General features: G+C 44.7%; 56 protein-coding genes, 1 tRNA gene, 1 other RNA gene and 4 pseudogenes (1 of these 62 running past the window's edge). 26 read left to right on the top strand and 36 right to left on the bottom strand.

Annotated features, from left to right (window positions below; all coding sequences use genetic code 11):
* The 6 genes and pseudogenes from ACLGGO_RS11145 to ACLGGO_RS11120 form a co-directional block, all read right to left on the bottom strand.
* Positions 1–225, bottom strand: the 5' portion of a protein-coding gene (locus tag ACLGGO_RS11145) for a hypothetical protein (protein WP_446419359.1). Its footprint begins 186 nt before the window's first position; only the first 225 of its 411 coding nucleotides appear in the window; it begins with the start codon at positions 223–225; its stop codon lies off the left edge, out of view.
* Between the two features lie 749 nt (positions 226–974).
* On the bottom strand, positions 975–1,349 hold the full coding sequence (locus ACLGGO_RS11140) for a hypothetical protein (RefSeq protein ID WP_446419358.1): 375 nt from the start codon (positions 1,347–1,349) through the stop codon (positions 975–977).
* A 117-nt stretch (positions 1,350–1,466) separates the two neighbouring features.
* Positions 1,467–2,006 carry a Uma2 family endonuclease gene (locus ACLGGO_RS11135; RefSeq protein ID WP_446419357.1) on the bottom strand — a complete coding sequence of 180 codons (540 nt, stop codon included), beginning with the start codon at positions 2,004–2,006 and terminating at the stop codon, positions 1,467–1,469.
* A gap of 128 nt (positions 2,007–2,134) precedes the next feature.
* Positions 2,135–3,406: a serpin family protein gene (locus ACLGGO_RS11130; RefSeq protein ID WP_446419356.1), complete on the bottom strand. Its 1,272-nt coding sequence runs from the start codon at positions 3,404–3,406 to the stop codon at positions 2,135–2,137.
* 283 nt (positions 3,407–3,689) lie between these two features.
* Positions 3,690–3,857 (bottom strand): annotated as a pseudogene (locus ACLGGO_RS11125) (DUF433 domain-containing protein); the annotation flags it as partial.
* Positions 3,858–4,026: 169 nt separating this feature from the next.
* Positions 4,027–5,625, bottom strand: a complete 1,599-nt coding sequence (locus tag ACLGGO_RS11120) for a S8 family serine peptidase (RefSeq protein WP_446419373.1) — start codon at positions 5,623–5,625, stop codon at positions 4,027–4,029.
* 261 nt (positions 5,626–5,886) lie between these two features.
* On the opposite strand from ACLGGO_RS11120, the gene rpe reads away from it, so the two are divergent.
* Both rpe and ACLGGO_RS11110 read left to right on the top strand, forming a co-directional pair.
* On the top strand, positions 5,887–6,594 hold the full coding sequence (rpe, locus tag ACLGGO_RS11115; protein ID WP_446336312.1) for a ribulose-phosphate 3-epimerase: 708 nt from the start codon (positions 5,887–5,889) through the stop codon (positions 6,592–6,594).
* A gap of 88 nt (positions 6,595–6,682) precedes the next feature.
* Positions 6,683–6,880, top strand: a complete 198-nt coding sequence (locus ACLGGO_RS11110) for a hypothetical protein (protein WP_446419355.1) — start codon at positions 6,683–6,685, stop codon at positions 6,878–6,880.
* A 63-nt stretch (positions 6,881–6,943) separates the two neighbouring features.
* Here ACLGGO_RS11110 and ACLGGO_RS11105 read toward each other — a convergent pair whose 3' ends face one another.
* Together ACLGGO_RS11105 and ACLGGO_RS11100 are read right to left on the bottom strand one after the other, a co-directional pair.
* Positions 6,944–10,252: a right-handed parallel beta-helix repeat-containing protein gene (locus ACLGGO_RS11105; RefSeq protein ID WP_446419354.1), complete on the bottom strand. Its 3,309-nt coding sequence runs from the start codon at positions 10,250–10,252 to the stop codon at positions 6,944–6,946.
* 751 nt (positions 10,253–11,003) lie between these two features.
* Positions 11,004–12,224: a pentapeptide repeat-containing protein gene (locus tag ACLGGO_RS11100; protein ID WP_446419353.1), complete on the bottom strand. Its 1,221-nt coding sequence runs from the start codon at positions 12,222–12,224 to the stop codon at positions 11,004–11,006.
* Between the two features lie 166 nt (positions 12,225–12,390).
* On the opposite strand from ACLGGO_RS11100, the gene ACLGGO_RS11095 reads away from it, so the two are divergent.
* From ACLGGO_RS11095 to ACLGGO_RS11085, 3 genes are all read left to right on the top strand, one after another.
* On the top strand, positions 12,391–13,737 hold the full coding sequence (locus tag ACLGGO_RS11095) for a TldD/PmbA family protein (RefSeq protein WP_446419352.1): 1,347 nt from the start codon (positions 12,391–12,393) through the stop codon (positions 13,735–13,737).
* A 233-nt stretch (positions 13,738–13,970) separates the two neighbouring features.
* Positions 13,971–14,951 carry a LysR family transcriptional regulator gene (locus ACLGGO_RS11090; protein WP_446336307.1) on the top strand — a complete coding sequence of 327 codons (981 nt, stop codon included), beginning with the start codon at positions 13,971–13,973 and terminating at the stop codon, positions 14,949–14,951.
* Positions 14,952–14,978: 27 nt separating this feature from the next.
* Positions 14,979–15,212: a hypothetical protein gene (locus ACLGGO_RS11085; protein ID WP_446336306.1), complete on the top strand. Its 234-nt coding sequence runs from the start codon at positions 14,979–14,981 to the stop codon at positions 15,210–15,212.
* A 111-nt stretch (positions 15,213–15,323) separates the two neighbouring features.
* On the opposite strand, the gene ACLGGO_RS11080 is transcribed toward ACLGGO_RS11085, so the two are convergent.
* From ACLGGO_RS11080 to ACLGGO_RS11045, 8 genes are all read right to left on the bottom strand, one after another.
* A tRNA-Met gene (locus ACLGGO_RS11080) sits at positions 15,324–15,400 on the bottom strand.
* A gap of 413 nt (positions 15,401–15,813) precedes the next feature.
* The gene (locus ACLGGO_RS11075; RefSeq protein ID WP_446419351.1) at positions 15,814–16,770 is read right to left on the bottom strand and encodes an asparaginase; all 957 of its coding nucleotides are present in this window, start codon (positions 16,768–16,770) and stop codon (positions 15,814–15,816) included.
* Between the two features lie 45 nt (positions 16,771–16,815).
* A complete protein-coding gene (locus tag ACLGGO_RS11070; protein ID WP_446419350.1) occupies positions 16,816–17,316 on the bottom strand; it encodes a CGLD27 family protein in 501 nt (166 codons plus the stop codon).
* A gap of 14 nt (positions 17,317–17,330) precedes the next feature.
* The gene (rsfS, locus tag ACLGGO_RS11065) at positions 17,331–17,768 is read right to left on the bottom strand and encodes a ribosome silencing factor (RefSeq protein ID WP_446419349.1); all 438 of its coding nucleotides are present in this window, start codon (positions 17,766–17,768) and stop codon (positions 17,331–17,333) included.
* A 66-nt stretch (positions 17,769–17,834) separates the two neighbouring features.
* Positions 17,835–18,422, bottom strand: a complete 588-nt coding sequence (gene yqeK, locus ACLGGO_RS11060; RefSeq protein ID WP_446419372.1) for a bis(5'-nucleosyl)-tetraphosphatase (symmetrical) YqeK — start codon at positions 18,420–18,422, stop codon at positions 17,835–17,837.
* A 79-nt stretch (positions 18,423–18,501) separates the two neighbouring features.
* Positions 18,502–19,830 (bottom strand): glycosyltransferase family 4 protein, encoded by a 1,329-nt coding sequence (locus ACLGGO_RS11055; RefSeq protein ID WP_446419348.1) that lies wholly within the window; start codon positions 19,828–19,830, stop codon positions 18,502–18,504.
* Positions 19,831–20,240: 410 nt separating this feature from the next.
* Positions 20,241–20,693, bottom strand: a complete 453-nt coding sequence (locus ACLGGO_RS11050) for an ATP-binding protein (protein ID WP_446419347.1) — start codon at positions 20,691–20,693, stop codon at positions 20,241–20,243.
* Positions 20,694–20,708: 15 nt separating this feature from the next.
* Positions 20,709–21,680 carry a sugar transferase gene (locus ACLGGO_RS11045; RefSeq protein WP_446419346.1) on the bottom strand — a complete coding sequence of 324 codons (972 nt, stop codon included), beginning with the start codon at positions 21,678–21,680 and terminating at the stop codon, positions 20,709–20,711.
* 106 nt (positions 21,681–21,786) lie between these two features.
* On the opposite strand from ACLGGO_RS11045, the gene ACLGGO_RS11040 reads away from it, so the two are divergent.
* Positions 21,787–22,569 (top strand): 7-carboxy-7-deazaguanine synthase QueE, encoded by a 783-nt coding sequence (locus ACLGGO_RS11040; RefSeq protein ID WP_446419345.1) that lies wholly within the window; start codon positions 21,787–21,789, stop codon positions 22,567–22,569.
* On the opposite strand, the gene ACLGGO_RS11035 is transcribed toward ACLGGO_RS11040, so the two are convergent.
* The 5 genes and pseudogenes from ACLGGO_RS11035 to ACLGGO_RS11015 all read right to left on the bottom strand — a co-directional run bounded on the left by ACLGGO_RS11035 (position 22,566) and on the right by ACLGGO_RS11015 (position 25,088).
* Complete coding sequence (locus ACLGGO_RS11035; protein WP_446419344.1) at positions 22,566–23,210, bottom strand: DUF3318 domain-containing protein; 645 nt, start codon at positions 23,208–23,210, stop codon at positions 22,566–22,568. The genes ACLGGO_RS11040 and ACLGGO_RS11035 overlap by 4 nt on opposite strands.
* A gap of 268 nt (positions 23,211–23,478) precedes the next feature.
* An RNA gene (gene ffs / locus ACLGGO_RS11030) (signal recognition particle sRNA small type) lies at positions 23,479–23,575 on the bottom strand.
* 53 nt (positions 23,576–23,628) lie between these two features.
* A pseudogene (locus ACLGGO_RS11025) lies at positions 23,629–23,896 on the bottom strand (YciI family protein).
* A 13-nt stretch (positions 23,897–23,909) separates the two neighbouring features.
* Entirely contained in the window at positions 23,910–24,458 is a 549-nt protein-coding gene (locus ACLGGO_RS11020) for a helix-hairpin-helix domain-containing protein (protein WP_446419343.1), read from the bottom strand.
* A 234-nt stretch (positions 24,459–24,692) separates the two neighbouring features.
* On the bottom strand, positions 24,693–25,088 hold the full coding sequence (locus ACLGGO_RS11015) for an NINE protein (protein WP_446419342.1): 396 nt from the start codon (positions 25,086–25,088) through the stop codon (positions 24,693–24,695).
* A gap of 255 nt (positions 25,089–25,343) precedes the next feature.
* On the opposite strand from ACLGGO_RS11015, the gene ACLGGO_RS11010 reads away from it, so the two are divergent.
* The 7 genes and pseudogenes from ACLGGO_RS11010 (at position 25,344) to ACLGGO_RS10980 (ending at position 32,715) form a co-directional block, all read left to right on the top strand.
* Positions 25,344–25,667, top strand: a complete 324-nt coding sequence (locus ACLGGO_RS11010) for a DUF1825 family protein (protein WP_446336326.1) — start codon at positions 25,344–25,346, stop codon at positions 25,665–25,667.
* A gap of 275 nt (positions 25,668–25,942) precedes the next feature.
* Positions 25,943–26,134 (top strand): annotated as a pseudogene (locus tag ACLGGO_RS11005) (SDR family NAD(P)-dependent oxidoreductase); the annotation flags it as partial.
* A gap of 86 nt (positions 26,135–26,220) precedes the next feature.
* Positions 26,221–26,751 carry a Rab family GTPase gene (locus tag ACLGGO_RS11000; protein WP_446419341.1) on the top strand — a complete coding sequence of 177 codons (531 nt, stop codon included), beginning with the start codon at positions 26,221–26,223 and terminating at the stop codon, positions 26,749–26,751.
* A gap of 322 nt (positions 26,752–27,073) precedes the next feature.
* A complete protein-coding gene (locus ACLGGO_RS10995; RefSeq protein WP_446419340.1) occupies positions 27,074–27,784 on the top strand; it encodes a PAS domain S-box protein in 711 nt (236 codons plus the stop codon).
* Between the two features lie 240 nt (positions 27,785–28,024).
* Entirely contained in the window at positions 28,025–28,975 is a 951-nt protein-coding gene (locus ACLGGO_RS10990; protein ID WP_446419371.1) for an ABC transporter ATP-binding protein, read from the top strand.
* Positions 28,976–29,116: 141 nt separating this feature from the next.
* Positions 29,117–30,973, top strand: a complete 1,857-nt coding sequence (locus tag ACLGGO_RS10985; protein ID WP_446419339.1) for an ABC transporter permease — start codon at positions 29,117–29,119, stop codon at positions 30,971–30,973.
* A gap of 158 nt (positions 30,974–31,131) precedes the next feature.
* On the top strand, positions 31,132–32,715 hold the full coding sequence (locus tag ACLGGO_RS10980; protein ID WP_446419338.1) for a hypothetical protein: 1,584 nt from the start codon (positions 31,132–31,134) through the stop codon (positions 32,713–32,715).
* A 470-nt stretch (positions 32,716–33,185) separates the two neighbouring features.
* On the opposite strand, the gene ACLGGO_RS10975 is transcribed toward ACLGGO_RS10980, so the two are convergent.
* Positions 33,186–34,412: a methionine gamma-lyase family protein gene (locus ACLGGO_RS10975; protein WP_446419337.1), complete on the bottom strand. Its 1,227-nt coding sequence runs from the start codon at positions 34,410–34,412 to the stop codon at positions 33,186–33,188.
* Positions 34,413–34,442: 30 nt separating this feature from the next.
* Between ACLGGO_RS10975 and ACLGGO_RS10970 the strand changes: the two genes are divergently transcribed.
* The 7 genes and pseudogenes from ACLGGO_RS10970 (at position 34,443) to ACLGGO_RS10940 (ending at position 41,246) form a co-directional block, all read left to right on the top strand.
* Positions 34,443–34,934 (top strand): hypothetical protein, encoded by a 492-nt coding sequence (locus ACLGGO_RS10970; RefSeq protein WP_446419336.1) that lies wholly within the window; start codon positions 34,443–34,445, stop codon positions 34,932–34,934.
* 633 nt (positions 34,935–35,567) lie between these two features.
* Positions 35,568–37,187: an NB-ARC domain-containing protein gene (locus ACLGGO_RS10965; RefSeq protein WP_446419335.1), complete on the top strand. Its 1,620-nt coding sequence runs from the start codon at positions 35,568–35,570 to the stop codon at positions 37,185–37,187.
* Positions 37,188–37,540: 353 nt separating this feature from the next.
* A complete protein-coding gene (locus ACLGGO_RS10960) occupies positions 37,541–37,720 on the top strand; it encodes a hypothetical protein (protein WP_446419334.1) in 180 nt (59 codons plus the stop codon).
* Between the two features lie 62 nt (positions 37,721–37,782).
* Entirely contained in the window at positions 37,783–39,633 is a 1,851-nt protein-coding gene (locus ACLGGO_RS10955; protein ID WP_446335903.1) for a protein kinase domain-containing protein, read from the top strand.
* A gap of 120 nt (positions 39,634–39,753) precedes the next feature.
* Positions 39,754–39,897 (top strand): annotated as a pseudogene (locus tag ACLGGO_RS10950) (DUF6888 family protein); the annotation flags it as partial.
* The gene (locus ACLGGO_RS10945) at positions 39,866–40,093 is read left to right on the top strand and encodes a DUF6887 family protein (protein WP_446419333.1); all 228 of its coding nucleotides are present in this window, start codon (positions 39,866–39,868) and stop codon (positions 40,091–40,093) included. The pseudogene ACLGGO_RS10950 and the gene ACLGGO_RS10945, both read left to right, overlap by 32 nt.
* On the top strand, positions 40,068–41,246 hold the full coding sequence (locus ACLGGO_RS10940; RefSeq protein ID WP_446419332.1) for a ribonuclease III domain-containing protein: 1,179 nt from the start codon (positions 40,068–40,070) through the stop codon (positions 41,244–41,246). Before ACLGGO_RS10945 ends, ACLGGO_RS10940 begins: the two co-directional genes overlap by 26 nt.
* Before the next feature lie 434 nt (positions 41,247–41,680).
* Here the strand turns inward: ACLGGO_RS10940 and ACLGGO_RS10935 are convergent, their stop codons facing one another.
* The gene (locus tag ACLGGO_RS10935) at positions 41,681–41,935 is read right to left on the bottom strand and encodes a hypothetical protein (RefSeq protein WP_446335904.1); all 255 of its coding nucleotides are present in this window, start codon (positions 41,933–41,935) and stop codon (positions 41,681–41,683) included.
* 115 nt (positions 41,936–42,050) lie between these two features.
* Here ACLGGO_RS10935 and ACLGGO_RS10930 point away from each other — a divergent pair, with 115 nt between their 5' ends.
* From ACLGGO_RS10930 to ACLGGO_RS10920, 3 genes are all read left to right on the top strand, one after another.
* Entirely contained in the window at positions 42,051–42,296 is a 246-nt protein-coding gene (locus tag ACLGGO_RS10930) for a helix-turn-helix domain-containing protein (RefSeq protein ID WP_446335905.1), read from the top strand.
* A 95-nt stretch (positions 42,297–42,391) separates the two neighbouring features.
* Complete coding sequence (locus ACLGGO_RS10925) at positions 42,392–42,607, top strand: hypothetical protein (protein WP_446358204.1); 216 nt, start codon at positions 42,392–42,394, stop codon at positions 42,605–42,607.
* A complete protein-coding gene (locus ACLGGO_RS10920) occupies positions 42,598–42,972 on the top strand; it encodes a type II toxin-antitoxin system VapC family toxin (protein ID WP_446419331.1) in 375 nt (124 codons plus the stop codon). Before ACLGGO_RS10925 ends, ACLGGO_RS10920 begins: the two co-directional genes overlap by 10 nt.
* A 23-nt stretch (positions 42,973–42,995) precedes the next feature.
* Here the strand turns inward: ACLGGO_RS10920 and ACLGGO_RS10915 are convergent, their stop codons facing one another.
* The 9 genes from ACLGGO_RS10915 to ACLGGO_RS10875 all read right to left on the bottom strand — a co-directional run bounded on the left by ACLGGO_RS10915 (position 42,996) and on the right by ACLGGO_RS10875 (position 52,014).
* Positions 42,996–43,388, bottom strand: a complete 393-nt coding sequence (locus ACLGGO_RS10915; RefSeq protein WP_446419330.1) for an ACP S-malonyltransferase — start codon at positions 43,386–43,388, stop codon at positions 42,996–42,998.
* Complete coding sequence (locus ACLGGO_RS10910; protein WP_446396390.1) at positions 43,385–43,759, bottom strand: DUF433 domain-containing protein; 375 nt, start codon at positions 43,757–43,759, stop codon at positions 43,385–43,387. Before ACLGGO_RS10910 ends, ACLGGO_RS10915 begins: the two co-directional genes overlap by 4 nt.
* Before the next feature lie 193 nt (positions 43,760–43,952).
* Positions 43,953–44,093, bottom strand: a complete 141-nt coding sequence (locus ACLGGO_RS10905; protein ID WP_446419329.1) for a hypothetical protein — start codon at positions 44,091–44,093, stop codon at positions 43,953–43,955.
* A complete protein-coding gene (locus ACLGGO_RS10900) occupies positions 44,086–44,334 on the bottom strand; it encodes an AbrB/MazE/SpoVT family DNA-binding domain-containing protein (RefSeq protein WP_446419328.1) in 249 nt (82 codons plus the stop codon). Before ACLGGO_RS10900 ends, ACLGGO_RS10905 begins: the two co-directional genes overlap by 8 nt.
* Positions 44,335–44,674: 340 nt before the next feature.
* The gene (locus tag ACLGGO_RS10895; protein ID WP_446419327.1) at positions 44,675–48,607 is read right to left on the bottom strand and encodes an N-acetylmuramoyl-L-alanine amidase; all 3,933 of its coding nucleotides are present in this window, start codon (positions 48,605–48,607) and stop codon (positions 44,675–44,677) included.
* 21 nt (positions 48,608–48,628) lie between these two features.
* The gene (locus ACLGGO_RS10890; RefSeq protein WP_446419326.1) at positions 48,629–48,817 is read right to left on the bottom strand and encodes a type II toxin-antitoxin system VapB family antitoxin; all 189 of its coding nucleotides are present in this window, start codon (positions 48,815–48,817) and stop codon (positions 48,629–48,631) included.
* 124 nt (positions 48,818–48,941) lie between these two features.
* Positions 48,942–50,609, bottom strand: coding sequence for an AAA-like domain-containing protein (locus ACLGGO_RS10885; protein ID WP_446419325.1), 1,668 nt, complete (start codon positions 50,607–50,609; stop codon positions 48,942–48,944).
* A 9-nt stretch (positions 50,610–50,618) separates the two neighbouring features.
* Complete coding sequence (locus tag ACLGGO_RS10880; protein WP_446419324.1) at positions 50,619–51,005, bottom strand: CU044_2847 family protein; 387 nt, start codon at positions 51,003–51,005, stop codon at positions 50,619–50,621.
* A 466-nt stretch (positions 51,006–51,471) separates the two neighbouring features.
* Positions 51,472–52,014, bottom strand: coding sequence for a hypothetical protein (locus ACLGGO_RS10875; RefSeq protein WP_446335915.1), 543 nt, complete (start codon positions 52,012–52,014; stop codon positions 51,472–51,474).
* Positions 52,015–52,434: 420 nt separating this feature from the next.
* Here ACLGGO_RS10875 and ACLGGO_RS10870 point away from each other — a divergent pair, with 420 nt between their 5' ends.
* Positions 52,435–52,656, top strand: a complete 222-nt coding sequence (locus ACLGGO_RS10870; RefSeq protein WP_446335908.1) for a hypothetical protein — start codon at positions 52,435–52,437, stop codon at positions 52,654–52,656.
* 446 nt (positions 52,657–53,102) lie between these two features.
* Entirely contained in the window at positions 53,103–53,705 is a 603-nt protein-coding gene (locus ACLGGO_RS10865) for a hypothetical protein (protein WP_446419323.1), read from the top strand.
* Positions 53,706–53,785: 80 nt separating this feature from the next.
* Here the strand turns inward: ACLGGO_RS10865 and ACLGGO_RS10860 are convergent, their stop codons facing one another.
* Entirely contained in the window at positions 53,786–54,964 is a 1,179-nt protein-coding gene (locus ACLGGO_RS10860; protein WP_446419370.1) for a beta-ketoacyl-ACP synthase, read from the bottom strand.
* A 54-nt stretch (positions 54,965–55,018) separates the two neighbouring features.
* On the opposite strand from ACLGGO_RS10860, the gene ACLGGO_RS10855 reads away from it, so the two are divergent.
* A complete protein-coding gene (locus ACLGGO_RS10855; protein ID WP_446419322.1) occupies positions 55,019–55,267 on the top strand; it encodes a hypothetical protein in 249 nt (82 codons plus the stop codon).
* 437 nt (positions 55,268–55,704) lie between these two features.
* Here the strand turns inward: ACLGGO_RS10855 and ACLGGO_RS10850 are convergent, their stop codons facing one another.
* The 3 genes from ACLGGO_RS10850 to ACLGGO_RS10840 form a co-directional block, all read right to left on the bottom strand.
* A complete protein-coding gene (locus ACLGGO_RS10850) occupies positions 55,705–56,490 on the bottom strand; it encodes a peptidylprolyl isomerase (protein ID WP_446419321.1) in 786 nt (261 codons plus the stop codon).
* Between the two features lie 127 nt (positions 56,491–56,617).
* A complete protein-coding gene (locus ACLGGO_RS10845; protein ID WP_446419320.1) occupies positions 56,618–57,184 on the bottom strand; it encodes a photosystem I assembly protein Ycf4 in 567 nt (188 codons plus the stop codon).
* Between the two features lie 292 nt (positions 57,185–57,476).
* Positions 57,477–57,671, bottom strand: a 195-nt coding sequence (locus tag ACLGGO_RS10840; protein ID WP_446419319.1) for a hypothetical protein, incomplete at its 5' end; no start/stop codon positions are given.

Genomic DNA, 57,671 nt, shown 5'->3' with positions numbered 1-57,671 from the left:
GCCCATGTCAGGCTCATTAGTAATATCTATCTCGTCATACTCTAAATAGATCTCAATAATGGGTTCAAAGATATCCTCTAAGCACTTATCTATTTCGGCACCAATGGTATTTTGCCACTCTTCAGCAAAGTCTTCGATGATGTCCGCGACTTCCACGACAACCTCATCGACTACATCTACCAATGATTCCAGGGATTCCAAAAAACTTTTAGACCACTCATCCATAAGGGAACGGATAGTAAAAACTTCTCCTCGTTTGGCAAATCCTCGCTTAGCTAGAGGTCAGGTCATGGCTAAGGGAGGTGTTTGTTTAGGATAGTACAACAATAGCTAATCGTGAGGGGTTGAGTCGAATAGTTTTTGCCGACACCACCACCCACACAAGTTAGATTAAGCTGTCGTGTAGTGAAGTACCCCAACTTGTTTTTATTCGTCTTCGGGATTTCCCGTTTCATCCGCCGATGCCACGTTGGGTACTTTCAGCAACGAGAAAGTCCGGAACTAAATCCGGTGATGGTCTTACTCAGCATCAACAGGCAGCCGTCCGCCTCCCGCAGACAGTGATATTTTGTTAGTCCGCTTGGTTTTCGCGGTTTATGGTTAGAGTTCTAACCGGATAATGCCATTAGACATCTTGCGCTATTCTTTTCTGGACGCTTTCACGAACGGTGGTCGAGTTCATTAACGCGCAAGGACTACATCTCTATCACACCTAGCCCAACCATCTTTAGCCCATGCATTACCATGTAGACCTAGGAGGGTTACTGTTATTATAACACTAAAAAATAGAGTTTAAATCATGTAATTTGGAAATTTCGTGCCTCAATTTTCCGCTGTCCATCCTCACCCTACTATTGTTGAGGGTGAGGACTTCCGCGATTACGTTAAATTTGCACGTTTTCACTTATTTAAATGTAGGGACTGATTCTCTCCCTGTTTCCAGACGTGCCATGGCACGTCTCTACATGGCTCTATTATTCCCGCTTGAGCCGACGCAGTTCCTCTTGCATCGCCTGAACCTGTTGGCGCATAGCGTCAATATTCTGCTCTTCGCTAGAGGTTTGCTCCTCGTCGTCGGAAATAATTTCAATCCGGCGAGGTTCAGTCGCCGTCTTTTCCGGTTGTGGAGGTTGAACCGATTGCTGCTGTTGAGCTTGTTGCACCATATCATCAACCATCTTGCGAGCTTCTTCAGTGGTCATTTCACCACGAGCAACCAGTTCATCTGCCAGCTTTTGAGCTTGAGTTCGCAGTTCCCCGATTGTTCCCCCGGCTCTCTCACTGGCATACGAGGCTAAACCAACGCCCAGATAAAACGCTTTTTGAACCAGATTTCCGAAGTCAGGCATAATAACTGATGCTCCTTCAAGTACGCAAGAACCCTTTTCTAGGATACGAGTGACGCTGGCAAAATGCCTACTTCTATAGTGTATAGAGAAACATGAGGGGATGGGAAAGGATGCTGTTTACGCCAACAATTCATCCACGGACACGGTAAAACCCCGTAAGACTTTCTGTGTACTCACAACTTGACCCGATGTAAACATCAACCCCTGATTTTCCGTCATCACCATCACCCAGCGGCTCTCCGGAAACACTAGCCAAACTTCTTCACCCCCCGACTCTAAATACTCCTGTGCTTTTAGCAACACCGTCTCGGCTATATCCGTTGGTGAAACAATCTCAGCACACAAGGGAAAACTCTGAGGCAACGTAGCCACATTACCAAACTGCGCCACCAGTTCCGGCGTCAGATATGCCACATCCGGAGAACGTCCCTGCTTATTGGTGCGACAAGGCACGTCAGTATAAACTTTTCCACCTTGTCCACTGGACTCCTTATAATCGTCCCAGTAACGACCTAGCTTCAGTTGAATTTCACCATGTTTGAGTGTCATACCGTTTTTTTCCACCAGTTGACCATTCACCCACTCCATTTTCTCAGGAGGATTGACCATAAAGTCGTCCAGTGAGAACTGGTTCGGGACAAGAGTTGCCGTTCCCATTATTATTTCCCCTTCCTGATTACATTTTCGAGTATTTCCCTATTTTCTACTAATTTATCCAAAAACAACAACTCTAACCTGAATGGAACGAGCTTTAAGCCAGCAAGCTACATTGATATTTCTGGTTTCTACTTGGGTTCTCGAATGGAACCCATGAATAAAATCGTTCCCGTTTGATTATCGCGAATAGCACAGAAAAAGGGACGGTCAACCACCATCTGAAAGGGGGTTTGGGGAATAGTCGCAGAGGTGAGAACCATGCCAATAGAAGTCGCTGCTGCTGCTTCTGTACCTTCTTCATTCACTTCGACAAAGGTTTTATGTTTGACTTCATTAATTAAGACATCTTCTTCCGTCATATTAGAAAAATTAGCCCGAGCATCAAAAGCAACGTCCATCCCTAGAGCTTTTAGTGCTTCGTTTAGTTGAATTTCGTACTCCAATTTGAAACGTGGTAGTACGATTGAGCCATCCCGTTTACCGAACTGATTCATCCATTGTTGCCACTTTTCTGGAGTGAGTTGCTGCTCAAAGGTATCTAGACTCACATTTTCACGGGGGAGGAAGACATAGAAACTCAGCCGTCCTTCACCGTAAGGTAAACTGATGGCTTGTACGCTGTCATCTTCATAATATTGATACTCTCCCGATTGAGACATCATCGGGTGTTGTTTCTGAGTTCCATCGGCTAAATAAAAGGAACGCTCTACCGTTTTTCCTTTATCAAATTGCTCCGTCCAATTGCCTTTAAAATAGATAGCATTGATCAAGAATAGAATATCATCGGGTTTGATTTCGCTAATAATTTGCGGTATTTTGCCGTTAGTATTTTCCTTGACCCAGTTATTGATAATACGTTTAGCTTCAGGGTTAGCAAAATCTAGATCGGTTACTTGAGCATCATAAAATTCCTGATTGCGTTGCAGGAAATCAGGTTTAAATGAGATACCTTGTCTTGCCCAAAGCGAGTTAGCGATGGATAGCTGAATATCAGAATCGGCATTTTCTAAGGTAGTTTTTAATGCTTCATTTGCCTGGTTAATTTCTGCTAAACTCATTCCTTGAAGTTCTAGCGCTTTTGCCATAGCCGCTTGGGTTTCGCCGTTCGCACCATTGTACGTCATGGCTAGCGCGATCGCGACGCTGTTTGGGGAGATAAAAACGTTCTTATTGCTATCTTGCTGAAGAATCTCAGAAAATAATTTAAAGCCAAATTTGGTATTAGCTTCAACGATTTTGGTATCCACAGACGGATTAGGTTGCTGTGCGGTTAACTCTGGCTTTTGAGGGTTTGGGGAGTTTTGGGCATTGATTTTTTGGCTGATTAACCCGGCTAGTAATCCGGCTAAAACGATACCTGCGGCGATAATCCCTGTGCGACGGAGTGTCTTTTGATTCATTAGTATACCTCGATAACCCATGTTCTATTTAAGGATGACTGATTTGGGTTAGAGGTGTTCCACAGGTTGCTGTTTTGGTAACGAATCAGCAAGAGGAGGTGATTGAAATCGCTGCTACACAAACTAAGTCCGCCTGCGCGGACTGGGTTATAACGGGGGTAGCTAACCCGGATTTGGTATTAACAATGGGAATCCGCTCAACTGGCTTGGGCTGCTCTATATTCTCGCCCCTAATGTCACAAAGCGATCGCATGGCTGATATTTTTATCCAAGTGGAACCGAATTATGTTCGTCCGCCATTTCGATTCCTTAATTTCTGCTGAACTAAAGAAGATGTTTTTGCCTGTAATTTTTGGGCAAACGCTTTATCCTCTCGAATTTGCTGTCTAATTTCTTCTCGATGATCGTGATAATATACCAAGGCAGCGTACACATCAGCTAAAGTGATGGTTCCACAGTTTTTTCTGGCGTAAAAATGGTGGTCATACTGGGTTTATTTCTCAATAAACCTTGGTCAGGGCGGGTTTATTCACATCTGAGCGAGGTAGTAAAAGATAGTCGTGAAACCCGCCCCTACACAGACGCCATGCCTGACTAGGCATAGTGTTGGAGCAAAGATTCTATCTTTCGGGTACTGTCCACCAGGCTAAGCCGTAGGGTTGGGATTCTTCATTTTCCTTTTGACGATACTGAACCCGAATTTTATAGCGACCTGAAGCCGGAACAGGGCAGAATATATGTTCCACACTATCCACTTCACTTACAGAAGCACAGGCGCTTTTACGGGTATCGTTTTCATCAATCGGCATGAGGTAAAGGTCGAGATTATTCAAGCCGCGATCGCGAAAACTTTCGCCAACGTCATACACCTCATTTCCATTCTCATCTTTTAACTCAACTAAGCGATCCCACGTTAGCGTCAATGCCACATAACTCTCTGCCTTTAAAGGTTTTTCTAAGACATAATCTTGAAACGTTTTAGTCTTAACTGAACTATAATCCCAACCCACGGGCGGTACAGCCCCCGTTGAACTCCACTGACCCGGACTAAATTGCTCATAGGCGCGGAAAACATTCAGGTGTCCAGTTCCCATTTGCATATCGAGGGGAATTTTGGCATCAAGATAAGCATCCGATTCTAACCAAGTGTCATTCTCTTTGCTCAACAGGGTGCGATTCATTCCTAGATGCAACCCATCCCCCTTGTCTTGAATTTTATCGGCGGAGTTGAGTAACACCGCTTTCATCACTTCATGGCGTCTAGAATCGGTTGTCCATTGGGGTTGATTGGCGTGGAGTTGGCGATCGCCGAATTCTTGAATTAGGGCGACTGAGGCGGTAATATGAGGCGCGGCGAAACTTGTCCCACTCACCTCGACAATTTTGCCATCCAGGTCGTAGACTGATATATTACTCCCTGGCGCGACTAAATTAATGGCACGGCGAGTTCCCTGATTAATTTCCCGTTGAATTAAACGCCGACCAATGCCTTCTGGCAGATCACTTAAGTTGGCAAAGTCTACCTTCGTAAATTGTCCTTGTCGTTGGGTGGTGTAGGCTGTGGTGATCCCGTTATAGTGATCGGTGGGAATGGGAATGCCACCTTTGCCTTGGTTGCCTGCAATGACGTAGAGAACATCATGAGTCCGAGCCGACCAATCAATACATTTTGTTAATAGGGCATTGCCATCGAGCGTCGCTTGTGAACCTCTGGCATCTCGTTGCAGCGATTCACCAAAACTGAAGTTAATTGCCCGAACATCACCACTATTTTGCTGAGCAACGTGCTGGGCTGAAAGGCATTCTTCTGGCTGTCCACTGCGGATGGGGGAACCGACAGCCGAGGCGTAGAGTTTAGCACCCGGTGCGACTCCGGGTAAGGTTTTATCATTACTGACCATGACACCCGCCACCATTGCTGCATGGGTATCCACATCTGTATCTGCTTTCGCGGGTAGATCGCGATAAAAAACCCGCTCAAGTGCGATCGCGGGATTCCAAGATACAGCTTTATCAACGCCAAATAAGCCCGGTCTACCGATTTCCACTTGACCGATGGCTATTTTATGACCTCTCAAGTTGTAGGGGGGAGCATGGAGTCGCAACGCATCAATTCCGGCTTCTCCAATCGAAATCGGTGACGCTAAGATTGGGGTGGTCAGGGTAGAGAGTCCCACACCTCCAATCATCCATCCCAGTTTTTTGATCAGCGACCGCATAGCCAAGGCAGGTTCTCCTAACTTGAAATATAGTTTTGTCGGGGTGGGTTTAGCCACTTCTTGCTACTAATGATAACGTTTGTGCAGAACGCGCCCTTGCCTAGTGTTGAGTTGAATCATCTTCAGGTTGATGCTATTGATGACGACGGCTTAGGGGCTAGATCTTTCTACTCAGTCAATTAGGTCACTGTTTGTTAGGGGATTGCTAAAGACTTTGTTAAGATGAAACCTAACAGAGGACTTAGGAGAGTATCACCAGTTATGACCCAAACGCAATCCAAAAAACCCATCGTCGTTGCCCCCTCCATTTTATCCGCCGATTTTAGCCGACTGGGGGAACAAGTACAAGCAGTGGATGCTGCTGGTGCTGACTGGATTCACGTTGATGTGATGGACGGTCGGTTTGTCCCCAATATTACCATCGGTCCTCTGATTGTTAAAGCGCTTCGCCCAGTTACCAAAAAGCCTCTGGATGTCCACTTGATGATTGTGGAACCGGAAAAGTATGTTGAGGACTTTGCGAAAGCCGGGGCTGATATTATTTCGGTTCATGCGGAACATAACGCTTCCCCCCATTTGCACCGCACCCTGACTCAGATTAAAGAATTGGGTAAGCAAGCGGGTGTGGTTCTCAATCCCTCCACCCCCTTAGAGTTGATTGACTATGTGTTAGATGTCTGCGACTTGGTGTTGATTATGAGTGTCAACCCTGGTTTTGGTGGTCAAAGCTTCATTCCGGGTGTACTTCCCAAAATTCGCAAGTTGCGTCAGATCTGCGATGAACGCGGATTTGATCCTTGGATTGAAGTTGATGGCGGACTCAAAGCCGACAATACCTGGCAAGTTTTGGAAGCTGGCGCTAACGCGATCGTTTCTGGTTCTGGTGTGTTTGGACAGGATGATTATGCCAAGGCGATTACCGGAATTCGCAATAGCAAGTGTCCCGAACCGGAATTAGCCACGGTTTAACCAGATGGATGAGTCGCTATTAATTGGTTATTAACCTTTTCCTATTGATAGGATAAATCTCTTTTCCTACAGGTTGTAGAGACGTTGCATGCAACGTCTCTACTTGTCATACGCCCAACTTTCTATGTACCAAGTCTCTTACGGAAAAACGTTTCTAGAATTTGATTTACCGCCAGGGATGCGGGAGACATTAGTGGCTAACCCGAATTTATTACACTTCTGTGCAGGATTGGAATGCATCGCCCTAGCACTTAGAACAGAATTCAGTACTTATTGTCGAGAGTGACTGTCCAGAAGTCGTGGAGGCGTGTGATATCCTGTCCAGTCAAACACCCTTAGTAAAAATAACTTAAAAACAAGGAGAATTATTCGGTGTTATTCCATTTAAAGTAAAGGTGTAATTATTACTATTTTCGCTGAGATATAAGCAAATCTCACTATTGTCATTTCTTTTGACTATGACATCAGTAGAAAAATTCATGAGAATATTTGATAAAATATTGGTAAAAACTGCTGTGTTATCAAATAATTCTAAATTAATACCTTGTTGGGCATTATTTTCAATAATATTGTTTTCAATAATTGCTTCTTGGATTTGTGCCGTGGAATTTACAAACAATGGAAGATTCAATGAGCCAAGGCGAATGTCGATTCCTTCATCACCATTATTTCTAATTGTATTTCCCGAAATTGTCAGATTTTCCAAGATTGTATTACCTTCAATACCAATGCCAATGCCGTCACCTCGAGTTGGATTGCTGCCGCCATTATTTTCTATTGTATTTCCCTCAATTGTTAAATTTACGATGGGATTGCCAGGGAAGGATAGCCCAAAACCAAACAAAATTGCATCTTCATAATTATTAAAAATTTGATTATTGAAAATAGTTATATTCACAGAACCCGTATCATTATTGATCACAATACCTTGTCCACTTGATGGAATTGGACGTACACGAGAAAAACCCATTGTGCCAGAGATTGTATTCATACTAACTTCAACATTTCCGGTGACATTGTTGAAAAGAATACCTTGACCCGTAGGAATCTGAGTATTATTCCCAATTGTGTTTAAGATAATATTTCCGGTAATGCTGACTTCGCCATTCACGTTTTGTAGAACAATTCCTCGATTAGTTGCCCCTTCAATGCGGTTATTTGCTAGGGTAACATTACCAAGGTTGGTTCCGGAAATGCCACTATTCTGGGTATCCCGAATTTCAAATCCAGAAATCGCGATCGCGCCTGTAGACTCTAAGAGTTCAATCCCCCGATTTGCTTGAGTAATCTGGCTTCCAGCATTGGCAGCTATATTCACTGTTCCTGTGATATTGCCAACGGATATGCCGTTAATGTTATTGACTGGATCAGTAATTGTGATCGTACTATTGCTAATATCAACTTTACCACTAATCCCGTTAAGAGAGATACCGTTTGTTGATGAATTGATACTGGTAAGGGTGCTATCTGAAATTGTGGCATTATTAATAGTAGTTCCGACTAAAGCAGCACCATTAGTACTATTTACCTCTAATCCTATTAAATTGATTGTTCCTGGACTTTCAGCGAGTAAAATTCCCGCGTTAGCTGTTGTTGTGGTAATCTGACTTCCTTGATTGGCTGAAATCCTAGCGCTTCCCTGGATATTCGTGGCGAGGATACCATTACTGCTGGGATTTGTAATCGTAATTGTGCTATCACTGATATCGAAAATTCCGCTAACTGTATCGAGAAAAATCCCTTGAGTAGCCGAATTGGTACTGGTGAGAGTACTATTCGCGATCGCGCCATTATTAATATTACTCACTTCCACAACCGCACCCTCTGTACTTGACACGGTTACACCGGATAAATTAATCTCACCTGTACTTTCATTTAGGTAAATTCCGGCTTGATTCCCCTCTGTGGTAATCTGACTTCCTTGATTAGCTGAAATCCTAGCGCTTCCCTGGATATTCGTGGCGAGGATACCACTACTGGTAGGATTTGTAATCGTAATTGTGCTATCACTGATATCGAAAATTCCGCTAACTGTATCCAGAGAAATCCCTTGAGTAGCCGAATTGGTACTGGTGAGAGTACTATTCGCGATCGCTACATCATTCACCGATGTGACAATTAAGCTAGGAACCCCATTTCCCGCGATCGTACTATTGGTAAATGAAATAGAACCTCCAGTATTTTCCAGTAAAACCCCAGCTTGACTAGAACTATTAATTATACTGTCTCGAACTTCCCCATTTGAAATATTCCTCGCCACAATTCCTGGATTGGTTACCCCAGTTATTGCAAATCCCGATAACACCGTATTATTTCCCAACATTACCGTATCCGTTACCTGAGGAAGAACACCAGCACCGGATAATGGAAGTTGTACGCTACCAAATTCCACCGTATCCAGTTGCTGAATGGGTCCTGTGGATAGAACTTGTACCTGATCAGGAATTTTAAATGCAGGAATACCCGGATTCGTCCCCTCTTGTACATAAACAATATCATTCCCCTGCGATCGCGTCGCCGCCAGCGCTGAATCTAGGGTATCAAAAGGCGTTTCAACCGTACCATTTCCCCCATTCGCGCCTAAATTAACATGCTGAAACACATAAGGTTCACCGGTTTGGGGATTCGTTGCGGTGGTAATAATTTCTTCGCTGGAAAAATCTGATTCCGTTTGACTATCAACCGTGATACTCGAATTACGCCCTACGCCATCCCCCAAACGGGATAAAATACCAGCATCTGCTTGGGAACGAGTTTTCCCGAAAATCGCCCCCACACTAACTATTACATTTGTCCCAAATATCTGATCATCTTGTACCGCCACACCAAAATTTAGAGTATCCGTGGGTTGAACTTCCAATCGCATCCGCCAACCCAGACTCGAATCACTTCCGGTTGCGTCATAATAATAAAGTCCACCATACCCTCGTAATCCTCCCCCTTGACCCCATTTTGCCAATCTTGCACCCACCTCCAGATCAAACCCTGTCATTGCTGCTTCAAATTGGCGCACTTGTCCCCGTTGTCGTTGTCCCTGAACTACTAAAAAATGATCCTCAAAGAAACGATCTGTCAGTTGAAATCCAGTATCAAATACAGTTTCATCCACTAAATCACGACTATCACCCAGGGGAAAATAACCATTGAGGCGCACATCCCAAACCGCTCCCAAGGTTTCTAACCCCACGCCTAACTGATGGAATGTATTATTTCCTGTATTCCGACTGTCAAAACCTAAATAACCGCCAAAAATCCGATTTAGGGACTGATGATGAAAGCGGTGTCCCAATAACAGATTACCACCGAGATTTGCACTATTATCTAACTGCAATTGCCCCTCTAAAAACGTCAGCGTACTACCGGGAGTTTGCCAAAGAGGGAGAAAGCTATCCAAGTGAGTAAAACCATCGTATCCCGCACCGGAAGTACTGTAACCAATTCCCCAGCGAGGTTTAATTTCTGGGGGCGTTAAATCTTGGGTTACAGGTGGGGGAGAATCTGCCGTTTGCGCTTGAAGAGAACTTCCCACGGAGGGGTGATATTCAGGAACAGCATCGGGTTTTGGGAGTAATGGAATCTCCGTTTGTGCTATAGCCGCAGGAATCCAGAGAGGGGTGAAACAGAAGCTAGTCCAGAGTAATCTTACGAAGCCCTTCATACACGCGATCGCCAATCAATTTTTTTACCTTAACCTACACTCAACACAAGCACCCCCAATTCCTGACAATGGAATACTTTTCTCAACCAAACTTAATCTAGTTCGGATGTACCATAGAAAACGTCAAACCTGACTCAGGAATCGTTTTAACTGGATTCAACTCTCACGTTTCATCCTCACTAATCCAATGATTTCGGATTTTATAGCAGTTATATAGATACCATGATTGGGAATAGTTTTGGGTTCTATCTCTGAAGCTTTCATTCCACCGACTATCACAATAATCCCCCCCATAACTAAACCTAAGGTAATCCACTACCCTCAATCCTAATACTAAATTACGTTCTACTGAAATATTGCCGCACTGGTAATAAATCCCAAGTTACCTTTTGGTGGGCAAGAGCAACGAACGATAATAGCAGGTTTTCAAGGTTTATAACTCTTGCCCACCCTACTACCTAACTCGACTCGATTAGAGTGCAACTGGGTATTGCTCTAAATAAATCTCTCCGAATACCCAGATTCTGCACTTCATGATGTAATATTGGATAATTGAACCTTTTGGGTCGCTGTCTGAGTCAGCCAAGCGTGAAGCGGGCATTTGACTTATAAAGTAAGGAGTAGTTTACACTTTTTTCATGTTTTCTGTTCCCTGCCCGTGAGTTCCCTACCCTCACTACAACACTTATTCAGCTTTCCCCTATTTAGGCTGAACGAATCGTACACCTAATATCATATCATAGGTATAGTGTCAACGTCCTAATTTATTAGCAATCCCATCGCACCCTCCCGGAATCGTCCGACGAGACTGTTCCCCGCACCAGGAACAGCAGTAGTGGCGTTGTTGTTCCCCTAACCGTTGCACCCCAGTAAAATTCGCTCCCTCAACCACAGCACCCGTATGCACGCCAGTGCGATAATCAGGCGGTTCAGTACGACTGCGGGGACTGGCGGTTTCTAGTGATCCATAGAACAGGCGCACTCCCTGGAGATCAGAACCGGATAAATTCACTTTATAGAGAATCGTGCGAGACAAATTCGCTCCGGCTAGGTCACAATGGCTCAGATTGGCTTGAACCATATTGGCTTCACTTAATTCTGTCCAACGCAGATCCGTACCTGCCAAATCAGCCCCGGCTAACATAACATTTATAGCAATAACCCGCACGCCATAAGCCCGCTCTTCTTGATACCCTCCATAACCATCTAGCATTGGACGTCCCAAGTGGCGATCGCGTTTTAAGGGTGTCAGTAATTTGGATTGAGACAAAAACCGCAAGACTTTCGCTTTGCCGCCAGCGTCTATACTATTGAGAATGGCGGCGGTTCGTCCCTCACAAAACGCCCGTTCTTGGGGCCAATCTTCTAGCAATCCTTCATCGTCTAAAGCGAGGTCACAAATACCTTGAAAGTAGGCATCAATGGTTTGCTGTTGGGTAATTGTATTTTGCTGAATAGTGAGATCTTTAGAAATAACATACTGTCGCCAAGCGATATATACGGCGAGAATAGCAATCATAATTTGCCCTAAAGCACCAATCCATTCCGCTAAAGAACCCACCGAATCAAACGCCTTAGTAAAGCCAGTTAAAGCCGCAATCCCAACCATTGTGGCGATCACACCAAAAAGAGCAGTCAGTTGCGATCGCTGCTCGGAAGAGAGAGACTTCTGGAACCATTGCTGTAAAGGTGACCAAATCACCGATACAGAGAGAAGTAACGTCACGATTACCCCGGCGAGAATCACCCAGTTGTTATCCAAAACTAAGCCAACAATCAAAACCGCGATCGCGCTGAGGGTGACAATGGATGGATCAGCCAATGCCTTACTATTAGTATTTTGTCGATCAGGGAATTGAGTCTGAGACACAGCAGACACCTCATCAGCATCCTGGGATGGGATTAACTCAGGATTACTGTTGGTTGACTGGATCGGTGGATTAGACGGAGACGGATCGGGCGGGTTGGTCATAGTTGGCGAAGTCGTCAGACAAATTAAAGTGAACGGTTGAGAGTAGGGAACCGGGAACAGAACGTTACGTTTGACCCACCCTACGCCTCTGGGCAAATTATGATAATTTAAAGATTTGATCAAAAATTATGTCTCTATGCCCACCCTACCCCTAGAGTAAACCGCCGTGAGCCTAGCTACAGCCCCGACATTAGTCAGTGAAGACCAAGCTTTATCCCTAGTGGATTCGGTGATTCAGCAATCCCAAGCCGACGGGGTATTCGTCAGCGTGAGTTCCAGTGAATCTGCTCTCAGCCGCTTCTCGGAAAATCAAATTAGCCAGAATATCAGCCGCCATAATTTTACCCTCACGGTTACCAGTTATTTCGGTAAACGCAGCGCCTCGGCTTCCACCACAGAATTTTTACCCGATGCGATTAAAGATACGATCCAGCGCTCAGAAGAATTAGCTCGGATTGCGCCAGAAGATCCAGAGTGGGTTCCCTTACTCGAACCCCAAGTCTATGAGTCGCGTGTTCCTGCTTTTGACGAAGCCACAGCCACCTTATCCCCCTTAGTACGGGGAGAAATGGTACAGCAAATCTGTGCTAAAAGTGCTAAAGCGGGAGTGGAAGGCTCTGGAAGGCTGAGTACTCAAGCCTTTGCTCAAGCCGTGGGGAACTCCCTGGGATTACGCGCGATCGATCGCACAACGGAGGCGGAGTTGAGCTTTACGGCTCGAATTGGCGATGGATCGAGTTGGAGTCAGCGCACAGCGTTTGCGATCGATCACTTACCCCTAGATTCCCTGATAGAACCCTTGATTGAGCGTGCTTTTGCCGCACGTAATCCCCATGAAATTCCACCGGGTGTTTACCCTGTCATCTTTGACAATGCGGCTTTTGCGGATTTACTCCCCTGGGTAATCTTCAATTTAGATGCGCGATCCGCCGATGAAGGGCGATCGTTTATGTCTCGCACCGATGACAGGGGTCAACCTGGGGGGAACCGCATTGGTGAACCCCTATTTAATCCCTTGGTACAAGTGCAACGCCATCCCGCTCATCCATTGTTGCAGAAAGGAACCTTTTTTGGTGATGGGTTGAGCAATCACTACCTGGAGATTATTCAGGATGGAGTGCCTCAAACCTTATCCTATAGTCGCTATTGGGCGCAACAGCAGGGGAAAGAACCGACAGGATCATTGTTTCCCATCGTTATGTCTGGATCTGACCAAAGCCTGAGCGATTTGATTGCTCAAACTGAACGGGGAATTCTAGTTAATCGCGCTTGGTATGTGCGCTATGTTAATCCGCGTACCTTAGAGGTTACAGGCATGACCCGTGATGGTACATTCTGGATTGAAGAGGGGAAAATTGCTTATCCGATTAAAAATCTGCGATTTAACCAAAGTCTGCCGGACATGTTAAGGGATGTTGATGCTCTGAGTACAGTACAGCGTTTTGGTGGTCGGGTGACGCCAGGGGTACGGGTTAAGGCATTTAATTTCAGTAGTGTGACGGATAGCGTGTGAACAGTAGTAGGCTGGCAAGCTTAAAGTTGTGGGTAAAATTTTTCTGAATCGCTACTATCATAAGGCTTCCTTGAAAATACTTGACCACCGTTTTAACCTTGCCAAGCTAGTAGGGTGGGCAATGCCCACCTCAACTACGGTTCAGAGATGAAGCTGCCGTATCAAGTATTACTAAGTTGAGGTGAGATATCGATTAAGCTGATCTCACGTTAATATATCTCCGCTACGCCATCATGCGTTTAGAGCAGTTACAAGCTTTTTTAGCCGTTGCTGAGACAGGCAGCTTTCAACAAGCCGCTCGTGAATGCGGCGTTACCCAATCGACGATCAGCCGCCAAATTCAATCGTTGGAAGCAGAACTCGGGCTGCCCTTGCTCCATCGAACTGCTCGGGCGACATTAACCCTAGGAGGCGATCGCTTTTTGCTTCGCGCCCGTAAAATCTGCAATGAATGGAAAACCGCCACCCAAGAATTAACTGACTTGTTAGACGGAAAACAACCCGAACTCTGTGTCGCCGCGATTCACTCCGTCTGCGCCCATTACTTGCCGCCCGTGTTACAACGTTTTTGTCAGGATTATCCCAACGTGCAACTTCGGGTGACGGCATTAGGGAGCGATCGCGCCCTGAAAGTTCTCAAAGATGGCTTAGTCGATTTAGCGATTGTGATGAATAATCGCTATTTAACCACCAGCTCCGAGATGGTGACGGAGCAATTGTATGATGAACCTATCGAAGTCTTAATGGCAGCCGATCATCCGTTAACCAAATATGCCCTAGTACCTTGGGATGCTCTGACGTGCTATCCCCATGTGGTATTTAAAGATGGCTATGGGATGCAGCGATTGGTACAAGATCTGTTTTCCCGGCAAGGCGGCACCCTCAACGCTAGCTTAGAATTAAATTCCCTGGATGCTTTTCGGGGAGTTGTGCGTCAGGGAAGATTAATTTCACTGCTCCCCCGATCTGCCCTAGTAGAAGCCCAAGGCGATCCCACCCTAGCGGTGCGCCCGATTGCGGCTACTCCTGCTGAAAATGGATCACCCCCGAAACAAACGTTGAGCCGACAAGTGGTGTTAGTAACGACACAAGATCGACTGCAAATCCCCCCGATTCGCTCCTTTTATAACCTGGTACTGGATCTCATGCCTGCTTATCATGCAACGGTTCAAGGGATTGTGAGTGATAGGCAGGTGATCGCTCATTCAATATAATATGATTTCGCCATTAGATTCAGGGTTTTGACGCTCCCCAAAGGAATCGCTCTAGGGGAACTAACCCCATTAATTCTCGCCCTAAACGTTGGTACAGGGGAATCCGTTCTGAGTAGATTTTGGCATAACCTGTCGCCCCAGGATAGAGTTTGCCATCGCGGTTATCGACGACAATTTCGACTTGGGCGATGGGTTGGGGTTGGGAGGGTTCATGCTGAATTTGGGGCAGAATTCGTTGTGCGATCGCCTGAAAAACTGTAGGATAGCATCGACGTGCGCCCTGATCTAACGGTGAACTTAGGAGCTAGAAACCACCACAAAAATATACAAGCCCTGTAGACTGTTGAGTTTACAGGGCTTGCTTTTTGAATTTGGTGGCGGGAGGCGGATTTGAACCACCGACCTTCGGGTTATGAGCCCGACGAGCTACCAGACTGCTCTATCCCGCGTCGCTTTACCTAGCATAACACCTATTTCCTAAATGTGGCAACTCCGAGCAAAAAAGCGGAGGTTTGACATCCTCCCCCGGCTAAAGAGCGCGGGGGATTCCTCACCACGCCACCTTTTTAGGGGTGGTCGCTGATTGGGGTTGACGCTTCGCTGAAGGTTGCCTCCAAATGAGGTCTTACACCCTCTCCACGTCCGTTTATAGTCTCGGAATGCCCTCCCGCGACTTGTATTTACATTACCACAATAGTAGAACGTTATCCGAATTATTTGACTGGCGAATTTATTCGCTACCTAGACGGTTCGCTCGGTTTCATCTCCCAGCTAAAGAGCGTGGGAGATGAAACCCATCGCTTTTCCGGTAAAAGTGCAAACCAAGGACAAATGACAAATAACCAATGACCAATGACCCATTTCAAAGACTCATCGAGAGTTCACCAATCACCTCTAGACGCTTGAACTGACCGAAATGCATAAAGGTTTCTGCCAAACTTTCCGCCACGGAGGGGCTAATCCAACCCATTTGCTTCAACAGTTGAATCGCTACCGCATATTTGGCGCGTTTGGCTCCATCAATGACTTTAATCGCCATACCCAGTCCTTCACCCACACGACCTATACATTGAACTCCTTCTGATCCGGCTTTACTCACCACTTCCCCTTGAGTCAATCGCATTAATTCTGTATCAAATACCCCTTCTCCTGCCACTAAGTTAGGATGATGGGTCATCGCCCGAACAATTCGCTCCATCGCCAAATTGTCACCGGAAGCGAGTTGAGCATAGAGGGTAGCGATTTGACCGAGTTGCAAAAAATAAGTCGGTGCCCCACAGTCATCGTGTGCCAAAATCAACTCTTCCGGTGGCATCCGCATCAATTCCGCGACTTTGCTCAAAACGAGTCGTTGAACTGGGTGATTGTATTGTAAATAACTATCAACCGACCAATTGCGTTGGCGACAGACGGCAAGCAGACCGGCATGTTTACCAGAGCAGTTGTATTCTAAGGCACTTTGCTTACCTGGTGGAATCGGACATTGCAACGCTGACGGGTCAACATCGCAGCGCCAAAGAATCTTAAAAACTTGACGTATCTGTTCCAAATTGCCTTGGTGGGAACTACAGATAATTGCCAAGTCTCGGTCGTTGAGATTATATCGTTCCAGGGTTCCCGTTGTGGTAACTGCCAGAGCCTGAAACGGTTTGAGTGCCGAACGAATAAAGGTTGATGTTTCTGAATTGCCCGCTACAGATAGCACACGCCCGCGCTCATCACAGAGAACGGCTTGAGCGTGGTGGGTGGATTCGGCTATGCCTTCCCGTAGTAAACGGACTTCGATCGCTGGTGCTTGATTACGTTTTACCCTTGTCATGCTTAGAGACTATATCATGGGCGGAAAATAGGATAATCATAAATATCAAGAAAGATTCCATAGCAAGCTGCCACTGACGACAAGGAGAGCGATAATACCCAATGTTCGTTGCAGGCGTTGCAAAATGGGCTGAACTTGATAGGAGACGATCAGGCGATCGCGACTTAAGATTTCTGGCGGCTTCGTCCAGGTTTGACCATCATACCAGCCAGACTCTTCATAGCCGATGGTTTCGGTCGATAAGCGATCGCGCACGTAAGACCAACCTAAGTACAGTCGCAGTAACACCAATATCACAAACAAGCCAGCACCTGCGCCACCTGCCAAAATAAACTGTACCAGATGCTGGTGCGGCGCAAAGCTAGCAGCAGCAACTGGACCTGCGATCAACCAGCTCCAGCCCCAAACCCAAGCCAGCTTGAGTGCATAATCCCCCAGTTCTAGCTTCGCCCAACGAAAAAACCAAGAATCTTTTAACTGTTGATACTCATGAATCGGTTGTTGTTCTGTCGGTACTGGACAGAAAGAAACGGACGATTCCCTCATAGTTTTTGTTCAGGTTACGATTGTTGCGAGTTAAATTCAACATGTTCGGCGTGACCCCAAAATGCTTCTAGATTATAGAACTCCCGTTCCTGAGGCAGCATAATGTGAACGATCACCTCACCGTAATCCTGAAGCAGCCAGCTGCCATCGGCTTGTCCTTCGGTTCGTAGAGGACGCCGTTGCCAAGTCGTTTCCACTTGATCTTCAATCCACTGAGAAATTGCCCTCACCTGGACTCGCGAAAAGCCAGTTACAATCACAAAATAATCAGCAATATAGGAAATATCTGCCACGCGGAGGATGACAATGTTATCGCCTTTGCGATCGTCTGCCGCTTGAGCAATAGTTAATGCCAGATCCGGGTTAGTTTTTTGGTCTTGATTTTCATTGACAAATAAAGTAGATGATCGTTGAAAATTGTCTTTTGTCATTTGTCCTTTGTCATTTGTCATTTGTCATTTGTTAGAATTTGAGGATTTTTTATAAAACGTAACATTATCCGGTTTATTGCCATCGACCTACTGAGTCAATTGTGGTTTTTGGCTAAAGTGTTGCACCGCCCAGTTCCGAGTTAAGATCATGCGGGGATGAATCAGGCGACTGGTATTGAGCAGGTGTTTAACACAGTAGTCAGATGTTAGCCAAACAGCTTTGTGCAGATCGACTCGAGCAATTTTTCGCAAATTCTCCAACTCCGGTGTATGACCACGACCGGGTTCGAGACTATCGGCTAAAAACACAACGCAGCTAATGTCACTCATCCTTGGGTTTCCTAAAGTGTGCAGCGCGATCGCTTCGAGTACAGCGTCTTCTTGGACACCGAAGTACTCTTTAGCCACGATAGCACTGACATCAGCATGTAACAGATGAGGAGTCGCGGCACAAATAGGATCTATATCGATACCTCCCTCCCTCGCCATTAGCAAGAGTCGCTCTGGCTTAAAGTATTTAGCCAGGTCATGCATCAATCCGGCTTGAGCAGCTTGCTCCACATTTAAATGATAATGCTGAGCTAATTCCACAGACATCTGCTCAACCCTCAGAATATGCTGCATCCGGGTTGTGGGAACATTATCCTCTAGCCAGGTTAAAACCTGATCCCGCATTTGCTCACAAAACTCCTCAAGGTTAAGATTGGCTCTATCTATAGGCATTGACCCTATTTTATAGTGTAGGAATGTCAACTTAAGGCTTCTGAAGGGAAGCAAATAGTTGTTCATAGCGCTCAAGCGCTCGGTCAAAGGCATAATTTTCTTCGGCATACTTTCTGCCTTTGTCACCCAAAGCTTTGACTTTTTCCGGATGGAGATACAGATCCAAAATTTGGGCGGCTAAAGTTTTGGGATTTTCGGGTTCGACGATAATGCCACCGCCACTCCTGTGGATGGCACTGGCGGCTGTTCCCCCGGCTGGAACCGAAGCTAAGATGGCGCGACCGCTTGCCATCAATACAGGAATTTTTGAGGGCATATTAAAGTCAATAACGTTTTGCTTTTGCAGTACCAAACCCACATCGGCTGCGGCTAGCATTTCCGGGAGTTGTTCGCGAGGTTGAAACGGTAGCAGGAGTACATTGGTTGCTTTACAGGTTTGTTTGTAAAGCTGTAGTTGTTGCAAGGCTTTGGCTTGTGCTTTCCCCTGCGATCGCGCTTTCTCCTGGATCTCAACTTGCCATTCTACCAGCGCCCTCGCTTCTTCTTGCTGCAATCTCTCTAGAGCTTTCTCTTCTCCCACAATTACAATGGCAATATCGGGAATATGACGCAGGCGAACAGAAGCCTGAATAACAGTTTCTATGCCTTGACTGAGCGCTATATTGCCGGAATACATGACCACAAACTTCCCATTGAGTCCATGCTCTTGACGAAATGCATTCGGTTCTTTAGGTAAAGGTTTGATGAAATCAACATTCACCCAATTCGGAATCAGCTCAATTTTGCTTTCATTGACTCCCTTATGCCGCAAGTTTTTAATAAACCCATCAGCAATAACACTGATTTTTGTCGCTGTCCGGTAGGCAAATTTTTCCAAAATAGAAAAGATGCGAATCAACTTGGGATTGGTAAGAATTTCTAAGTGTACAGCAGCATCTGGTAAAATATCCTGAAGATTGAGAACCACTGGAACACGGTGTAGCCATCCTAAAAGTGCTGCTGGTACAGCAACCGGCAGGGGTGGTGCCGTCAGGAAAATTATATCGGGTCGCCGTCCCTTTAGAGCATGGACAAAACTCGTCGCCACAAAGCTAACTTCCAATAACAATCGGTCAATTAAACTGGGTTCGGGGTGAATCCAGACATAACTGCGTTGAATAGCTACGCCTTTGATCACCTCTGTGCAGTATAATTTTCCTCGGTATTCTTCATAGACTTCTTTTTGAGGATACCAAGGCATACCTGTAACTACCCGAACCTGATGTCCTCGTTTCACTAACCCCTCAGCAAGTTCGGTCATCAGTGGGGCAATGCCGATAGGTTCAGGAAAATAGTTGTAGGAATAAATCAGAATTCTCATAAATTTCTTTTAGGAAAGCAAGTGGGAAAGAACCCAGTTGGGACTAATTTTTTCGCCAAACTAGCCGAATGCCTATCAGTGGGGATATTCAACCTGGTGATCAGGGCAGGTTCCACGGCTTAACGGCATCAGAAACACCATCATTGTAGAATCTACCTATTGTAGTTGCCTTTATCAGAATGCCGCATGGTACAAATAAGTGCAATCAGCCTGTAGACTAAAGAAATTCACAGATTTCACAGATTCATGGAGGCGGATCACGGGGGTGCATCTCAAGTTTGTCGGTTGTGTTGAGGTACGTAGGCGTGACGCGCAGCGATAGCGACGTAAGGAGCGTCAGCCTTCTCAAAGAGTAACCCAACTTTTGGGTTAGCTTGAACATTTTGTGCTTTCACGCTCCATAGTCCCGATCACGGCTGTTGGCTCACTGGTACGAGCCGTTTTCCCATATACAAACAATTGCGCTGGTCAGATAGGCGTTGGTAAGATAGTTCATCCGTGAATCGCTCCATCAAAATTAATCCTCTGCCTGTTTCCTCTAAAAGGTTACAGCCTTTGTGATGTAAAGCCTCCAGCTTAGAGAGCAAATCGAACGGTTCTCCGTGATCCCAAATCCGCATCTCCAAGCGGTCAGCAAATATCTTCAGTTCCAGCTCAATCGGGGTGGTTTGGGGTAAGTGGCGATGAGCGTGGTGAACCGCGTTGGCAAAGGCTTCGTCTAGTGCCACTTGACAATCCCCACAAAATTGGTGAGGAAATTGGCGGGAAACTAACCTATCAAACCAAGTGAGAATTTCAGCAACAGCATTGATGTCTGTGGCTACCTTGAGATGCGATTGTTTAAGGGGTTTGTCCTTGTGCATCAATCGATTGCCCCTCTAAGCCGCGCCACTATTTTTAGAAAACACAACTAAAATTGTTTTGATAATTAATTTGATATCATACATCAAGCTCCAGTTATGCTGGTAGCGTAAATCTAAGTCAATGATGTCCTTAAAATCGTGGATTTGATTTCGCCCATTGACCTGCCACTCCCCCGTCATACCAGGTTTGACATCTAAACGCTGCCATTCTGGTACATCATAGTAGTCTACTTCATCCGGTGTAGGGGGTCGAGTCCCGACCAAACTCATTTCCCCTTTCAAGACATTGACAAATTGAGGCAGTTCGTCAAGACTAGTTTTCCGTAAAAACCGACCCACTCGTGTCACTCTGGGATCAGGGGCATTTTCATCCAAAGGTTTAACTCTAATCTTGCCCTTACTGATATCTTGACTACCGATATACATAGAGCGGAACTTCCAAATCCTAAATTCTTTGCCCATCCACCCCTTACGGATCTGACTGAATAAGATAGGACCTGGCGTATCAAGTTTGATGGCAATAGCAATGGGAATAAAGACTAGCGCGGTAATTCCTAAGCCAACGATTGCTCCGACAATATCGAGTCCGCGTTTGATCCAAGAGTGGGTTGAAGGGTGAGTGGGTGGTAATGCTGTTAACTTAGTTGGTTCAGGCAGCAGCTCCACTGTTAGAATTTGATCGAGTCCTACCATTTTCAAAATGGCTATAACCGGAGTACCAACATTGGTAAGTACCAGTTCGACATCCTTACTGGTCGCATTTTTGTAATTGTTCACCAACGCCCCAATTCCACAGCTATCGATAAAGGTCGTTTGACGAAAGTCTAAAATAATTTTTTGCGGGAGGGGGTAGTTGTGCAAAATGCGCTGGCAGGTTTCTTTGAAAGCCACAGCTTCAAGCACACTCAGGCGAGCCGGAAGTTGCATAACGGGAGTTTCATGCAATAGTATTACTTTAAAATCCGCTTCGGACATTGAGTCACTCATAACGACCTGTATTGTTGGTATTCACCTGTGTTTCTGACCAATATTGTGTCGTACAATTGCCAACTTAACCAAAAACTCACTTGAACTTACCGATTAAGCTTAAAAAATGTCAGCTAAGACTGGACTCACCGCACGGCTCATTGAACTGTTCTCTGCCATTCAAGGTGAAGGACTAAATGTTGGTACCCGCCAATTATTCATCCGTTTGGCAATGTGTGATTTGCGCTGCCATTTTTGCGATAGTCAGAATACCTGGACAGCTCCCGGTTTGTCTTACGTGGAGCAAACCCCTGGATATCGGGATTTTGAAGCTCATCCTAACCCTGTAACCGGCGATCAGTTACTGGCATGGGTTGAGCGGCAAAATTATCCAGGACTCCATGAAAGCATTAGCTTAACAGGTGGCGAACCCTTGTTGCAGGCTCCCTTTTTAAGAGAGTTCTTGCCCGTGGTGCGACACCAAACTGGCTTACCCATATACTTGGAAACCGGTGGACATCGCCCGGAGCAACTAGCCCAGATCTTACCCTATTTAGATTGTATCGCCATGGATATGAAGCTGCCGAGTGTAAGTGGGGAAGAGTGTTGGCAAGCCCATCGTCAGTTTCTACAGCTTTGTGGTGATGCAGACGTCGAAGTTTTTGTGAAGCTGATTATTGCTCAAGCCACGAACGCAGCCGAACTGGAGTTAGCCGCCGAATTGGTTGCAGCTTGTAACCCCAGTATCCCTGTGTTTCTACAACCGGTAACGCCCCTAGCTACACCCCATCATGGACCAATGATTCCGCCAATGCCTACTCAGGTTTTAGAATGGCAAGCGTTGATGAAGCGCCATATCGGGATCGTGCGCGTTGTCCCCCAAACCCATAAGATGATCGGTCAGCTTTAGAGTTTGGGTTCTCGTTGGCTTTTCGCTTCGGCTTTGGCTTTAGCAGCACTTTTTTTCAGGGCGGCTAGGCGAGTTTCGTAGCGGCGACGTTGACGACGACTGGGTGTAACTTCAACTAATGTTTTTAAGGCACTGCCTAGACTCTTGTAGGCGTTGGGAAGAGTGTAACCAAAGCGAGTAGCTAGGGCGAGCGCTTTTTCGTCTGCCTCAATTTCTGCCTTGAGGGTTTTCTCGCCGTTGTTTTTCTGATAGAGTCTCCACCCAGAAACACCACAGAGGGCTAGTGCCAACAGGAGCAGCAATCCATCTTGTACCCAAAGTTCCCCAACAGCCCCTCCCAAACCAATGGCTAGGGCTGCCATTTCCCAACCTTCTTTGGGGATGGTATCATTCTGAATTCGGGCAACTTCGTGCCAAAATAGGAGATTGCGCTGGTCAAGGGCAAACTGTTCCCATTTCACTAAATCAATTTGAACCTCCACTTCATCGCTACCGATTTCTTCGGTGCGTAACAAAGGAGGATTCACCTCCGTCGTTCCTTCCACCATGACCCAGCTTTGCAATTCTGGGGGGAGTAAGGTTTTCAGACGCCGAAGTTCACTCATCTCGGCTTTGGCAGAAGAGGTTGCATACGATGTCATAGATCTGCCTCCAGGAAACTTAAACCAATAAATAAGGGTATCATTTGGCAGTATAGCGAGATTAGCGCTCTGCCTTGTTTACACCTAGGTCTCAGGATTCAACTCAATAGGGCAAGGGATAGGGGAGTAGGGGGAGCCAGTAGAGACGTAAGGCGTGGAACTATGGCGATAAAAAATTAAATTAGAACTCACTGCGAGCAGTCTTGGGACTTAAGTTAACCGGAGATTACCGATAAAAAATAATGCGTCACCGTAGAGCCAGGTACGAGAAGACCCGGAGTTCACGCCTATCCCAAGCATCTCGTATTGCTGCTACCTTCCGGTTCTGACAAGGTTTGAGCGTTGGGATTGCATGAATCCGAGTCAGTTACTAGCATAACATCTTTAAACCACATTGATCAGTTCACGGAGATATTTTTTATTCAGCAATAATCCGCCATTCGTGAAGCTGGTATCTAACACAGTGATTTGCCACCAACGGATCTCGCACAGGCGATCGCCTGTGCCTCTTTTGTGGAACTCGCCTCAAACAGGAGCATTCCGCCCCCTCGCTCAGCCCAGTAACCTGTTTTGGCTTTGTGTCCTTTGTAAATCAAGTCTTGAACATAGGCTTTATGCGCCGGAACATATTGGTCAAACGTCGGTTTATCGACGATGCCTTCTTCTATCTTGACGAACCAGGGCATTTGTTTTTTCCGATCAAAACCGCAGATAGTACATTATCTCAGATATCAGTTCCGGGGGAAGGGCAAGGCGTCGCTGCAAGTCGGCTAAATTCCGATAGTTGCCCATCTCTTGCCGATTTTGCACGATCGCTCTGGCTAAAAACAAATCAACTCCGGGAATTCGGCTAAGTTGTTCCACGGATGCTGTATTAGCATGAATCGGCACAGGTGTTGCTGGACTTTCGGCATCATAGTAACAAAAGCTTAGAATCGGTTGTAACGGCTGCAACCGCCCGACAGGGATACTTAACGCCGCCGCAATATCCTCCAAACAGCAAAACTGGACACCACTCCTTGCCAATTCAACCAGCGATCGCGCTTGATGGATGGATATCCCCGGTAATCTCAGCCAATCATCTACTGTCGCTTGATTGACATCAATTTTAATTCCCAATGCCGCTGCCACCTCAATGTCTTGCGCCGATTGCAGCCGATAGTAAGGATCGCTCTGAATCCGCGCTTGGATTGAGCGCCAAGTTAGGTTTAATCGTTGCGTCGATAAAAGCCAGTCAAACAGTGCCATCTTCTTTTTAACACGGTATGCGTAAATCCCCTTTCTCAGCGTAAGCAGGAAATTGAGGAACGAAATTTCCAAATTATCCTGATGCAATAAACCTTTTGTGGTACATTGATAGTAGCTTGCTTAGGTCTACCTTCTAAGGCATGGGCTGATGATAGTAGAGTTAGGTGTGATAGAGATGTAGTCCTTGCTTGCTAGTTGGAAGCCCCAAATAAGAGCGAAGCAAGTTGGGGTACTTCACGCGATACGATCCAGTAATTGGCGACGCTTTTGCTCAAACTCATATTCTGACATCAACCCCTCCTGACGCAACTTGTCGAGTTGTCGCAGCGCATCCGCGATCGCACCCACTTGCGCCGGATCAACCTCTGGGGTTTGACTTGGCGCTGACACCCCGGTTGAGATCAACTTCCCATTAAAGTTTTGGTCGAATTGCTCCGAGTTTTGCAACAAATACCACACTCCTTCAATGGCACTCGCAACTTTGGGGATTGGTGTCCAAAATAGCAACAAATAAAAAATTCCCCACCAAGGTTGCCCCAGATAAAATTTATGGAGTCCCGCAATAGGTATCACTACCCCACTAAACGCTAGTAAGGAAGCGACTTTTCGACTTTTCGGCTTGCTTAACATAGTGGTTTTAACAACAGACGAAAGGACACCGTTACTAATCCAGCAAGAGGATGACCCTATTTCTATGATATTGAGATGCTCTCCCAAGGGCGGGTTTAGTCAAGTGATCAATGTTATCTGTAAAACCCGCCCCTACACCCCGGCTCCCCCTGCTCACCTAAATACGGATAACCGAAGTTTCCTTTAAGTGCAACACTGCACTAGAATATGACTGGAAACGGCAGTACAACCCACTCGGTTGATCGGGTAAGAGCTATGGGGTTTTTTGATTCAGAGATAGTCCAACAAGAAGCTAAACAACTGTTTGAAGATTATCAATCCCTTGTCCAATTGGGAGGCAGCTACGGCAAATTTGACCGAGAAGGGAAGAAAATTTTCATTGATCAGATGGAAGCGATGATGGAGCGCTATCGAATTTTTATGAAGCGCTTCGAGTTATCTGAGGATTTTATGGCTCAGATGACAGTTGAGCAACTTAATACCCAACTCGGTCAGTTCGGCATCACGCCTCAGCAAATGTTTGATCAAATGCAAATGACCTTAGAGCGCATGAAATCAGAACTGGAAAAACAGTCTTAGGAATCGTAAAAAATTTACTCCGTCAAATCTGGTTATGGGTTCGTCGTCGTTGGTCATCGGTCATTTGTTTTTGGACGTCCCCTTAGGGAATGGGCTTGAGCCACTTGTACCACACATCTGACGCTTCTACCCGATAAGGTAAAGCTGAATTCTTGCTTGAATGGAATGTTGGGCAGCTTCATCGCTGCTCAAATGGCGGTAATTTGGGAAATGAAGATACCCACTCGTTCAGATTCATGACATGGACAAGCGGAATAACCAAAAGTTTGTCAATATTCCTCAATACAACCTTGTTGCTGTGCAAGCATAGTTTGGCAAAAATGCTGCAACAGGATTATGGGCGAATTGTCACAGTGGGATCGCGGGGTGCTGTGTAACCTGTGGGACAATTAGCATCCCACTGTGCTGCCAAAGCTGGAGTCGTTGTCCTGACTCAAGCGATCGCGGATGAAACCAAAACAAATAACTAATGACTCAAGAAATATTTTATATCGCTCAAATATTGGTAGTCATATATACTAGATTCTTTATCGATTGGAGTTAAGAAACTAGGATGACTTCCCTGATCTCTAAAAAAATATGTATGCTGGGTGATTTTAGTGTGGGTAAAACCAGCTTGATTCGTCGCTTTGTGGAACGGCAGTTTAGCGATAAGTATCTGTCAACCGTTGGTGTAAAGATTTCCCGAAAAACCGTTGACGTGCCAGCCGCAATGCCCAAAAACGCGCTCCAGGTACAAATGCTAATTTGGGATTTGGAGGGAAATACTAAATTTAAAACGGTGACACCGATGTACCTGCAAGGAGCAAGCAGTGCGGTAATTGTGGCTGATGTCAGTCGCCAAGTTACAATCGATCATGTTTCTGATCACTTACAGGCATTTTTATCTGTAAATCCCAAAGGATTTGGCATCGTCGCCTTAAATAAAGCGGATCTTCTTACTGAAGAACAACAGCAAAACTTCCTGGAAAAGTGCCACTTGAATTATCCGAATAGAATAATTGCTGTCTATCCCACATCGGCTAAAATGGGGGTAAATGTTGATGATATTTTTTTAAAGCTGGCTCAGCGAATGGTTGGATGAGGTGGATTCAATCGGGTGTATTACACAATGGCTGGCTGTGTAACAACAAAATACATTAAATAAGGTAAGTGGATATTTACTTCTTGCCAAATAAATATAAGAATAAATAAGTCGTTGATAGTAGGGGCAGTCGGTACATCCTGATTACTTGACAATAATTTTTATTATCAAATTATATACCTTATAAAAACTTATACTTGATATCAATGATTGTTTAAGGCTAAAATAAATCTTAATATATTAGTCCAACGAGGCAGTATAAAGTTAAATGCATCCTCTTTTTCAAAAATTATTACTTTCTCGGCATATAGAATACTTAGCCGTGGATGAATCATTCAATATAGTAGAACTATCCGATAAAATCGCTCAGTTTGCTGATCGTCCTCAGGATGTGAGTCGAGGTAAGGATGTCCGTCTGAGTTTTCCTGAAATTGTCGGCATGGAAGAGATTTTAATCAATATCCTTCATGGGCAACAGTTAAACTTTGATTTAAAAGGAATTGGACGGTTTACTGGACGAGGCAACCTTCTCTATTTTGATATGTATATTATCAATGATAGTGAAAACTGTAATACCGGAAATAAGTTAATTATTTTATGTGAAAATACCACCGAAAGAATGACTTTAGAACAAACATTAGTTCAACGATCGAATGAAACAAGCTTACTATTAGATGCTTGGGCAGCATCAAGTCAATACCTTGATAAAATTGTTCAATATATGGGAGATGCTCTATTCGTTACCAATGAATTAACGATTATAAAAATTGTGAATAAAGCAGCTAATGCCTTATTTGGTTATAGCGATTTGGAATTAATTGGTAAACCTTTATCCCTAATTATTGACGAGCTGCAGTTGAATAATTTAGTTTTACACAAAAATGGCTCTTGTCCAAATAGCACGAATCCGAGTGAGGTTGTTTGTCAGACTAAGACAGGAGAAAAGATTTTGGTGGCGTTTTCCTGTTCTAGAATTGAGGGCGAACTAGAAGACGAACAAGATATTATTTATATTGGGCGCGATATCAGTTGATAAAGTCATAAACATGTCCTCGAAGCTGGTGAAGGGTCAATTGTAGGGGCGGGTTTTACAGATAAAGTTTGTCAAAATGGGACACATTTCCTGTTCCCCAATCACCTCTTCCCCAATCCAAAGTGCATAAGTGTCACCGGATGAGATATATCTCTGCTTCAGAGAGGTTAAACTGGCGGACATTAGATCCCATCAGCACAAACTATGGAAGCAGGAACATTTTTCCCATCCCCGACACCCATAAGTCAAGACCTAGCTATTTCCACCCATGGACTGACCAAGCAATTTGACCGACATATCGCCGTAAACGATATCGATTTACAAGTCGCGACGGGTGAAGTCTATGGATTGATTGGTCCTAATGGCGCTGGAAAAACCACGTTAATCCGTATGTTAGCCGCCGCAGAGGAACCGACGACGGGTGAAATTTATATTAATGGCGATCGCTTGCTGCGGGATCAAAGTAACCCCAAACTCAAGCAGCGTATTGGTTATCTCCCTGATGATTTCCCTGTCTACGAGGATTTAACGGTTTGGGACTATCTTGACTATTTTTCCCGACTCTATCGCCTGCGAGAACCCCGGCGTACCCAACGCCTGCGGGAGGTGTTGGAACTGGTACAGCTTACCAGTAAGCGCAAAAGCTTAATTGCTACCCTATCGCGGGGGATGAAACAGCGCCTAAGTTTGGCGAGAACAATTATTCACGAACCGATTCTACTGTTACTTGATGAACCCGTTTCCGGATTAGATCCCATCGCCCGGATGCAGTTTCGGGAAATTATCAAAACCTTGCAAGAAGCGGGGATGACAATTCTGATTTCGTCCCACGTCTTGAGTGACTTAGCCGAACTCTGTACCTCGGTAGGGATTATGGAACTCGGCTATCTTGTGGAAAGTGCGCCTTTAGCTGAACTTTATCGCCGCCTTAGCCGTCAAAAGATTATTCTATCCAGTTTAGGAGATATGGACGCATTGGCGGCTGAACTGAAAAATTATCCCTTAGTTCAAGAGATCGAACGGATTCCGGCAAAAAACCAGGTACAGGTTGATTTTTCCGGGAATCCAGAAGAGAGTGCGATGTTGTTGCGATCGCTAGTTGAAGCGGGAATTCCTCTAACTGAGTTCCACTGTACACAAGAGGACTTAGAAACTATATTCTTAAAGCTAGGACATCAGCAAGTATCTTAGAAAGTTTTCCAGACTGTAGGGGCGGGTTTTACTATTATCGTTTTTGACATCACCCAGATGTAACTAAACCCGCCCCGACCAAGGTTTTTTCACGAATAACAAATGACTAAGGACAAATAACAAATTTAGGAGACTGTTCTCATGCTACTCAAAGGAATAGACAGACTGGGTGAGTGGAACCCGCAGCTCTTGCGGGAACTGAAAGGAAGGCTGAAGGGGCGGAATGTCGCGATCGCGGTTGGTGCATCGGTACTTGGCTATCTAGGGATGTTCCTCTATGGATTGAATCAATTTACTCGCTTGAGTGCTCCTGGTAATTACCCCTACGTTGGCAGGGATTCAATATTCTGTAAACTACGAGATAGTTACCTCGCAGATCAGTACAAACTGCCTCAACTACAGAAACAATATCGTCTACTTCAAGACCAATTCTTTCGCTATAGCAGTGCAGAATCCTTTGATTTGGAAAAAATTAATCAACTCAAAGGCAGTATAGCGGACGTTCAGGCAAAAATTACCCATATACAGACAAGTCACCAATGTCCAAAAGATGCCTTCGATATTCCCCTGTGGTGGCACTATCAATATGGACAAATGTTTGGATACTTGAGTGTAATTGTCCTGTTCATCCTGCTAATCGTGGGGACGTATATGCTAATCGCTGACTTAGCTGGAGAAGAACGTCGCGGCACACTTAACTTTATTCGAGTCAGTCCCCAGTCTGCCCAGAGTATTTTATTAGGAAAACTCTTAGGCGTTCCTATCTTACTCTATTTCGCCGCCATTCTGATAATTCCCTTGCATCTGGGGTTAGGCGTATCTGCCCAAATTCCCCTGGGAGAGATTTTCAGCTTCTATGCTGTTTTGGTAGCAGGTTGTGCCTGCTTCTACAGTGCAGCACTGCTGTTTGGGTTAATGAGTTCTTGGTTAAACGGCTTCCAATCATGGTTGGGAGGTGGCACAGTTTTTACCTTCTTACTGATAGCACAAAACAATTGGAACTCTAACAGTCCAGTTTACTGGATGAATTGGTTTTCTCCGGCTGTAGTTTTGCCCTATTTTTATAATCAAACCGAACTTCATTATCGATCCTTTCTCTTTTCAGAAAACCAACTACAAACATTGCAATGGTTCCATAGTCCTGTGGGTTTAGCCGGATTAGGTATCGTCAGTTTTGTTCTATTGAATTATGGCTTATGGACGGGTTGGATTTGGCAAGCCCTAAAGCGACGGTTTCAAAATTCCAACGCGACTATTCTGAGTAAAGGGCAGAGTTATTGGCTAGTTACTTGTTGGGAAATCTTACTATTAGGGTTTGCTTGGCATGATTCTTCTGGCGATGCTGCTATCGCCTTCGTTAGTTTTAATGCTGTACTGTTATTGGGTTTAATTGCAGCCCTTTCACCTCATCGCCAAGTGTTACAAGATTGGGCGCGTTATCGCCAACAAGTCATAAATCGTAAAGGATGGGGAATCATTCAAGATTTGATTTGGGGAGAAAAGAGTCCAGCTATTTTCGCCATTGGAATAAATTTAGCGATCGCGATAACTACTTTTTGCTTTTGGGTTGGGATTGAAGTGTGGAAAAATTCAGAATCATTCAATATTGAAGAATGGCTAGAATTATTACTAGCTATCGCTTTCTTCATCAGCATCACTTTAATTTGTGCCACCCTAGCACAGCTAATGTTAATGATGAAAACGCCCAAGCGGGCGCTGTGGGCAACGGGTTCTATTGTGGCTATCCTCAGCTTGCCACCAATTATGCTGACGATATGGGGAATTGATCCTTACGACAATCCTATTCCATGGCTATTTTCCTCCTTTCCTTGGATAGGAATGGGAATAAAGAATGCTACCTCAATGATGGCTCTGGCACTCCTTACCGAATGCCTAATCTGGGGACTATTAACGTTTCAGCTAATACGGCAATTACGCAAAGCTGGTGAGTCAGCCACTCAATCTTTATTAGCGGGACATTCCTCAAGTCGTCGTTAGATAACACTTGAATTTAGATCCCCAACTCTTGAAAAAGGCGGGGATCTGATAGGAAACCCGTTCAACTTGAGAGTATAATTTCAGTGTTGGTTGTGAGGACTCAAGTTTTTAGGGCGAAGACAGCGCAACTACGAACATTTAATTTGGAGATATTTCCCATGTTTTCCACACCGATCAACCGACTGGGGGACTGGAATCCCCAGTTGATGCGAGAACTCAGAGGACGTTTGCAGCGCCGCAACGGATTAATAGTTGTGGCAACGTCTTTAATCGTTCAAACGTTAATTTTGTTATCGTTTTCTAGCCAAAAATGTACGAGTAATGTTAATAATCGCTGTGTCGAATTCGTCTGGGAATTTGACTGGCTGATGATTTTCAGAACACTCAATTGGATTCTACCCTTGTCTTTATTTTCTATCGGCGTCTACTTGCTGATTTCCGATTGGATGAAAGAACAGCGGCGGGGTACGCTCAATTTTATTCGCCTCACACCCCAATCCAGCCAGAGTATTTTATGGGGAAAAATGCTGGGTGTACCAATATTAGTTTACCTAGGATTAAGTTTGGCTGTCCCTCTACATTGGGGTGCAGGAATTGCTGCAGGTGTACCCTTAGCCTGGACGATCAGTTTTTATGCTCTAATGATGGTCACTTGTCGGTTGTTCTATAATTTAGGATTGCTGAATTCTTGTTTAACTCAAGCCTCTTATCAAGGGTTGGCGGCTAGTTTAGTTGGAGTTTGGTTGGGCAGTACGTTCACTGGTTTATTAGATTGGTCTTTTGATTGGCAAAATTTGGTCTATAAAGATTTAGGGGATTGGTCTTGGTTTATTTGGAATCTGGGTCATGAACCTTTGCCGCTAACGTTGTGGACGCTAATCACAATTAGCGTTAGCGTATACTGGGTTTGGCAAGCGACTAATCGTATGTTCCGCAATCCCAACGGTACGCTGTTAAGTAAACAACAGAGTTACTGGTTAGTGGGAGGCGTTCAGATTTGGCTATTGGGATTATTGTGGTCACTTCCCCATCAGTCTGTAGCCCGCCAAGAACAGCTATTTGGTTACTTGTTTGGGATTTCTCTGTTTAGCCTATTTTTCTTGTTAGGAGTTATTTTTGCGATTTCGCCGCAACGACAAGCTTTGCTGGATTGGGCAAGGTATGGGCAATCCCAACGTCAACATGCAACTGTTAACAATGTGCCAGTATCATGGCAGGATTGGCTTTGGGGTGAAAAGAGTCCTTCATCCGTCGCGATCGCGGTGAATTTAGGGATTACAGCAATTGTCTGGTTCCCTTGGTTACTGCTGTTTCCCATCGGTGTTGATGACAAAGTGAAAGCGATCGCGGGATTGTTACTTTGTGCTAATTTAATCGGTTTCTACGCCCTTCTCATTCAATTGATGTTGATAATCCGACGCAAAAAACCGTTGATTTGGGCGGGAAGTACCTTGAGTCTGGCGATTTTTGTCCCTTTATTTATTTTATCCGTCATACAAACGGAATTCACTTCAGGAGTACAATTGCCAGGATTATGGCTTGCGTCAGTATTTGGTGCGCCTTGGATCATTTTAGCACAAACATCCGCCTTCACCGTCTTGTTTAGTGTATTGGGTCAATGGGCGATAATCGCAGGATTAATGGTGCAATTAACTCGTCAGTTAAAACGTGTCGGTGAATCGGCATCAAAACCGCTATTTGCCAATCATAATGCTTTGCCTAATTCAGCGAAAGTGCGCTGAAGTCTCACCAACCACTTTGGGTTAAAACTACAAACATTATTCGGCTTTCCTTTACCTAGGGTGATAAGCAAACATGATTATTCTTGGAAACTTTGTGGGGCAAGGCTTTCAAAACAATGTTTTTAGGGAAGCTATCACTAATATAGGGTTTGCATCAGTTGGACTGGTTTTGTAAGCCTTTCTAATTCAAGTGATTATCTTGGGTGGGTTAAATTGGCAGTTAAGGCGACAGTTGCGCCTAGCTGGAGAATCTGCCACGAAAGCACTTTTGGCAGGGCGTTTACCTTTGTCTAATTGACCGATCGGATTGGGCGCACGCCATGCGCCCCTACAATTTCTGGATGGAATTGTAATTCATAAAATAAGGTGTGCCAAATCATTACTTTCCCGACTTCCCTCTTACTCTCCTCTCCCAAGAAGAGGGAGAGGGGCTGGGGGTGAGGGCTGTAAGTTGACGAATTTCCCCCACCCTATATTGCTTCTATCGCCGCTTCTAGTGCGATCGCGACATGAGTCCAATGGGTTCCCCCTTGGCAAAATACGATATAAGGTTCTCGCAACGGTCCATCAGCGGAAAACTCCGAGGTACTCCCATCAATAAACGTTCCTCCAGCCATGACTAACTGACTCTCATATCCCGGCATTTGGGCGGGTACGGGATCGAGATAGGAACCAATCGGAGAATATTGCTGAATTACCCGACAAAAGGTGATTAATTTTTCCGGTGAACCTAACTGAATTGCCTGAATTACATCCCGGCGAGGTGTCATGGGTTTAGGATTTACGGGATAGCCTAACTGATCAAAGATATAAGCGGTTAAATGATTTCCCTTGATTGCCTCTCCCACCATTTGCGGTGCGAGAAAAAGTCCTTGAAATAATAACCGATTCTGGTCAAATGTCGCCCCACCAGAACTGCCAATTCCGGGTGCGGTTAATCGACAGGTTGCGGCTTCAACCAACTCGGCTTTTCCGGCAACATATCCCCCCGCTGTGACAATGGTGCCACCGGGATTTTTAATCAAAGATCCCGCCACTAAATCTGCACCAACGGCTGGGGGTTCTTTATCTTCAATAAACTCGCCGTAACAGTTATCGACAAAACAAATCGTATCCGGATTTTGCTGTTTAACGTACTGGACAATTTTTTCGATATCCGCTATTGAGAGACTGGGACGCCAGGAATAACCACAAGACCGCTGAATTAAGACTAAGCGTGTGCGTTGTCCGATGGATTCTTTTAAAGCTTGCCAATCAATTGTTCCTGCTGCGGTTAAGTCTAACTGACGATAATCAACCCCAAACTCCTGTAACGATCCCTGACCTTGACCCCGGACACCAATGACTTCTTCTAAGGTATCGTAAGGCGCACCCACCACCGATACCATCTCGTCACCGGGACGCAATACCCCAAACAAGCAACAGGCGATCGCATGAGTTCCGGAAACGAATTGGACTCGCACCGCCGCCGCCTCAGCACCCATGACTTCCGCAAATACTTGGTCTAAAGTTTGGCGACCTAAGTCATCATGACCATAACCACTCACCCCAGTAAAGTGATGCACACCAACCCGATAATGGTGAAAGGCATTCAGGACTTTTTTCAGATTTTGCTTGACCCTTATATCAATGTCTTCAAAAGTTGGACGGAGTGCTTTTGCGGCGGCTTGAATTTGTTCTGAACTGTTCATTACCATGGGATTGTGTTTTCGATCAAATACATGAGCATGAAACGTATTTTTGCCCAACTTGTTGTAGTTACGAGTTTAGCCTTCAGCTTCACGCTGACTAGCATCGTTCCGGCTCAAGCAATTACTGTTAATTTTAGCTGGCAGGGAAATCAGGGATATTCGGCGACTGGAACATTCCATTATGATGAAAAAAAGGCTGCCGATATAATATCAGAAAAAGGAGGGGGTGAAACTAAAGGTTTAGATAAGTTCACGGTTTCTTTTTATGATCCATCAAATCAGAATATAATTGACTACGATAATATTAGCAATGGTGTATTAATGGGGGATTATTTCCAATTTAATCTTAATACGATAAATCAAAAAAATTTCGGTTCAATTGATATTGGCGGTGAATCATCAGGAGATATGTATTTAAAAGGAACAGTTGATACCCGCTTGTCCTTAATTCAGGTGTCTGCGTCAGGAGCTGAGGAAATAGTCGATAGTAATTTTGGCGCGATTGTTGTCCAAAGTCCAGTCAATTGAGGGGAGGGATTTTTTGACCGAAAGTTTTTTGAGACAAAAGTGATACAATTTGACGAAAGCCTTATTTCGTCAAAGTTTGGCTGAAAGCCCATCGAGGTTGGTATTTCATTATTTTGTCCTAGTGCAAGAAGGTAGAAATAACGCCAACAGCTAACATCTCCCCCTGCTCCCCCTGCTCCCCCTGCTCCCTCTGCTCCCTCTGCTCCCCCTGCTTCATCGTATCTACGAAGCTGCTCAAGTATTTCCATGCCCGCCGCACTAGGGGGAAATTTTGCCTACACCTGCCAACCCGCGAAGATGCCAAAGAAACCATCCGCGTCCAAATATCCGGTTTTGTTACAAAAATTCACATTAAATTTGGAGCAACCGTCTAACTCGCTCAAGTGCTGGCACAATCATCCAGTTTAGACCCAGACCTAAAATTGCTACTAGAGAATAGGCTCCCGGTGCGGGGGTGGGGAATTCCGAGATTTTTGTTCAATCATAGTAGGATAACCCGATCAGGGTAGAATGGAAACGAGTTTCTTCACAAGGCGCGATTTATCCCACGTCTACCTGCGAGTAGGGCGTAGGAAACCTATCGCCAAATAAGCTAAAATTGATCTTGACAAATGGCAAAAGTAGGGTAAAAAAGTGCCGACTCTTAAAGCCTCTCAATGGGGACTCGCTCAAATCAAGCAAGCCAGAAATGAAAAGGGGTGGAGTTGGAGTCTTGATGATGACGACACCTGCTTGCTTGAGGCTAGTCGAATACTAGAACCGGATAAACCGTGGCACTCTGGGGGACCTTATGCAAATGGACTCTCCCAAGGTACATGGAAGCGGTTTTTAGCCGGAAGACAACCCATTAGCGCTCATGCCTTTAAAGCATACTGCCACGTTTTAGGACTCAACTGGGAAGAAATTGTCGCTCAAGCAAATACTACACCCTCCCATAGTCGTCAAGATTGGGGAGAAACGATTGACATCTCCATCTTTTACGGTCGCACGGCGGAACTAGAACAGCTAGACCAATGGGTTTTGAAAGAACGCTGTCGCATCGTGGCACTCTTAGGAATGGGGGGAATTGGTAAAACATCCCTAGCGGCGAAGTTAGCCGAGAAGATTCAATCTTCCTTTGAATATGTTATCTGGCGATCGCTACGTCATGCTTCACCCCTTAGTGATCTTCTGGCTGAGGTGATCGACTTTTTATCGGAGGGTAAGGAAGGAGAGTTACCCGAGACAGTCAACGGTCAAATTTCGCGACTGATGGACTTCGGGCAACGCCATCGCTGTTTGTTACTCCTTGATGATGTGGAAACTATCATGAGTAGTGGCAAGTTAGCCGGACATTATCGAGAAGGGTATCAAGACTATGGGGAACTGATTCGGCGCATGGCTGAAGAACGTCATCAAAGTTGTTTGCTGCTAATTAGTCGGGAAAAACCCATAGAAATAGCCTCATTAGCTGGTGAAAAACTTCCCGTTCGAGAACTGAAACTCAAAGGCTTAAGTGCCGAGGATGCCAAACGAATCTTAGAAACCAAAGGATTTTCATCCTTAAAGTCAAGCGCCGATGCCCTGATTCAGCTTTATCGAGGCAATCCGTTAGCCCTGAAAATTATGGGGACAACAATCCAAGAAATATTTGACGGAAATATCTCTGAATTTTTAGAGCAAAGCACATTAATTATAGGCGATATTCTGCCGAATGTTTTTAATCAGCAATTCCAGCGTTTATCTCCGTTAGAACAGGAAATTATTTATTGGTTAGCGCTGGAAAATCAGCCCCTTTCTATCTCAGAATTAAAAGAGGCGATGAAGTTTTCGGTAACATCCTTATCAAAACTCCTTGCCGCTTTGGAATCACTCAAACGCCGATCGCTTTTGGAAAAAGAACCCAATACCGAAGCCAATGAAGTGATTTTCACCATTCAGCCGGCTCTGTTGAAATATGCCACCAATCAATTTATCGAGCAGGTTTGCCAGCAAATTTTAACCGTTTGCCAAACAAAATCCTTAAGTAAACTGGGTCTACTTAGGAGCCATGCTTTAGTCAAAGAACAGGTATCGGATGAACTGAAGACGCTGCAAATTCGCCTAATTCTTACCCGCGTCAGAGATCGATTGTATTTACTAAAAGGTTCAGATAGTCTAGAAGATCAACTCAAAGCGATTCTTTCTATACTAGAAGGAACATCTGACCCAATTGTGGGATATGCACAGCTTAACGTGATCAACCTGCTGGATGCGATTGAAGGCAGATTGTAAGCAAACCCTAGAGGTTTGGCATAAGTGGTGAAGCAAAAAGAGGATGACCTAGGGCAATGATTTTACCGACATTTTCTGAGATGATCTGCCATTTGTTGGATTAGACACAGAACACTCTATAAAAAAAGAGTGTGACCCTACGGAAATTCACTCAAGTCTTCCAACATTTAGGGTAAAAATAATGACATAATACATTAACATTAAAGAAAATATATTAAATGTACAAAGGTTGCCTGTTGATTGTCGTCAACTCACATACAAACAGTCAGTGTTTGGCACAGTTGTACAGACGCGCCATGGCGCGTCTGTTCCCTTCATCGAAGATGTGTTCAGACTGTGGATACATTCAACCAATGAACTTGAGCGATAGGGTATTTCACTCTCAAGGGTGTGGTTCAGTTAAGTGTCGCGATTTCAACAATTGGCAAGGGCGCGTCGCTGGGAACTCAACGACTGTGGACAGGACGCTGGCGACAGCCCTGGTAGAAGCAGTAAGTAAACCTAAATGTCCGGTTATGTCAGGAATTGTATGAGTTTTAAATGGCAGATAGGTGATACTGCTAGGTAGCCAAGATTACTGTTTCAAACCCCTCTCATGATATATCCCAACCTGTTGCTTCAAAACCGTTATCGAGTCCTGCGAACACTCGGTAAAGGCGGGTTTAGTCAAACCTTTGAAGTCGATGATCAGGGAGTTGCCAAAGTCCTGAAAGTGCTGAAACTGGATCGGTTCTATAGCTATGATGCCCAAGAAAAAGCTGTATCCCTCTTCCAACGGGAAGCCACGGTCTTAAGTCGGCTTCAGCATCCGGGTATTCCTAGAGTTGAGTCAGATGGCTATTTTGTCTGGTCACAGGGGACAGACGCCGCCCTGCACTGCTTAGTCATGGAGAAAATTGAGGGGATCACCTTAAAGCAGTGGCGATCAGCTCGAAAAAAACCTACCCTCAGTCAAGACCAGGCGATCGCATGGTTGAAACAACTGGTGGATATTTTGGAACAACTGCACCAACAAGACCTAATCCATCGAGATATCAAGCCCTCTAATATTATCCTGCGACCCAATGGACAACTGGCATTAATCGACTTTGGAGCGGTACGGGAGATCACCGAAACCTACTTACAACGGCAAAAAGAAAATGCCACAGGCACAGTCATTATCTCTAGTGGTTATACACCACCGGAGCAAATGGAGGGCAAAGCGGTGGCGCAGTCCGATTTCTTTGCTCTAGGTCGCACCTTTGTCTACTTATTCACAGGCAAATCCCCCAACGATTTCGAGTCTCATCCCCGTACTGGCAAATTGCAATGGCGAGAGAGTGCGCCGCAGATGACCAAAGAATTAGCGGATTTAGTCGATTATCTCATGGCGACATTTCCCGGTCAGCGACCGCAAACGTCGGCGATGATTCGCCGTTGTATTGAAGAAATTATTGCTCCCCCCCCTTCCTTACCGCCACCGGCATCGATTCCGATCTTGAAGCGATCGCCAATTCAGTCCAAAGCCAAAGGACTGATGTCTCTGATTACTCAGTTATTGCCACTTTCAATTTCACCCAATCCCTGGGAAAAGGTTAAGCTGCGCCGGACTCTTTCTGGACATACGGATGAGATTCGTGCCATTGCCATTAGTCCAGATGGTAAGACGTTAGTCAGTGGCAGTTATGACAAAACGATTAAACTGTGGGCATTACGCCTCGGCAAACCCTTACATAACCTAACTGGACATAGCCACCGCGTAACCTGTGTGGCAATTAGTCCAAATGGTCAGATTTTAGCCAGTGGCAGTTCTGATAAAACCATCAAGCTGTGGTCACTCAGCACCGGAAAACTGATCAATACGTTTATTAATCGTGCTGACCGAGTGCGGGATATTGTATTTAGTCCCAACGGTCAGATCTTAATTAGTAGTGGGGACTGTGAAATTAAACTCTGGGCAGTACGGACAGGCAAACTCCTACGTATTTTAGCCGGAAACTCCAATTCAGTCCGAAATATTGCCTTTAACCCCGATGGTCATAGTTGTGCCGTGGGCAGTTTGAATGGCACCCTAGAATTGTGGAATCCTCACAATGGTAAACCACTACTCACGTTTACCAATCAATCTATGAGCATTACCTGCCTAAAATTTAGCCCAGATGGTCTGATGCTTGCTAGTGGTAGCAGTCGGGCGATAACACTCTGGAATCCCCAAACGGGTAAATTATTACGGACATTTGCTCCTGAGTCACCTGGCGTAGCGGCTTTGGCATTTAGTCCCGATAGTCAAGTTCTCGCTAGTGGAAGTGGTTTGCTTATTGAACTATGGGATGTTCAAAAAGGTCAACGATTAACCAAGCTCTCAGGACATTCCCAACCCGTTCGTTCTCTAGGATTTAGTCCCCATGGAGATCTTCTCGTCAGTGCGGGGAGCGATCGCAAAATTAAACTGTGGCAATCGGTTTGAAAGGGAGGTTCGTAGTCAGGGCTTTAGCCTAGACTTTCTTGGCAGGAGGCGTCAACCCAACCTACAACCTGTTCCACCATTTTAGCTGTGTCAATCCATTAGTACTGCGTTGTTCATGTTTGTTATGCTTTAATCAAGATGTACCAACCTATTTTTCTCGTTCACATCGATGAACGCACAGGCAATCTGTTTATTCTGGCTGGGGAAGATATAGAAATCTTAATTGACCCTGATGGTGAGTTCATTCATGACGATGCAATTTAATTTTCAGACAATGAGCAAAAAGGAATTAAGATCCTATTTGCTGGCTCATCGAGATGACGATAGCGCTTTCTATGCGTATGCAGATAGAGTCTATGACTCGGTAGCAACAGTAGAGGTAGCCATTTTTGAGTGGTCAAAGCCTACTATCAGTTCAATTTATAGTTTGAATTATGGATATAGACATAGAGGCTGTTAAAAATGCAATCAATATTGCTGAATTTAAGCATACGGAGTTGCTGGAAATTGCCATGACGCATCCTTCATATATCTATGAAGACCGCAACTTAAATTCGCAGCAACAAGACAAGCAGGAGTGTGATTACAGAAGACAGGCAATTCTGGGCGATGCAATTCTAAATGCTGTTGTAGTTGATTATTTACATGAAAATGACTCTACTCTAAATCAAGGTAAAATTACTGAATTAAAAAGTTACCTGGTGAGTCGGGAAAAAGCTTGTGAATTTGCACACAAGTTAAACTTAAGGAAGATCTGTAGACTTGGAGGAAGTGAAAAAGATAAAGATATAAGCGACCAAGTCAATCTATTTGGTGAGATGTTCGAGGCATTAGTAGGCGCGATATATCTGAATTTTGAGCGCAACTTTTCTCATGTCCGTGATTGGTTAGTTAATCACTTTATCAAACAGTCTGTGGATGAGCTGAAAGAACTGGGAGCAACCGAAAAAGAATCATCCGAAGATAGTTCACAGACAGCTAGTACCGTAAACGCTGACGAAGCCACTTTATTGCAAAAGAAAGCAGAAGCTGATGCACTAATAGCTAACAATGAGAAATTACAAGAACTTCTTACTTGGGTAAATAAAAAATCTCTTCAAACTGAACCTCATTACCAACCCGTAAAAGTCCGAGCATTTTACCTGGCTCTCATTTGGTTGCTTGGTCTTACATTTGCCCGTAAACTTGACCCTAATTGTTCTCCTAGTAAAGCTCGTCAATTCTTCTCTTGCTTGAATCGTGCCTGTGACGTGGTTCTTGATATTGCCTTTTTCGATAACCCTAAGACTGATCCAGCAAATGTTATCGTTTCTGTATTTGCCCTTGACCTTGAGCCTAAATTGAAGCAAGCCTTGCAACAAATTAAAGCTGAACTGCCTGATCTTGATAAAAATAAAGATGGTTTTGAAGATTGGCGGCAAAATAATGGTCAAGACTGGATTGATAAAATAAGGAATATTTTGGGTCACGATTTACAGTTGGACGACGAGCAAAGGAATTTACTAAAGCAATATTATAATGCCAATAGATGTCTGTTGGAGGAGCTGAATAGCAATTCTAATGTAACTCCCACAGTCAGAGAGGAAATTGAGAATAAGCTGTTCGGCATTTAAACCTTAATGTCAAAAACGGCAAAGCCGTTGTAATGCGAGCATCTTGCTCGCTACCCATTCCCAATTTAAATGCGTAGCAGGTTGAGGAATTCAGTTAAGGTAATGGTTTGATCTCGTGTGGTTGTCATCGTTGTGCGATCGCCTCTTTCCCAATCAACTATATCAGGACACGATAGTATCGTATCCCTACCCAATCAATTATCCCTGAGCTGTGGTAGGGGTACGGCATTGCCGTGCCCTATTATAGCCGTCTGTCAATTATAGGGGTGGGCGCGAGCTATTTAATTTTGGTATCTACCGATAACTTCTCTACAAAACCCGCCCTTGATCAAAAAAGACAAATGACCTGAAATCGCCAAGCGATCGCGTCTTCCGCTTACCCTCCCCAAAGCGCGTGAAGTGAAGCGATCGCGCCAGGGAATCACACCTACGATTCAATCCACCATGATCTGTCGCCTCAAAAGACTCATCATTTCTCCCGAAGCACCATAAGGAATCGGTGGACTCCATTCCCTCACCTCCGCAAACCGTAAGCGATGCAGCGTTTTGATAATGCAGTTGATCCCTTTATGGGAACCGATAACCATCACCTTAATAAATTCTTTCCCGGAAACTGGATCTGTAGAAGCCTGAATAGAAACCTCAGCAGAGGGCAATTGATTGTCATTCGGCACAAAGTACGCTTGCATTTGAGTTCACCTAGTTGAATTTAGTGTGGTCTCAATAGACTACATTAAATCTAGCAAAATGTGGTCGCATAAGACAACATTTACTTGCTCACCATCCTCTGACACGATTAGAGGCATGGGAAAAGCGGGACAAGCTCTCAGGCAAACATTAGACACATACGGCATCAGTCAAAACAAGCTAGCCGTAACCTTGGGAGTTGATCGTTCGATGATTTTCAAGTGGTATCACGAGAAAAGAGATCCCACGGCTGAAACCGTGGTGCAGATTGCTGAGGCACTTCATAGCCTCAATCCTGATGCAGCAGCAGAATTTATCCGATTGTACGTGGGTGATTTCCTCAAGAGTGATCAGGAAGGTTGAAGGGAAGCGACTCCTGCACCTCCACACGCCTACCATCAGCGATTCGCTTTGGAGCTACGATAGAAAAGTTAGATGTTGTTATGAAGTGGACTTTTATGCTCAGTTTTAAGAAAAAAATTGTGACTGATGAAGCGATGCGTCCTGTTGCGGTGTTGATTGATTATCAGGATTGGCAGAGAATTGAGCAATTATTAGAGGCTTATCAATTACAACAAAAACAAGAATTTAATTTAAACCAGTATGCAGGTGTGATTCAATTAACTCAAGACCCTTTGGAGTATCAGCAGCAAATGAGGGATGAGTGGCATTGACGCAGAATTTAATTTTACTGGATACGAATGTAGTTCTGTACTTCTTAGGGGGGCGTTTAACTAACCCGTTACCGTCAGGACAATATTTTGTGTCAGTGATTACTGAAATTGAATTGTTATCCTATCCCAGTCTCAGTTCAGATGAAGAAGTACAGATTCGGGATTTCTTAGCCAAGCTTACAGTGGTGGAACTTGAGAGTAATATCAAAGATTTAGCAATTACATTTCGGAAACAATACAGACTGAGGCTTCCTGATGCAATAATTGCTGCAACTGCACAAGTTTTAAATGCAACATTGTTTACTAATGATGTAAGATTAACTAATTTGACAGAAATTAACACTCAGTCAGTGCAGATTTTGTAATTGAGAGCGATCGCACAACAACACTATGGCATGAAGATCCGTCCCACTCCTATGCTATTTTCAGGATACATGATGATTTCAGCAAGACGGGCAGCACATCGCTCTCGGTATTCTCGATTACTCAGCCGACCAACAGTGCCAATCGTTACAACAGGTAATGATGTGGGTGTATTTTCTTCTCGAATTGTTTGTTCTAACGAATCCTTGCCTATCATTCTCCGATTAGCGGTTAAAAGGATCATTTGATTCAGTTGGGCATATCGCCAAACAACGCGGTCATTGCTATCAGTTGCTAATCCCGCTTCTTCCATAAACAAAAAGCGTATAGACAACAAATCTAGCCATCCTTCACTGGCTAAGGTTCCTTGTAATAGAACAACGTAACCCTCTAAATTATGGTCAACTAAAATGATCATGGAGTTAACCCAAGCTTTGCTTTCCAGGCTTGGAGTTTTCTATAAATCTCTTCTTGTCCGGGTTTTGGGGGTAAAGTGGCAATTCGTGCCAACCGCTGACGATTCTTTTCTGCCCAATAGTCCTGAATTTCTTGGGCTGTTTGTAAAACCGTTTGATACTCAGCGTCTACTTCACTACGATGGGTTTCAATATAGGATAATGCAGCATTAGCTTGTTCTTGGGTTAAGGGTAGCCAGTCTTGAATTAGCTGAGGAGACCATCCTGACGTGAGATAATCCATGACATCGTAGAGAGTAATCCGGGTTCCTGCGATCGTCAATCCCCGTTCTGTACGGATGATAGCTGATTGTTTATTGGATGATTGAGTCATACCTATACCTTCTTTCTAGATTCATGTAGAGATGCGCCATGGCACATCTATCAATTATCGGAGCGGGCGCGAGCTGTTTAATTTTGGGATTGACCGATAACCTCTCAACAAAACTCGTCATTTATCCCATGGCACATTTATAAATTCTAGGGGCGGGTTTAGCCGTTTAATTTTGGGATTTACCGATAATCTCTTAACAAAACCCGCCCTTGATCAAACTCAGATTAATGCTGCTGATAACAGTTTCGGTTAAAATGGCTGCTACTTGTTCAGCACCTGGTTCATTATTTAACAGCGTCAAAAGTGCTGAAGCATCCAACACATAACTACTCATGCTGACTTTCCTGACGCCGTTCCCGAATTAGTTCATCGACAAGGGAGCGATCTAGTGGAGTAAAACTCCGCACCCAGGCTTGTGCTTGCTGGATAGCTTGAGCAAAAGTGAAAATTCTGATTTCTCCATCTACAAGGCGCACAATCACGTCATCTCCCACCTCCAATCCCAGTTGATTGAAATACTCGGCTGGAATTGCAACTCTGCCACCTTCAGAAATCTTTGTTTTGACTTGTAGCATCTGACGTTTTTAGCGTAAGTTTACATATAATTTTACCCTGATGATATGGCTCTTTACTTTACCTGGGAAACTTAATATTTGCGATTGTTTGGATGATCCGTTTTGAGTATTGAATATTGATGTCCCGCCAACCTCGAACTATTCAACCTGGATACTGTTACAAAATCACGCCAAATACCTGGCTCACCATCCTCTGACACGATTAGAGACATGGGAAAAGCGGGACAAGCTCTCAGGCAAACATTAGACACATACGGCATACGAATGTAGTTTTGTACTTACCGATAACCTTTCAACAAAAGCTACCCTTTATCATTATAATACAATATGCTCGCCTAAGTTAAAAACTATTCTTGTGTAAATACAGCAGAATCCCCTTAGCTATAGCGTCAGCCATTTGATTCTGATACTGTGGATTGATCAGTCGTGTAAAATCTTCTTGATTATCGATAAAACCTGTTTCTATGAGAATTGCAGGCATAGAATTTTGACGCAGTATGTATAAATGAGAGCCATCTTTAATTCCTCTGTCAAAGACACCACCAATATTTTGGAGCATAGTATTGTGAACGACTTGAGCGAGAAGTTCATTGTCACCGAAATAGTATGTTTCTAAGCCTTTCGCTGTTCCATTAAACGCATTGGCATGAATACTGATAAATAAGGTGGCATTAGCTTGTTTTGCTTGATTGATTCTGTACTGATAGCTATCGCTAACGCTACTTACATCAACATGATTGTCACGATTCCGTGTTAGCACGACGAACACACCCTTGTGCTTCAAAATCGCTGCTACTTTTTGGCTAATAGACAGGCTTACATCGTCTTCTCTTAGTCCACCAATCCCTATTGTACCTGTATCTGGTGAAAGACCATGAGCCGGATCAATTACTACTACCACTCCCTCCGGGGAAACTTGGACTGGACGAGATACTTCTGAAGGTAGATCACATATTTCTAAAGCTTTTTGCTCAATTTGTGAAACAGTAACAGGTTGGTTGACATTTACATTCGTTTCATAAGACTGATAACCCCGCAACCATTCACAGCCTCGATCTAATAATTCTTTCGGATTTTCAACTTTCCTAATTTGGGCAATATTATCAGATGAAGTGGTGAGAACATACTTTCCATTTGGACTAAAAGTAGCACTATTTACATCGCGCCAAATAGCTATTTCGTGTCCAGATTTATTCCATACTCTGGCGGTATTATCTAGGGATGTAGTCAGAATTTTATTATCCTTGCTAAAATTAGCCGTATTTACAATACCCCGATGTCCTTCTAGGGTAGCGATTTCCTTTCCTGATGAGTTCCACACTTTAGCCGTCTTATCATTAAAAGCCATGACAATGTGCTGACCATCATTGCTAAAAATAGCCCTATTTACAATTCCATACTCCCCTTCAAGTTGAGCTATTTTTTGTCTCGATAAGTCCCATACCGTAGCTTTATTATTATCATCTGATTGATGAGAATCTTCAAATGTAACAGTAAGTATATGTTTTCCATCCAGACTAAAAAAACTTTGATTTCCTGGAAAAGTAAGCGGTTCTGACCATAGGATGACTATGCCGTCAGATGAAGTCGTGATTATCTCCCGATTATTGGAGGCAAATCTAGCATTATTGACTATCTCTTTATGTCGCAAAATAGCAATTTCTTTACCTGATAAATTCCAAACTCTAGCCGTCTTATCATAAGATGTCGTGACAATCCGCTGCCCATCCTTACTAAAATTCGCGCTCTTAATAGTATCCTGATGTCCTTTGAGAATAGATATTTGCTTTCCTGATATGTCCCATATTTTTGCCGTATTATCTGAAACTGTAACAATATGTTGTCCATCCGGGCTAAAACTAACATGACTAACACTATTTTCATCTATAGGAAACTGTATTGTTTCTTCGGGAATGTTCCATAGATTTGCCGTATTACCTGAAACTGTAGCAATCTGTTGTCCATCCGGGCTAAAACTAACATGACTAACACTATTTTCATGCTCCAGCCTAGCTATTTTTTGTCCGGATAGTTTCCAAACTTCAACAATTCCGTTGATCCTATCACTTTCTTTCTTTTGAGTTGGTTTACTATTGGCGTTTGGGTTTTGTGGCGGATTGGCAATGGCGATAATATATTGTCCATCCGGGCTAAAACTAATATGACTAACACTATTTTCATGCTCTAGCCTAGCTATTTTTTGTCCGGATAGGTTCCAAACTTCAACAATTCCGTTGATCCTATCACTTTCTTCCTTTTGAGTTGGTTCACTATTGGCGTTTGGGTTTTGTGGCGGATTGGCAATAACGATAATATATTGTCCATCGGGGCTAAGAGTAGCGCCACTGAAACGGTCTGGATAGTCTAGGTTATCAATCTCCTCTCCTAAAAAATTCCATACTTTGATTTGGTCATCTGTAGCTGTAATAAGGCGTTGATCATTGGAGCTAAAACTGACACTAGTGACAATTCCTTGATGCCTGAGAGGAGTCATCTTTTGTCTTGAGATATCCCATAATTCAGCAATTTTATCAACAGCATTGGTTACAATATACTCTCCATCCGGACTAAAACTGATGCTAGTCAAACCCTTCTGATTGCTCCGTAGCACTTTGGGTTGCCACATTGGGTCAAGGATAGTCTGCAAAGCGAGAATGGGGCTGCTAACTGGTAGTCTACGTTGCGGATAATAGTCCTTTTTTAGGACTTGTAATTTATTGACTTTGATGATGGCTTCCATCAATGTTTCTACTGGTTTTGTTTCCAGTTCAACTTGCCGCAAAATTTTCATTCCTTTCCTTTCTAGAAGTGTGCTATCTTCAGTTAGCTGTAATTGTTTTTCATTCCATTTAACCACTAGGATTGATGCTACTGTTCCTATAATTATGATCAATCCTAGGAACCACATACTGATGAAAAGGCGTTGACTCGCCTTATGATTCGCGTCTTCCAAAACCTGTTTTGCCTTTTCCTCCGCCTCCAGTCTTTTCTGCACATCTCGCTTATCTAACTCTTGACTCGCTGCTAGAAACTGATAATCCACAGTACTTAAACTTTTCCCTGCAACCCAAGCTTGAGCATCCTGCAACGCCTTTCCTCGCAATAGCCTCGACTCATCCCGACAGTCAGATGCTAACCAAAGCTTGAGTAATTTTCCATAAGGGCGTAATTGTGCTAACGCCTGCTCAAGCCAAGCTTGGTTAAAAACGGCGGCATAAATTGGGTTATATACTTTGAGTTTACCCTCTTGCTCCACTACCAACCCACTCAGCCGCAATTCCATGTGATCAAAACTCTTATCGGTATTGAGTTCTCCCTGATGCAAGATTTGCTGATATAGTCCCAACAAACATCCTACACGCTGTTCATTTCGCAGTAGGCGATCGCGGATTGTCCTCAGATGTTCTGGTTCATCCTGAGATTCCCAGTTTTCGATAACATAGGTTCTCACTAATCCCTCAATCAACCCCAGATTTAAACATTGAGACGAATCGCTACAAGCATTAAGCACCAACTGACATAATTTTTGGGTTAGAAATGGTTGTCCCCCTGTCCACCACAGTATCTCTTCCATTACCCCTTGGGGATTCTCCACTCTTCCCACTAATCCCTGGCTCAAAGGCTGAACCTCAGATAAACGAAAACCTTCTAACTGTATCGCCTGACCAATATTAAATGGGGTACGATTCTTATCCTGAATCAAATCTGAAGGCGTCGCTACTCCCAACAATGCAAACGTCAGGCGCTGGTATTCTGGTTTTTCTGCTCGTTCATTACAACAGGCTCGAATCAGAGCAAAAAAGTCATCTTTAAACTTTAATCGGAGAATACTATCAATTTCATCAATAAAAATAACAATTGAGTCAGAAATCTGTGTTAGCAGCACTTGGTCAATAAATTCTGCTAAACGCTGTAAGGGTGACAACCCCTCCCGTTCATTCCACCAGGGGATTACCTTAACCTTGAGTCCCAAACTCTGTTTCAGGCGACGAACTACCCCCAAATACCACTCAGATGGAGTTGCCTTGTGACTGCCAATCGAGGTAATATCAATTACACCACAGGCAATACCCTCAGCCTGCAACCGCCGCATCGTTCGTACCCGCAAGCTGGATTTACCCATCTGTCGGGAATTGAGAACATAGCAGAACTCGCCTGCTTTTAAGCCCTGATAAAAATCATGGTCAGCTTGGCGCACCACATAAGTGGGATCATTCTGTTTGAGACTCCCGCCGACTTGATAGCTGTAGTCTTTTTGGGATGCGGTACTCATCCTCAAATCCCCCGAACTGGATTATTTAACTTTAACAAGTATAGCTCTAATGAACTGAATTTGCCCTGCCAGATCAAGCAAATTTTTCTTGCGGCGAGAGCGTACTAGCTCTTGCAAAGCAAGGTTCAGTAACTCTTCTTGGGTAGTGAGCTTTGTTAATTTCAAAGCTTCGTTGAGCAGGGCTTCATCAAGGTTAAGAGTGACTTGCATAGGTTGCAGATAGGTTACAGTTTCGTAGGGTGCGTTAGCGTAGCGTAACGCACCGTCTTTTATTCTATTCCCAAATTGGTGCGTTAAGGCGCTAAATTATTTCATCCTCACGGTTGATACTCAATCAGCGCCTAACGCACCCTACGTTGATGATGAAACGCTTGATTTCCCTCCAAGAGCGCAATAAGGCAAAAAAGTCATCGGCAATTGCTCGATGGGGAAATACTCGATCAACTTCATCTAACCCCAAGACTAAAGGCTGATCAATTTCTGCTAATAAACATTCCTCAAAATAGGCTGTACATTTATCCTTACTTCCATACCCAATCCAATACTCATCCAACTGGTTTAACCGCTTTAACCGTCGCCCCACTTGTTCACAAAACCAGCGTAAAAATTGATCTAGATTGCCTAAAAGCTGACTATCTGCCCGTTGTAAACTCAAGGGAATGGCATGATACCCTTGTTCCTTAGCATGATGCAGAATTCGTGCCATTAATGAGGTTTTTCCCATCTGTCGGGGGGCTTTAATCCGAATCAAGCTACCCGGTTGTAAAATTTCTTGATAACAATCAGTTTCAATTGGCAAACGCTCCACATATAACCCAGATTTGAGTGAAACCGCCCCTCCCGGTTCCCGTTGTAATTCCGGTTCTGCTACAGGTAACGGGGGAAAATCGGGACTGGCTATTGCAGGCGCAGCGGTTTCTGGAGTCTCCGCCAAGGGAGTTACCCAAGGTTCTCCCCCCTCCTCCTGGGATATCAGCGCCAACAGTTCCTGCACAATCGCCGATGTATCGTCAGGAGAATGCCATTCCCGTTGCTGAATCCGCTGTAAATACCCCCGCAAGTCATAATTTAACGGGGAATCCATGGGAAAGTTGACCCGAATCGGCAGAATCACGGGTTTCTTTTCTTCCCGTCTATCCCGCAATTCCCTCGCCCGTCGCACTTCCTCGGTTACCATTTCACTGGTTGCCGATTGGGAGGATAATAAGAGGAGGAAATAATCACATTGTTCTAATTCCTGGTCAATCCGTTCCGCCCAATTTTCCCCTAAACGAATACTGGCTCCCGCCATAAACGGTTTATGTCCAGCGGCTTTCAAGGCTTCATAGAATTGCTGTGCCACACTTAAATCGGGATCACGGCTGCGGTAGCTGATAAAGACTTTGGCAGTTTTGGGAGAAGGGGAAGCGGGGGGATGAGAAGGTGTTGGGGTTAATAACTCCTGGAGCGTTGACCATTTTTCGCTTATAGTAGTCAGTGGCAACGCCAGCGCCCCTTGACTATGGTCAAACGCGGCAATTAATCCAATCACCGCCTGAGTTTGGGCATCAAAGACAGGGGAACCACTATAGCCTCCCTGCACCCGTTGAGCATCTGCCATTACCCGCAGCCGTAGCATGGGTAAATTACCAAAATTGGCTTGGGGATTGATATCAGTAATCGCCCCATCAATCGAAGCGCCTTCTGGAAAATCCGGACGCCCATAGCCGATACTTAAGAAGCGGTGCATGGGTGCAACGGAGAGGGACAAAGGAACGCCTTCTCCCTGATACCCAGTTATCTGCAAGACCGCAAAATCATCCTGCTGACTATTTCCCAGATACATCAAGGATACCGATTTCCCCTGCACTCGTATCTGTTCCCACCCGCCAGCCGCTTCCACCACATGGGCGCAGGTCAGTAAATACCCGTGAGACGAGACAAAAAACCCCGTCCCTCGGATAATACCATCCTCAGCCGCCGCGATCGCAACCGTTGCCCGTTTTACCTGTTCCCAACTCATCAGGCTTGATTACCGTTTTTCTTGATCCATCTTCCAACTCACTTTAACCTTAAGCGTTGCGCTTCCCGACGATTCCACCAGATAAACATTCCCTGTGGCGGTAAAATTAATCCCAAATTCCACTTCAGCATCCGTGGCTTGGGTTTCTTGGTGTAATTGTTGAAAGGCTTTCGTCAACGGGCGACAACCGCGTACAATTAAAGCTTGGATAACATTAAAGCTGCGATCGAGTTTCTTAATTGGCGGTTCTCCAGCCGTTGCTACCTGACCCACAGCGGATTCTGGCACCTCCACCGCTACCAGAATTGTACCGCCATCGTCTGTATCGAGTTCCAAAAGTTGCTGCGCCATATTTAATCCCTTAGTATTGCTTTTCGCTAGTCTATTATTAGCCATTAATTATTGGTCATTCATCAAAAAAGACAAATGACCTGAGGCAGTGTGTGATGAGATGTCAACCCGCCGAGAGTACTTAAGCTATCGCTGTTCGACTGGTAGGAATCCCCCTGCGTTCACGCCGGGGAGGATATCAAAATCCGAATCAGCTTTTTCAGCAATGTTAGTGGGACGCGATTTTTTAGCTTGTAGACGCGGAACGGCTTCTCGCCGTGTACTTTCATTCAGAGCGTAACGCTCTATTGTCACTCTGGGAAAAGAACCATCAAAGCTGATTGCTGGAAGCCTTTGCTGTTAAGCATTTGGGCGATCAGAAACTAATAGAAACTCATGTCTTAGGGGCAAATTGTCAAACTCTCTCAGTGTCAGGGTTTCAGCCTTCGCTCTTCCGAAAGTGACACAAGAGCATTAAGTTAGCCAACATGGGTTGGCAAAAGATAACCTGCGTCATAACCCTAAAACCCATCTAAGCAAGTTTGTATTTAATCGTTTGTTGGTCCAGGTATTGACGTACTCCCTCGCTCATCTGTAGCAAGTTGGGTTCAACTTTTTTGCTCAAGAAATCCTCAACCACTGATGCAACCTTGTTTTTTAGTAACGGTGGGACTCCTTGAATCCGCTTGGGATCAATCCTTATTTCGCCACGACTCTCAATCAACGTCTGACCACGATCATTCAAAAAGCGATTCTTGCCAGCGCAGTGGACGGCTTCGGTAAAGGCGTGAGTCTTGATACTCCATGCCAGAGTATAATCTGACTCATTCCAGGTGTTATATTCTGTCCACTTCAGCATATCTTTGCTCAGCAGTGTTCTAACAGGGGCTGGAATCTCGCCACCACCGTGCCACTCATTGACGGTGTGAATACATGCATTTTCTTGATAACGAGACCTCACCTCAATGTTCCGAACATTAGTCATATAGGGAATTAACTCCATTAATCTGTCACGGTAGGTGGCAAAGACAATGGAACGAGAAAAGGGGATCTGGATATCGGTAGAGATAATCATGGATAGCTCTGCTGGTTGATTCTTCATAGATTGTAAGATTAAGAGCCTAGATTTAACCTCTCCTCTAGGACTTATTTCCATTTGTCAGTTCAAAACTATCCTTTGGGTAATCGCGCAACTAACTTGGGGATGAAACTCGATAGGATTTAACCAAGGGTTGAGATTCAACTTGGCTACCATTAATCTTATTATTAAGCTTTCATGAGGTCTTCATGAAGCTTTCATGAAGCTTGTGTGAAACCCTAGATAACTCTTGACACTCCCACCCAAAAATTTGTAGTCGTTGAGAAGGGATGGTTGATTGTTCCTCGCATCAGAACCCAGTCGCCAGTCAAAACGAGAGTGGAGAGACAGGCATAAGTCTTATCAGCCACAGGAACGAAAACCATCGCTCAATCGTATCTACCCTGGTGAGTTATTATGCTTTTGGTTTTATTGATAACCTTAACAATCACCTTCGCAGCAATTTGTGTGGTTGTTAACACAACAGAAGAAATCGTCCAGCTAGCCGCAGTGTTTACCGCCATGATTTGCCTGTTTGTTAGCCTCGTTCTTGCCCCTGTGTGGCTCAAGGTGTTAATTGTGCTAGCGCCAATGGTGATAAAGAAGCTGGCAATCGCTGGTATTAGCGTCACACACTGATAAGTCTCATGCCTTATGGATAAGCCTGTTGGCAGGGACGCTCGTTTCCTTTAATGGGATACTCCGGAAGAAATACCCGCCGCTATTACTCTTAAACAGGCAGAAGATAGAATAGTATTCTTCTAATATCTCATATATATTCTATAAAATTTTAACCTCTATTAAATCCAATATATATTTTCAATACTAAAAAATAGTTAATAGTTCCATAAAAAATAAAACTAGATTGAATTACATTAATTTCAAAATTTAAGCATAAATTTGAGTAAAAATAAAGTTACCACATGGCGCAAACATGATGTTAGAATTGTGCCATCCTCCTTTCATGCTTTAGCCTAAAGATTAAAACTCGTTTCCTTAAACTGGCTTTGGTGATTTTCGGCTAGGGACTTGGGAATAATAAACTCAAGCGGGTTTTTAATCCATTTATTTTAATAGTTTGACAGATGCAATTTAAGAAATTAGCGCTGATCTTCATGACAGTTACCTTACTCGTAGGCTGTGTACTGAGTCTACTATCCGTGCGTTCAGAAAACACAAATGCCAAGCGTTCGGCAAAAATCGCCAATAAAACCTCACCCCCCGTCATCCCACCGCCTCTGGAAACGGCGCTTGAGGAGTTGCGTGTGATCAAAATCAAAATTGAAGGTGATATTCATCCCAAAGAATATGGCGAAGATATACATGATCTGACACCCATTGTCGAAAATGCCTACGGGGACGCTGAGATTCTAGCTACTGTTAAATCAGCGTTAGCCGGACATCAATTAGCGGTTCAATTCTGGGAGTGCGATCGCGTTTTTGGGTATGATGAACTCTTCCAATGCCGAGATCAAGTCCTCCAAGCCGTCTTCCAAAAATATCCCGACATCGCTGCCCAAGCGAAGGCAGCCGTTGCCAGCGAAAATCTAACTTACATGAGCGCTGGACTGGATGAAAATTCTGTGTTAGAGGCAATTTGGGAAAAGACGGGTACGGATACGGAAACGGCACTGCAAATGAGTAATCCAACTTCCTTGACCGCAGAAAATCAACGCCAAAATGAATAATTCTCCTCAGCACGGGTTAATGTGAACGGTGAGGATCGTCTATCATTTATCATTTGTAAGGGTTTGAGGCTCATGAAGCGCTACTTTCCCAAAGCCACAATTGCATTTTGACCCCCAAAACCGAAACTCCAACACAATACCTGGCGAACCTTGTGCCGACGTGCTTGGGTTACCAAATCTAAATCAAACTCTGGTTTGCCCAATCCCACACAAGGTGGTAATATCTGATCTTTAAGTGCCATCAAACAAAACGCGGTACCCATCGCGCCAGAAGCACCTAAGGTATGACCCGTGGCTCCCTTGGTTGAACTTACTGCCACTCCATGGGGAAACAAATAGTCGATTAACTGGGCTTCATTTTCGTCGTTTAGCCGAGTCCCTGTACCATGAGCGTGAATATAGTCAATTTCAGTTGGGGAAAGATGACTTCGGTCTAAACATTGCTGGATTGCGCCTATCGCACTCTTGCTGCTTGACTTTGGCGTAGTAACATGGTATGCATCACAACTAAATCCAACACCTAATATTTGCCCATAAATTGGCACACCACGACTTAACGCCAATTCTGCTGACTCCAAAACCAAAACCGCCCCGCCTTCTGCCAACACTAAACCGTCCCGTCGTTGGTCAAAGGGGTAAGCCCCTGTTTTTGCCAAAGCCCCCATTTTGTCAAATCCTGCCAACGTTAACCGGGTAATCGGGGCTTCCACCGCACCCGCAACAACCTGTTGACATTGACCCATTTGGATGAGTTCAAACCCCCGTGCGATCGCCCAAATTCCCGTTGCACAAGCTGCCATTGGTGCGAGAACAGGTGCCCTAGAGCCTATTTGACGAGCCGTTGCGATCGCGGCTTGGTGTGGCAATGTCTCTAACCAAGTCTCTCCCTTGAACCAAGGGGAATGGGGACGAGAAAATAGCTTCCCTACCCCGCCACTTCCCGGCTCTGCTGCGGCTCTTGCCAACTCTTCCCAAGACGCCTGACAGCCACGACTCGATCCAATCACCACACCACAATTCGGCATCGGTGTCTGAAGATCGGCATCGGCGAGAGCATCGGCTACGATGAACTGAGTCAACGTTGTTAAGGAACTTGGTACGCGATCAATTAGCGCTAAGGGTCGAACGGGTAATTCTGGAAAGGGTTGATAGGGAAGAATCCCCGACTCACCATTAAGCAGTCGTCGCCAACTCTGTTCTAAACCACCTAATGCTGAGATTAGACCAATACCTGTAATAACAACCGAATGTAAACCCAAATTTTGACCGGAATTAGTGGGTCTCAAGCCCCGTCCTGGAAGGACGGCTTTTTTATGTCCTTTATCCAATCTCGAACCACCTCTGAAATCATCCTATCCGTCTGCAATGCATATTGCTTAAGTGTCTCAAACTCTCTATTTGAAAGCCTTACCCTTAGTATCTTTTCCCTTGGCATTGTGGTATTTATTGTGCTACAGTATAAGGGTAGTCTAGCACAGGCAAAAATTCGTGAGTATTGCCAATCGAGTAATCGATACTTATCACGTAAAGTGATGCTAGTACGTGAGGCGCGAGTAACCTAGAGAAAAAAACCCATGGACTCAAACGAGTGCCGATACCGCCAAAAGTGCAGCAATGCTTAGTCACAAGACTAGAACAATGTACTGTAGGGCATACAGAAACATGGGTAAAGAGAGGAACGGTTGATAAGACACTCTCGGTAAGTACCTGAACGCTTAGGGAGACAATCCCTCTGGGGTTATCTAAGTTAGGCTCAATACTTGGTAGTTTTCTACGGGTATTTGGTTTAAGTATTGCTGCAAGGATAGATAGCTGTAAGGTGTGTCGCGGAACTAAGAATCCCCGTACTTATAGGACGGGGAGTGTCAACCTTCACTTCCTGCGGTGACTGAACCGACGTTCTAGAAGGGCGGGCGCGAGTTAAGTTATTGGTTTTCTCCAAAACGTTATCCGTAAAACCCGCCCCTACACCTGGGCTTCCCTTGCCCAGCCTGGTGTACTAAGGAGATTCTTTTGTCTCAGACTCAGGTCGTTTCAGGTTTTCCAGCCCTTGGGTGACTTCAGCTGACTCGATGCGATCGCCAACTTGGATAGTCTCTACAACATCCATGCCATTTTTAACATAGCCGAACACCGCATAATTTCCATCCAAAAAAGGCAGATCCGCCAGCGCGATATAAAACTGGGACGACGCTGAGTCTGGCATCGATGAACGTGCCATCGCCACAGCACCACGAGTATGACGTAACTGCGGATCAACAGAAATCATGCCTGCTTGCTCAAACGTTTTGCTATAGATGGGATCTTGAGCATCCTTTGGCTTGATTTCTAAAGGAATGTAACGAGGCTGCTCAGTTTTCGGGTCGATAAAACTCCCGGTTCCCAGACGCTCTACCGGAACATTGGGGTCTTTCCCTTGGGGATCACCTCCCTGAACCACAAAGGGTTGAGGTTCACGCACCACTCGATGAAACACTAAGTCATCATAAAAACCCCGATCTACCAAATCGACAAAATTCCCTGCTGTAATCGGGGCATTTGTGCCATCAACCTCAATGGTAATCGGAGAATCTTTAACAGTTAAAACGACGGTTGCTTTTCCCTCTAATTTGGGTAAGTTGTTAATTTGAGGATTAGTGACCTGAGCTACCGCCGTCCCATTTGTTGTTGCTGTTGAGGAATCCGTCCTGTTTTGGGATGCCTCATTTGACGTACTACAAGCTCCAACACTTACGGCAATAATCATTACCACCACGAGGAGCCAGCGCCGGACGATTACTTGCATATTTATTAACCCTACCTTCTTGTAGCTTGCGCTACTTAATCATTTTGACGCATCAGACGCTTACCTTGCCGCCGAAAGTCAGCTTCTGATGTCTCAAGCTAACTCATATATCTTTGATAGATAAAGCTTACAGTCCTTCTAGGGGGACAGCGAGGAAACGAGCGAGTTCTGCACCTTGGTTTTCCAGTTCCGATAGGGGCAAAGGCTGTCCCACACGAGTGAGTGGAACATCCCGGCGATCTTTTACGCGCAGGTAGAGAGTGCGGCTGGGATTAAGCCCTTCTCTGATCTCAACTTTGATTGATTGCACATCCTCAAGGCGGCAGCTAAACTCTACCTGGCGGTTTTTGCCAGGAAAGCCCCAGCGAAAAACTTTAACCATCCCGGTTTCCTTGTTGAACTCATTGTATCCGCCGCCAACATCCCACAAGATCACTAGCCATAGGTAGAGTCCCAAGAGCAAACCGGCAATACCATAGAAGCTCATGGCAATCCCTTGAGGGATAAACTGTAAACCTCTGGTATCACCTACAGGCAGGAGATCGAGCTGAAAATAACTGGAAAGTCCGGCTAAAAGAAATCCTGTACCGCCGAGCGAGGCAACCACCGCCCACCAGTAGTTGCTCAACCGCCGAGAACCTAAAACAGATTGACGCAGTACAAGGTTCTCTTGTTGGGTTGGGGTGACTGTCATAACATTATCCTGTTGCTTCACTCTCTTCACTCTCAGAATGGGCGTAAATACGCTTCGCCTATTACTATGCCATTTTTAGTGACTCCTGTGCTGAGCGATGGCAATTCTGAGTCAGATGTATCAATTTGTAAATTTTTGTCCCGCTACTATTATGGTATGGAAACATTGAATCCCCGATTATCCCTAGCGAAAATAGAGGAATCGTGTAAAAATATGGTAGTTTAAGAAAAATTAAGTCCACGCCAGTTCAATGGCGAGCTGGTAAAGCTAGGGTGCTTGGCACACCCTGTATTCAGGCAAAGTTAGTCATGCCGACTGACTTTCTCACAAATTCCCAGTCTATCGCTGTGGAACTGTCAAGCGAAAAATCCTTGTAAACCCTTAATGTAAGAGGATTTGAAACGATGACTATAGCTGTCGGACGCGCTCCCAGCCAAAGAGGATGGTTTGACTCACTCGATGACTGGCTCAAGCGCGATCGCTTTGT

The sequence above is a fragment of the Coleofasciculus sp. genome (assembly GCF_046565525.1).
Lineage (GTDB): Bacteria > Cyanobacteriota > Cyanobacteriia > Cyanobacteriales > Coleofasciculaceae > Coleofasciculus.
Note: the sequence above shows the minus strand (reverse complement) of the source record. Positions and strands in the feature narration are given on the sequence as shown.

Bases quoted from the DNA above. Each gene is read 5' to 3' on its own strand.
- yqeK (WP_446419372.1), bottom strand. From the start codon at position 18,422: ATGCGGGATCAGGTTTTAACCTGGCTAGAGGATAATGTTCCCACAACC.
- ACLGGO_RS11130 (WP_446419356.1), bottom strand. From the start codon at position 3,406: ATGAATCAAAAGACACTCCGTCGCACAGGGATTATCGCCGCAGGTATC.
- ACLGGO_RS11105 (WP_446419354.1), bottom strand. From the start codon at position 10,252: ATGAAGGGCTTCGTAAGATTACTCTGGACTAGCTTCTGTTTCACCCCT.
- ACLGGO_RS10960 (WP_446419334.1), top strand. From the start codon at position 37,541: ATGAACTTGAGCGATAGGGTATTTCACTCTCAAGGGTGTGGTTCAGTT.
- ACLGGO_RS10875 (WP_446335915.1), bottom strand. From the start codon at position 52,014: ATGATTATCTCTACCGATATCCAGATCCCCTTTTCTCGTTCCATTGTC.
- ACLGGO_RS11015 (WP_446419342.1), bottom strand. From the start codon at position 25,088: ATGTTAAGCAAGCCGAAAAGTCGAAAAGTCGCTTCCTTACTAGCGTTT.
- ACLGGO_RS11075 (WP_446419351.1), bottom strand. From the start codon at position 16,770: ATGACAAGGGTAAAACGTAATCAAGCACCAGCGATCGAAGTCCGTTTA.
- ACLGGO_RS10855 (WP_446419322.1), top strand. From the start codon at position 55,019: ATGTCCTTTATCCAATCTCGAACCACCTCTGAAATCATCCTATCCGTC.
- ACLGGO_RS10895 (WP_446419327.1), bottom strand. From the start codon at position 48,607: ATGAGTACCGCATCCCAAAAAGACTACAGCTATCAAGTCGGCGGGAGT.
- ACLGGO_RS11035 (WP_446419344.1), bottom strand. From the start codon at position 23,210: ATGACATCGTATGCAACCTCTTCTGCCAAAGCCGAGATGAGTGAACTT.
- ACLGGO_RS11010 (WP_446336326.1), top strand. From the start codon at position 25,344: ATGGGGTTTTTTGATTCAGAGATAGTCCAACAAGAAGCTAAACAACTG.
- ACLGGO_RS10865 (WP_446419323.1), top strand. From the start codon at position 53,103: ATGCAATTTAAGAAATTAGCGCTGATCTTCATGACAGTTACCTTACTC.
- ACLGGO_RS11045 (WP_446419346.1), bottom strand. From the start codon at position 21,680: ATGAGTGACTCAATGTCCGAAGCGGATTTTAAAGTAATACTATTGCAT.
- rpe (WP_446336312.1), top strand. From the start codon at position 5,887: ATGACCCAAACGCAATCCAAAAAACCCATCGTCGTTGCCCCCTCCATT.
- ACLGGO_RS11110 (WP_446419355.1), top strand. From the start codon at position 6,683: ATGCAACGTCTCTACTTGTCATACGCCCAACTTTCTATGTACCAAGTC.
- ACLGGO_RS10970 (WP_446419336.1), top strand. From the start codon at position 34,443: ATGAAACGTATTTTTGCCCAACTTGTTGTAGTTACGAGTTTAGCCTTC.
- ACLGGO_RS11140 (WP_446419358.1), bottom strand. From the start codon at position 1,349: ATGCCTGACTTCGGAAATCTGGTTCAAAAAGCGTTTTATCTGGGCGTT.
- rsfS (WP_446419349.1), bottom strand. From the start codon at position 17,768: ATGACAAATGACAAAGGACAAATGACAAAAGACAATTTTCAACGATCA.
- ACLGGO_RS10845 (WP_446419320.1), bottom strand. From the start codon at position 57,184: ATGACAGTCACCCCAACCCAACAAGAGAACCTTGTACTGCGTCAATCT.
- ACLGGO_RS11055 (WP_446419348.1), bottom strand. From the start codon at position 19,830: ATGAGAATTCTGATTTATTCCTACAACTATTTTCCTGAACCTATCGGC.
- ACLGGO_RS11120 (WP_446419373.1), bottom strand. From the start codon at position 5,625: ATGCGGTCGCTGATCAAAAAACTGGGATGGATGATTGGAGGTGTGGGA.
- ACLGGO_RS10905 (WP_446419329.1), bottom strand. From the start codon at position 44,093: ATGAGTAGTTATGTGTTGGATGCTTCAGCACTTTTGACGCTGTTAAAT.
- ACLGGO_RS11020 (WP_446419343.1), bottom strand. From the start codon at position 24,458: ATGGCACTGTTTGACTGGCTTTTATCGACGCAACGATTAAACCTAACT.
- ACLGGO_RS10885 (WP_446419325.1), bottom strand. From the start codon at position 50,609: ATGAGTTGGGAACAGGTAAAACGGGCAACGGTTGCGATCGCGGCGGCT.
- ACLGGO_RS10890 (WP_446419326.1), bottom strand. From the start codon at position 48,817: ATGCAAGTCACTCTTAACCTTGATGAAGCCCTGCTCAACGAAGCTTTG.
- ACLGGO_RS10935 (WP_446335904.1), bottom strand. From the start codon at position 41,935: ATGCAAGCGTACTTTGTGCCGAATGACAATCAATTGCCCTCTGCTGAG.
- ACLGGO_RS10870 (WP_446335908.1), top strand. From the start codon at position 52,435: ATGCTTTTGGTTTTATTGATAACCTTAACAATCACCTTCGCAGCAATT.
- ACLGGO_RS11070 (WP_446419350.1), bottom strand. From the start codon at position 17,316: ATGAGGGAATCGTCCGTTTCTTTCTGTCCAGTACCGACAGAACAACAA.
- ACLGGO_RS10900 (WP_446419328.1), bottom strand. From the start codon at position 44,334: ATGCTACAAGTCAAAACAAAGATTTCTGAAGGTGGCAGAGTTGCAATT.
- ACLGGO_RS10850 (WP_446419321.1), bottom strand. From the start codon at position 56,490: ATGCAAGTAATCGTCCGGCGCTGGCTCCTCGTGGTGGTAATGATTATT.
- ACLGGO_RS10940 (WP_446419332.1), top strand. From the start codon at position 40,068: ATGGATATAGACATAGAGGCTGTTAAAAATGCAATCAATATTGCTGAA.
- ACLGGO_RS11000 (WP_446419341.1), top strand. From the start codon at position 26,221: ATGACTTCCCTGATCTCTAAAAAAATATGTATGCTGGGTGATTTTAGT.
- ACLGGO_RS10985 (WP_446419339.1), top strand. From the start codon at position 29,117: ATGCTACTCAAAGGAATAGACAGACTGGGTGAGTGGAACCCGCAGCTC.
- ACLGGO_RS11090 (WP_446336307.1), top strand. From the start codon at position 13,971: ATGCGTTTAGAGCAGTTACAAGCTTTTTTAGCCGTTGCTGAGACAGGC.
- ACLGGO_RS10930 (WP_446335905.1), top strand. From the start codon at position 42,051: ATGGGAAAAGCGGGACAAGCTCTCAGGCAAACATTAGACACATACGGC.
- ACLGGO_RS11135 (WP_446419357.1), bottom strand. From the start codon at position 2,006: ATGGGAACGGCAACTCTTGTCCCGAACCAGTTCTCACTGGACGACTTT.
- ACLGGO_RS10945 (WP_446419333.1), top strand. From the start codon at position 39,866: ATGGTGAGTTCATTCATGACGATGCAATTTAATTTTCAGACAATGAGC.
- ACLGGO_RS10915 (WP_446419330.1), bottom strand. From the start codon at position 43,388: ATGATCATTTTAGTTGACCATAATTTAGAGGGTTACGTTGTTCTATTA.
- ACLGGO_RS11050 (WP_446419347.1), bottom strand. From the start codon at position 20,693: ATGCACAAGGACAAACCCCTTAAACAATCGCATCTCAAGGTAGCCACA.
- ACLGGO_RS10880 (WP_446419324.1), bottom strand. From the start codon at position 51,005: ATGGCTAATAATAGACTAGCGAAAAGCAATACTAAGGGATTAAATATG.
- ACLGGO_RS10955 (WP_446335903.1), top strand. From the start codon at position 37,783: ATGATATATCCCAACCTGTTGCTTCAAAACCGTTATCGAGTCCTGCGA.
- ACLGGO_RS10980 (WP_446419338.1), top strand. From the start codon at position 31,132: ATGTTTTCCACACCGATCAACCGACTGGGGGACTGGAATCCCCAGTTG.
- ACLGGO_RS11040 (WP_446419345.1), top strand. From the start codon at position 21,787: ATGTCAGCTAAGACTGGACTCACCGCACGGCTCATTGAACTGTTCTCT.
- ACLGGO_RS10910 (WP_446396390.1), bottom strand. From the start codon at position 43,759: ATGACTCAATCATCCAATAAACAATCAGCTATCATCCGTACAGAACGG.
- ACLGGO_RS10975 (WP_446419337.1), bottom strand. From the start codon at position 34,412: ATGGTAATGAACAGTTCAGAACAAATTCAAGCCGCCGCAAAAGCACTC.
- ACLGGO_RS10925 (WP_446358204.1), top strand. From the start codon at position 42,392: ATGCTCAGTTTTAAGAAAAAAATTGTGACTGATGAAGCGATGCGTCCT.
- ACLGGO_RS11100 (WP_446419353.1), bottom strand. From the start codon at position 12,224: ATGACCAACCCGCCCGATCCGTCTCCGTCTAATCCACCGATCCAGTCA.